Origin of the sequence: Leptospira selangorensis (assembly GCF_004769405.1) — a bacterium.
Taxonomy (GTDB): Bacteria; Spirochaetota; Leptospiria; order Leptospirales; family Leptospiraceae; genus Leptospira_B; species Leptospira_B selangorensis.
Genome location: NZ_RQES01000018.1, coordinates 173015 through 230685 on the forward strand (window position 1 = coordinate 173015; position 57671 = coordinate 230685).

55 protein-coding genes and 1 riboswitch (2 of these 56 running past the window's edge) are annotated in these 57671 nt (G+C 40.3%); of the genes, 35 read left to right on the forward strand and 20 right to left on the reverse strand.

The features are described from left to right. The 6 genes in view from EHO58_RS13230 to EHO58_RS13255 are tightly spaced (at most 38 nt apart) and all read right to left on the reverse strand, a layout consistent with a single transcriptional unit that may run on beyond the window. On the reverse strand, positions 1–496 hold the 5' portion of the coding sequence (locus tag EHO58_RS13230) for an acetate--CoA ligase (RefSeq protein WP_135680254.1). It extends 1118 nt beyond the left edge of the window; the window shows 496 of its 1614 coding nt (coding positions 1–496); it begins with the start codon at positions 494–496; its stop codon lies off the left edge, out of view. A gap of 20 nt (positions 497–516) precedes the next feature. Continuing rightward, positions 517–1677: an HpcH/HpaI aldolase/citrate lyase family protein gene (locus EHO58_RS13235; RefSeq protein WP_208728811.1), complete on the reverse strand. Its 1161-nt coding sequence runs from the start codon at positions 1675–1677 to the stop codon at positions 517–519. Positions 1678–1679: 2 nt separating this feature from the next. Then, a complete protein-coding gene (locus EHO58_RS13240) occupies positions 1680–3155 on the reverse strand; it encodes a bifunctional 2-methylcitrate dehydratase/aconitate hydratase (protein WP_135680255.1) in 1476 nt (491 codons plus the stop codon). Between the two features lie 38 nt (positions 3156–3193). Further along, positions 3194–4354: a bifunctional 2-methylcitrate synthase/citrate synthase gene (prpC, locus tag EHO58_RS13245; protein WP_135680256.1), complete on the reverse strand. Its 1161-nt coding sequence runs from the start codon at positions 4352–4354 to the stop codon at positions 3194–3196. After that, positions 4351–5274: a methylisocitrate lyase gene (prpB, locus tag EHO58_RS13250; RefSeq protein ID WP_135680257.1), complete on the reverse strand. Its 924-nt coding sequence runs from the start codon at positions 5272–5274 to the stop codon at positions 4351–4353. Before prpB ends, prpC begins: the two co-directional genes overlap by 4 nt. 27 nt (positions 5275–5301) lie before the next feature. After that, positions 5302–5742 carry an acyl-CoA thioesterase gene (locus EHO58_RS13255; RefSeq protein ID WP_135625968.1) on the reverse strand — a complete coding sequence of 147 codons (441 nt, stop codon included), beginning with the start codon at positions 5740–5742 and terminating at the stop codon, positions 5302–5304. A gap of 241 nt (positions 5743–5983) precedes the next feature. Beyond that, a riboswitch (cobalamin riboswitch) is annotated at positions 5984–6193 on the reverse strand. Between the two features lie 181 nt (positions 6194–6374). Between EHO58_RS13255 and EHO58_RS13260 the strand changes: the two genes are divergently transcribed. From EHO58_RS13260 to EHO58_RS13275, 4 genes are read left to right on the forward strand one after another with little or no spacing between them, the layout of a single operon-like run. After that, positions 6375–6704: an ArsR/SmtB family transcription factor gene (locus EHO58_RS13260; protein ID WP_135625969.1), complete on the forward strand. Its 330-nt coding sequence runs from the start codon at positions 6375–6377 to the stop codon at positions 6702–6704. Positions 6705–6745: 41 nt separating this feature from the next. Beyond that, on the forward strand, positions 6746–7810 hold the full coding sequence (gene arsB / locus EHO58_RS13265; protein WP_135680258.1) for an ACR3 family arsenite efflux transporter: 1065 nt from the start codon (positions 6746–6748) through the stop codon (positions 7808–7810). After that, on the forward strand, positions 7807–8430 hold the full coding sequence (locus EHO58_RS13270) for a low molecular weight phosphatase family protein (RefSeq protein WP_135680259.1): 624 nt from the start codon (positions 7807–7809) through the stop codon (positions 8428–8430). The genes arsB and EHO58_RS13270 overlap by 4 nt, the downstream gene beginning before the upstream one ends. Positions 8431–8451: 21 nt before the next feature. Next, positions 8452–9672: a circularly permuted ATPgrasp domain protein gene (locus EHO58_RS13275; RefSeq protein WP_135680260.1), complete on the forward strand. Its 1221-nt coding sequence runs from the start codon at positions 8452–8454 to the stop codon at positions 9670–9672. Between the two features lie 55 nt (positions 9673–9727). Here EHO58_RS13275 and EHO58_RS13280 read toward each other — a convergent pair whose 3' ends face one another. From EHO58_RS13280 to EHO58_RS13295, 4 genes are all read right to left on the reverse strand, one after another. Further along, on the reverse strand, positions 9728–10549 hold the full coding sequence (locus EHO58_RS13280) for a sterol desaturase family protein (protein ID WP_135680261.1): 822 nt from the start codon (positions 10547–10549) through the stop codon (positions 9728–9730). Between the two features lie 108 nt (positions 10550–10657). Continuing rightward, positions 10658–11710, reverse strand: coding sequence for a helix-turn-helix domain-containing protein (locus tag EHO58_RS13285; protein ID WP_135680262.1), 1053 nt, complete (start codon positions 11708–11710; stop codon positions 10658–10660). Further along, positions 11710–12978: an ATP-binding response regulator gene (locus tag EHO58_RS13290; RefSeq protein ID WP_135680263.1), complete on the reverse strand. Its 1269-nt coding sequence runs from the start codon at positions 12976–12978 to the stop codon at positions 11710–11712. The genes EHO58_RS13285 and EHO58_RS13290 overlap by 1 nt, the downstream gene beginning before the upstream one ends. 191 nt (positions 12979–13169) lie before the next feature. Further along, on the reverse strand, positions 13170–14738 hold the full coding sequence (locus tag EHO58_RS13295; RefSeq protein WP_135680264.1) for a helix-turn-helix domain-containing protein: 1569 nt from the start codon (positions 14736–14738) through the stop codon (positions 13170–13172). Between the two features lie 256 nt (positions 14739–14994). Here EHO58_RS13295 and EHO58_RS13300 point away from each other — a divergent pair, with 256 nt between their 5' ends. Beyond that, a complete protein-coding gene (locus EHO58_RS13300) occupies positions 14995–15381 on the forward strand; it encodes a DUF1304 domain-containing protein (RefSeq protein ID WP_135625977.1) in 387 nt (128 codons plus the stop codon). A 258-nt stretch (positions 15382–15639) separates the two neighbouring features. Continuing rightward, a complete protein-coding gene (locus EHO58_RS13305) occupies positions 15640–18189 on the forward strand; it encodes a SpoIIE family protein phosphatase (protein ID WP_135680265.1) in 2550 nt (849 codons plus the stop codon). Here EHO58_RS13305 and EHO58_RS13310 read toward each other — a convergent pair. The 4 genes from EHO58_RS13310 to EHO58_RS13325 form a co-directional block, all read right to left on the reverse strand. Then, entirely contained in the window at positions 18173–19795 is a 1623-nt protein-coding gene (locus EHO58_RS13310) for a HEAT repeat domain-containing protein (protein ID WP_135680266.1), read from the reverse strand. The genes EHO58_RS13305 and EHO58_RS13310 overlap by 17 nt on opposite strands. Beyond that, positions 19792–20475, reverse strand: coding sequence for a hypothetical protein (locus tag EHO58_RS13315; protein WP_135680267.1), 684 nt, complete (start codon positions 20473–20475; stop codon positions 19792–19794). Before EHO58_RS13315 ends, EHO58_RS13310 begins: the two co-directional genes overlap by 4 nt. A gap of 107 nt (positions 20476–20582) precedes the next feature. Next, positions 20583–21857, reverse strand: a complete 1275-nt coding sequence (locus EHO58_RS13320) for a hypothetical protein (protein ID WP_135680268.1) — start codon at positions 21855–21857, stop codon at positions 20583–20585. A 325-nt stretch (positions 21858–22182) separates the two neighbouring features. Next, positions 22183–22662, reverse strand: coding sequence for a hypothetical protein (locus EHO58_RS13325; protein ID WP_135680269.1), 480 nt, complete (start codon positions 22660–22662; stop codon positions 22183–22185). Positions 22663–22766: 104 nt separating this feature from the next. On the opposite strand from EHO58_RS13325, the gene EHO58_RS13330 reads away from it, so the two are divergent. The 26 genes from EHO58_RS13330 (at position 22767) to EHO58_RS13455 (ending at position 47566) form a co-directional block, all read left to right on the forward strand. Then, entirely contained in the window at positions 22767–23948 is a 1182-nt protein-coding gene (locus EHO58_RS13330; protein ID WP_135680482.1) for an MFS transporter, read from the forward strand. Positions 23949–23988: 40 nt separating this feature from the next. Continuing rightward, positions 23989–24873 carry a 4-hydroxy-tetrahydrodipicolinate synthase gene (gene dapA, locus EHO58_RS13335; protein ID WP_135625983.1) on the forward strand — a complete coding sequence of 295 codons (885 nt, stop codon included), beginning with the start codon at positions 23989–23991 and terminating at the stop codon, positions 24871–24873. A gap of 10 nt (positions 24874–24883) precedes the next feature. Further along, on the forward strand, positions 24884–25690 hold the full coding sequence (gene dapB / locus EHO58_RS13340; RefSeq protein ID WP_135625984.1) for a 4-hydroxy-tetrahydrodipicolinate reductase: 807 nt from the start codon (positions 24884–24886) through the stop codon (positions 25688–25690). A 10-nt stretch (positions 25691–25700) separates the two neighbouring features. Further along, a complete protein-coding gene (gene cdaA / locus EHO58_RS13345; protein WP_135625985.1) occupies positions 25701–26540 on the forward strand; it encodes a diadenylate cyclase CdaA in 840 nt (279 codons plus the stop codon). Then, the gene (locus tag EHO58_RS13350) at positions 26533–27597 is read left to right on the forward strand and encodes a YbbR-like domain-containing protein (protein ID WP_135625986.1); all 1065 of its coding nucleotides are present in this window, start codon (positions 26533–26535) and stop codon (positions 27595–27597) included. Before cdaA ends, EHO58_RS13350 begins: the two co-directional genes overlap by 8 nt. Beyond that, positions 27594–27974, forward strand: a complete 381-nt coding sequence (acpS, locus tag EHO58_RS13355; RefSeq protein ID WP_086446726.1) for a holo-ACP synthase — start codon at positions 27594–27596, stop codon at positions 27972–27974. Before EHO58_RS13350 ends, acpS begins: the two co-directional genes overlap by 4 nt. A gap of 6 nt (positions 27975–27980) precedes the next feature. After that, positions 27981–28202, forward strand: coding sequence for a tetratricopeptide repeat protein (locus EHO58_RS13360; RefSeq protein ID WP_008592471.1), 222 nt, complete (start codon positions 27981–27983; stop codon positions 28200–28202). Positions 28203–28211: 9 nt separating this feature from the next. Beyond that, positions 28212–28595: a bactofilin family protein gene (locus EHO58_RS13365; protein WP_100709399.1), complete on the forward strand. Its 384-nt coding sequence runs from the start codon at positions 28212–28214 to the stop codon at positions 28593–28595. 22 nt (positions 28596–28617) lie between these two features. After that, complete coding sequence (locus tag EHO58_RS13370) at positions 28618–28878, forward strand: hypothetical protein (RefSeq protein WP_199775842.1); 261 nt, start codon at positions 28618–28620, stop codon at positions 28876–28878. 7 nt (positions 28879–28885) lie between these two features. Further along, on the forward strand, positions 28886–29779 hold the full coding sequence (gene rpsB / locus EHO58_RS13375) for a 30S ribosomal protein S2 (protein ID WP_135625987.1): 894 nt from the start codon (positions 28886–28888) through the stop codon (positions 29777–29779). A gap of 11 nt (positions 29780–29790) precedes the next feature. Then, the gene (gene tsf, locus EHO58_RS13380) at positions 29791–30390 is read left to right on the forward strand and encodes a translation elongation factor Ts (protein ID WP_100724224.1); all 600 of its coding nucleotides are present in this window, start codon (positions 29791–29793) and stop codon (positions 30388–30390) included. A 3-nt stretch (positions 30391–30393) separates the two neighbouring features. Next, positions 30394–31146: a UMP kinase gene (gene pyrH / locus EHO58_RS13385; RefSeq protein ID WP_008592152.1), complete on the forward strand. Its 753-nt coding sequence runs from the start codon at positions 30394–30396 to the stop codon at positions 31144–31146. Further along, positions 31136–31690, forward strand: coding sequence for a ribosome recycling factor (gene frr, locus EHO58_RS13390; protein WP_100707850.1), 555 nt, complete (start codon positions 31136–31138; stop codon positions 31688–31690). Before pyrH ends, frr begins: the two co-directional genes overlap by 11 nt. Positions 31691–31692: 2 nt before the next feature. Beyond that, positions 31693–32418, forward strand: coding sequence for an isoprenyl transferase (locus EHO58_RS13395; protein ID WP_135680270.1), 726 nt, complete (start codon positions 31693–31695; stop codon positions 32416–32418). After that, a complete protein-coding gene (locus EHO58_RS13400) occupies positions 32411–33325 on the forward strand; it encodes a phosphatidate cytidylyltransferase (RefSeq protein ID WP_100709403.1) in 915 nt (304 codons plus the stop codon). Before EHO58_RS13395 ends, EHO58_RS13400 begins: the two co-directional genes overlap by 8 nt. 8 nt (positions 33326–33333) lie before the next feature. After that, positions 33334–34503: a 1-deoxy-D-xylulose-5-phosphate reductoisomerase gene (gene dxr / locus EHO58_RS13405; protein WP_135625989.1), complete on the forward strand. Its 1170-nt coding sequence runs from the start codon at positions 33334–33336 to the stop codon at positions 34501–34503. After that, entirely contained in the window at positions 34497–36188 is a 1692-nt protein-coding gene (locus tag EHO58_RS13410; RefSeq protein WP_135680271.1) for a site-2 protease family protein, read from the forward strand. The genes dxr and EHO58_RS13410 overlap by 7 nt, the downstream gene beginning before the upstream one ends. 9 nt (positions 36189–36197) lie before the next feature. After that, entirely contained in the window at positions 36198–37934 is a 1737-nt protein-coding gene (locus EHO58_RS13415) for a proline--tRNA ligase (RefSeq protein WP_135680272.1), read from the forward strand. Positions 37935–37951: 17 nt separating this feature from the next. Further along, entirely contained in the window at positions 37952–39166 is a 1215-nt protein-coding gene (gene trpB, locus EHO58_RS13420; RefSeq protein ID WP_135625992.1) for a tryptophan synthase subunit beta, read from the forward strand. Further along, positions 39163–39969 (forward strand): tryptophan synthase subunit alpha, encoded by an 807-nt coding sequence (gene trpA / locus EHO58_RS13425; RefSeq protein ID WP_135680273.1) that lies wholly within the window; start codon positions 39163–39165, stop codon positions 39967–39969. Before trpB ends, trpA begins: the two co-directional genes overlap by 4 nt. 95 nt (positions 39970–40064) lie before the next feature. After that, a complete protein-coding gene (locus EHO58_RS13430) occupies positions 40065–42395 on the forward strand; it encodes an adenylate/guanylate cyclase domain-containing protein (protein WP_135680274.1) in 2331 nt (776 codons plus the stop codon). An 18-nt stretch (positions 42396–42413) separates the two neighbouring features. Beyond that, entirely contained in the window at positions 42414–44327 is a 1914-nt protein-coding gene (gene dxs / locus EHO58_RS13435) for a 1-deoxy-D-xylulose-5-phosphate synthase (RefSeq protein ID WP_135625995.1), read from the forward strand. A 47-nt stretch (positions 44328–44374) separates the two neighbouring features. Next, positions 44375–44845: a tetratricopeptide repeat protein gene (locus EHO58_RS13440; RefSeq protein ID WP_135625996.1), complete on the forward strand. Its 471-nt coding sequence runs from the start codon at positions 44375–44377 to the stop codon at positions 44843–44845. A gap of 2 nt (positions 44846–44847) precedes the next feature. After that, entirely contained in the window at positions 44848–45468 is a 621-nt protein-coding gene (locus EHO58_RS13445; RefSeq protein ID WP_135625997.1) for a GNAT family N-acetyltransferase, read from the forward strand. Positions 45469–45566: 98 nt separating this feature from the next. Next, a complete protein-coding gene (locus EHO58_RS13450; RefSeq protein WP_135680275.1) occupies positions 45567–46508 on the forward strand; it encodes an alpha/beta hydrolase in 942 nt (313 codons plus the stop codon). Next, positions 46508–47566 (forward strand): alcohol dehydrogenase, encoded by a 1059-nt coding sequence (locus tag EHO58_RS13455; RefSeq protein WP_135680276.1) that lies wholly within the window; start codon positions 46508–46510, stop codon positions 47564–47566. Before EHO58_RS13450 ends, EHO58_RS13455 begins: the two co-directional genes overlap by 1 nt. A gap of 1 nt (position 47567) precedes the next feature. On the opposite strand, the gene EHO58_RS13460 is transcribed toward EHO58_RS13455, so the two are convergent. Next, positions 47568–48065: a hypothetical protein gene (locus tag EHO58_RS13460; RefSeq protein WP_135626000.1), complete on the reverse strand. Its 498-nt coding sequence runs from the start codon at positions 48063–48065 to the stop codon at positions 47568–47570. Continuing rightward, complete coding sequence (locus tag EHO58_RS13465) at positions 48065–48538, reverse strand: hypothetical protein (protein WP_244241178.1); 474 nt, start codon at positions 48536–48538, stop codon at positions 48065–48067. Before EHO58_RS13465 ends, EHO58_RS13460 begins: the two co-directional genes overlap by 1 nt. 172 nt (positions 48539–48710) lie before the next feature. On the opposite strand from EHO58_RS13465, the gene EHO58_RS13470 reads away from it, so the two are divergent. Both EHO58_RS13470 and EHO58_RS13475 read left to right on the forward strand, forming a co-directional pair. Beyond that, the gene (locus EHO58_RS13470) at positions 48711–49397 is read left to right on the forward strand and encodes a hypothetical protein (RefSeq protein ID WP_008592254.1); all 687 of its coding nucleotides are present in this window, start codon (positions 48711–48713) and stop codon (positions 49395–49397) included. A 190-nt stretch (positions 49398–49587) separates the two neighbouring features. After that, a complete protein-coding gene (locus tag EHO58_RS13475; protein ID WP_135626002.1) occupies positions 49588–50466 on the forward strand; it encodes an SDR family oxidoreductase in 879 nt (292 codons plus the stop codon). Positions 50467–50482: 16 nt separating this feature from the next. Here the strand turns inward: EHO58_RS13475 and EHO58_RS13480 are convergent, their stop codons facing one another. Both EHO58_RS13480 and EHO58_RS13485 read right to left on the reverse strand, forming a co-directional pair. Next, on the reverse strand, positions 50483–51640 hold the full coding sequence (locus EHO58_RS13480) for a glycosyltransferase (protein WP_135680277.1): 1158 nt from the start codon (positions 51638–51640) through the stop codon (positions 50483–50485). After that, complete coding sequence (locus tag EHO58_RS13485) at positions 51637–53151, reverse strand: glycosyltransferase family protein (RefSeq protein ID WP_135680278.1); 1515 nt, start codon at positions 53149–53151, stop codon at positions 51637–51639. Before EHO58_RS13485 ends, EHO58_RS13480 begins: the two co-directional genes overlap by 4 nt. A 166-nt stretch (positions 53152–53317) precedes the next feature. Here EHO58_RS13485 and EHO58_RS13490 point away from each other — a divergent pair, with 166 nt between their 5' ends. Continuing rightward, on the forward strand, positions 53318–55117 hold the full coding sequence (locus tag EHO58_RS13490; protein WP_167483218.1) for a PQQ-dependent sugar dehydrogenase: 1800 nt from the start codon (positions 53318–53320) through the stop codon (positions 55115–55117). On the opposite strand, the gene EHO58_RS13495 is transcribed toward EHO58_RS13490, so the two are convergent. Both EHO58_RS13495 and EHO58_RS13500 read right to left on the reverse strand, forming a co-directional pair. Further along, entirely contained in the window at positions 55088–56638 is a 1551-nt protein-coding gene (locus EHO58_RS13495) for a hypothetical protein (RefSeq protein WP_135680280.1), read from the reverse strand. The two genes, EHO58_RS13490 and EHO58_RS13495, sit on opposite strands and share 30 nt — an antisense overlap. A gap of 127 nt (positions 56639–56765) precedes the next feature. Next, on the reverse strand, positions 56766–57671 hold the 3' portion of the coding sequence (locus EHO58_RS13500) for a cyclic nucleotide-binding domain-containing protein (protein WP_135680281.1). Its footprint extends 1629 nt past the window's final position; the window shows 906 of its 2535 coding nt (coding positions 1630–2535); its start codon lies beyond the right edge, outside the window — the gene reads right to left on this strand; it ends in the stop codon at positions 56766–56768.

Below are 57671 nucleotides of genomic sequence, written 5' to 3' on the forward strand. Positions count from 1 at the left end.
GGCTTTCGGATAGATCAAAAATCTTAATTCCGTTTTTGAAAGGAGGGAGAGGACCTTCTCCCGTTAGAAAAACGAATTCTAATTCGGAATTTCCAGATAACTCTTCCGAAAATTGAGGCCAAGATTTTTTATCTATAACGAGCACTTTTGCTCCCGAGTCGGAAGCTAAATAACCTACTTCCTTCGGAGTTAATAAGGTAGAAGTGGGAACAGCAACGGCACCTGCTTTCATCGTTCCGTAAAATGTTGTAGGGTAAGCGACTGAGTTAGGTAGGCGGATCAGCACCCTAAAACCTTCTCCTATATGTAAATTTCTTAATATAGTTGCAAACTTAGAAGAAAGGATCGACAGTTCTTTAAAAGTGCAGACCTGGGGTTTTTCTCCCGGTTCTTCCACTATGAGTGCATCTCTGTTTTCGATCGGAGTTCCCAGGTGTGAGTCTGTTACTGCTACCCCTATATTGAAATATTCAGGAACCTTTGTATAATCTTTCATAATATCCTCTTAATAGTTCTTTAATTAAAACCCGCATAAGGCCAATTTTCTAAAACGACTCGATTGGGAAGGTTTTTCAATACGGAGAGGACGAATCTTTCTCCGCCTTCAGGTAATTCTCCTAAAGACTTTGCTCTAAGCAAAACTTGTAAGGCTTTTCCAAACATTGGTGGATCTAACATTTCGCCTTCGAAACGGATCGCACCTCCCAATAAAGCTCCTGCATCCGTGGCCGCTTCCAATATTCGGATATTTCTTTTTACTTCTCCAGGGGAAGGAACGAATGCGGCTCTACATAAATTGATATGATTCGGATGAATGACTTGTTTTCCGGTGAGTCCTAAGGACATTTCTTTAGTAGCATGTTCGAATACGATCCTGGAAGCTTTGTCTCCTCTTAGATCCAACCATCTTCGAACGTCAGAGGCTTCTTGTGCATTGTCCGGAAGGCCTTCTCCATTGATCATCGGATCAACTCCACCTATAATTCCTCTTCCAGCCTGTCTTGCTTCTATTAGAAGATCGTAAAGATAAGGTTTTAATTCTTCTAACCAGTTCTCCGGACTGATATGAATTGCCATTGCTTTAGAAAAATCATGTATTCCAAAAATGAGATGTTGGACCGTAGAAAATTGCATCATCTCTGCAGCGAGCTTTAAAGAGCGAGGATGTTCAATAATAGGCTGGACGGTTGCAGAAGGATTAATTTCAACTAAATACGAGGACAAGTCACGTATTTCAGCCGTTCCATATTGTTCTCCAGCCTTCGCAAGAACGACCACATCTACGAATTCACCTATATCTTTTAATAAGAGCAGGTCTTCTTCATATTCTTCCGTTAAGAAGGGATTGATCCGTATCGCTGTTTGGAATTTTCTTTCGGAGAAAATATGGATCTCTTTTCGGAGAAGTTCCCTGCTCAATGCTTTTCTGGCGCATCCATCTTCCAGATCGAATAGAAGTGTATGCGCTCTTGTATGAAGAGCAATCCTATTCAATCTATCTGCTGCGGTTTCCAGATCTTCGTATTTGGATTCCTTCGGAATGAATTTCACCGGAGGATAATAGAGTTGGATACCAGGCCATCTCATATTTAAGATTTTTTTATGAAATGGCCCAGGTTCCGGATTCTCAAAATGAGAGATCGTAGAATTTGGTTCGTTTTTTAGTTTAGGATTCACGATCAATTCAGGTGAATTCCCAATGTCGGATCCACGTATAGATCTACGTATTCATGCACTGGAGTAGCTTCTAACTTTTTCTGATCAAGTGAAACTTCTAAGATTGCTTTTCTTTGCTTTTCGGAAAACCTTCTACTTAAGTTTTTTCTAAACTTTGCTTCTAAAAGAGGGATGCCATCTTTTCTTCTTCTCTTATGACCGATCGGATATTCCACCACAACCTCGTCTAAGATGGTTCCATCTTTTAAGGTCACAGTAAGTGCGTTTGCAATAGAACGTTTTTCCGGATTGTGATAGTCTTTGGTAAATTCAGGAGCTTCTTCGCAGATTATTTTTTCTCTAAGTAAATCTATCTTTGGATCAGAAGCTACCGAATCTTCGTAATCGGATGCAGCTAATCTTCCGAATAGAATAGGAACTGCCACCATGTATTGGATACAATGATCTCTATCTGCGGGATTGTGAAGAGGTCCTTTTTTATCTATGATCCGAATACATGCTTCATGTGTGCGTATCTTGATTTCTTTGATATCTTCTGCAGAATTTCCTCTGTTTTTTAATTCGTTATGGATTTGCATCGCAGCTTCTACTGCGGTTTGGCTATGGAACTCGGCAGGGAAAGAAATTTTGAAGAGTACATTCTCCATTACGTAAGATCCATATTCTCTTTGGAATTGAAAAGGTTTTCCATTGAATAGAACATCATAGAATCCCCAGGTCTTAGCGGTTAATGCAGAAGGATATCCCATCTCTCCCGTTTTAGCGATGAGTGCAAGTCGTACGGCTCTGGAAGTTGCATCGCCTGCCGCCCAGGATTTTCTAGACCCGGTATTCGGAGCATGTCTATATGTTCTTAAACTTTGACCGTCTACCCATGCAAGAGAAACTGCGTTGACCGCTTCTTCTTTAGTAAGACCTAAAAGTTGTGATGCAACTGCAGTTGATGCCACTTTTACTAAAAGCACATGATCTAATCCGACTTTATTAAAAGAATTTTCTAATGCGATACAACCTTGGATCTCATGAGCCTTGATCATTGCTGTTAAAACATCCTTCATCAAAAGAGGTTTTCCTCCTACCGAGATAGAGTTCCTAGAAACCCAATCGGCGGCCGCAAGAATTCCTCCTAAGTTGTCGGAGGGATGTCCCCATTCTGCAGCGAGCCATGTATCGTTAAAATCCAACCAGCGGATCATTGCTCCGATATTCCATGCGGCTTGGACAGGATCTAATTCGTAAGGAGTTCCTGGAACTTTTGCTCCGTTTCTGACTTTAACTCCAGGAACTACCGGTCCTAATAATTTCGTACAAGCAGGATATTCTAAAGCTTCCAAGCCGCATCCTAATGTATCGATCAAACAGTTTCTTGCAGTTTCGTAAGCAAGTTCGCTCTTGATTTCATAATTGAAAACGTAATCCACGATATCTGTAATTACTTTGTCTGGTTCTTGTTTGATATTTTGAATAGTAGCGCTCATATTTGCGATTGATCCTTTATAAATTTTTTTAGTTTTCTTTATGTTCTATCTTCAATGGATACGAAGTCTAGATTATCCGGCCCGATATAGTTTCCGCTAGGTCGGATGATTTTATTATCCAATCTTTGTTCTATTACGTGGGCACTCCATCCCGTGGTTCTTGCGATAGCAAAGATAGGAGTGAACATTGCGGTAGGAACTCCCATCATATGATAGCTGACCGCACTGAACCAATCTAGATTCGGGAACATGTTTTTATGTTTTGCCATGATACCTTCTATCCTCTCGGCAATTTCAAACATGGTCTTTGTTCCCGCTTCTTCCGAAAGTTCTTTGGCGACCGACTTGATGATTCCGCTTCTAGGATCTTCAATCGTATAAACTGGATGTCCAAACCCGATGATGACTTCCTTATTCTCCAATCTCTTAAGGATATCTTCTTCAGCTTCTTCGGGATTTTCGTATCTAGTTTGGATCTCTAAAGAAACTTCGTTGGCTCCTCCGTGTTTCGGGCCTCTTAATGCTCCTATTCCTCCGCAGATAGAAGAGTAAAGATCAGCACCCGTTCCTGCTACGACTCTCGCTGTGAATGTGGAGGCGTTAAACTCGTGCTCTGCGTAAAGAATGAGACTGATCTGCATTGCCTTTGTCGATAATAGAGAAGGTCTTTTACTATGAAGAAGATGTAGGAAACGTCCAGCGATGGAATCTTCGTTAGATTCTAAATCTATTCTTCTACCGTTATATGCGAAGTGGTACCAATAGAGTAGCATGGATCCTAAAGAAGCAAGAATACGATCTGCGATTTCTTTTGCACCGGAGATACTATGATCGTCTTTTTCAGGAACATTACATCCTAAGACGGACACTCCTGTTCTAAGCACATCCATCGGATGGGTGCTAGAAGGCAATTGTTCTAATGCCACCTTGACCGCATTCGGCAACCCTGCGGCAGAATGTAATTTGTCTTTATATCTGCGAAGTTCTGAGACTGTTGGAAGTCTCCCATGAATAAGAAGATGAGCGACTTCTTCAAACTCGCATTTTTCTGCTAAGTCGCGAATATCATATCCTCTATAATGAAGATCGTTACCAGTTATACCTACCGTACAAAGTGCGGTATTACCTGCGGCCACTCCGGAAAGGGCTACGGATTTTTTTCCTTTTGTTGGCTTTGCTTCGACAGTCATCTCTTTCATCTAATTTCTCCTTTTCCGTTTTTTGATTTAGCGGCAGCGAATAATGCATCTAACCTATCTTCGTATTCATAATAGCCGATCGACTCGTAGAGTTCATTTCTGGTTTGCATAGTATCCAATACGGATTTCTGACTTCCTTCTTTACGAATGGTTTGAAAGACTCTTTCTGCAGCCTTGTTCATTGCTCTAAAGGCGGATAACGGATATAATACGAGTCCGACTCCGGCGGACTTTAATTCATCTACAGTGAATAATGGTGTGGCTCCAAATTCAGTGATGTTTGCGAGTATTGGAACGGACACTGCTTCCGTAAATTTACGATAGGTTTCCGGATCTGTGACGGCTTCTGGGAAGATCATGTCTGCCCCTGCATTTACGAATGCTTTACATCTTTCTATCGCTTTCTCTAAACCTTCGTTTGCCAGTGCGTCGGTTCTTGCCATGATCACAAATTTAGGATCCGTCTTTGCATCTACTGCCGCCCGAATGCGATCGACCATTTCTTCCTGGGAGACTATTTCTTTGTTCGGTCGATGGCCACATCGCTTTGCACCAACTTGGTCTTCTATATGAAGTCCTGCGGCCCCTGCTTTGATTAAGGATTTTACGGTTCTTGCCACATTAAATGCGCTAGGTCCGAATCCTGTATCCACATCTACGAGCAAGGGAAGATCGCAAACATCAGTGATCCTACGTACATCAATGAGAACATCTTCTAAGGTAGTGATCCCAAGATCGGGAATTCCTAAAGAACCTGCAGCCACTCCTCCTCCAGATAGATAGATCGCTTTGAAACCGGCTCTTTGTGCAAGAAGCGCATGGTTTGCGTTGATTGTGCCTACGATCTGAAGAGGTGATTCCTTTTTTAACGCATCCCGAAGTTTCTCACCCGGAGTGTAGGGCTCTTTATTTTTACTCATAGTAGTTCGATTCCTTTTATTATTTATCTATAATGTATTTATTTCTTTTTGGATTAAGGTAGGGACTTTCGTTGGGCGGCCATCTTCTCCTAAAGCGACCATCACGAACTTTCCTTTCGTACCTAAATAGCGTTCTCCGCTAAGAAAATCCTCAGCATAGAGTTCTACTTCTATTGTCATTGAAGAATTTCCTACGGACACCACTCTTGAGATTAGTTCGATCAGATTTCCTTGCCGGACCGGAACACGAAAATCCACTTGTTCACTTTTGGCAGCGACGACTTTTTTTCGAGAATATCTAGAAGCAGCGATGAATGCACTTTTCGCCATAAAAGACAATGCGTCTCCAGCGAATAATGTTCCATAATGATTGGTAACTTCAGGGAAGACCATTTCGATCTGTCTTGTTTCAATAACAAGTCCCGGCTCGAGTTTGACGGAATGATGGTCAAGGCTTTCTCTATTCATAAGAAAAACCTTATATATGAAATAGGTAATATATGATTCGTAGGCGATTTATGGAAAAAATTCCCGCAAATCAGGCCACATAAAAAGGAAATAGGATATTTAAGCTCCAAACTCTCACCTCGCGAGTCGAAAATCGAAGCCTTGAGGGGGTTTGGAAAGAGAGGAGGGCGTAAACGGACAGGAAACGCGAACCACCATCCAACCCTCCCTCGAGGTTCCGGTAAACCCACATCCGTTTTCTCTAGGATGAAGGGCTTTGGCAGGTCTTCGGACTTACGAGCTTGGGAAGAATCTTCCTTTTCCTAATTTTCACTGCTTCCCAGATCGCGCGATCCAGTGCAGAATGTGAATTTCGTTCTCGAATACCGCTGCGGGGCAGTCCCGGAATCATCACCGGGTTCCCTTTTAAGTTCCGCTATAAGAGCAGAACACCAACGCTTCTTACACCAGGGTTTTTGGGCTTGTAAATGTCAAGGAAAAAAACAGAACAATTGAAGAAGAAGCCTGTGTGACTTAATATATCTGTGATTGAAATCGACTGTTTGTTAGGGGAGTGGATTAGTTTTCTGGATTCAAATCCATAGCTTAAAATTTGAATTGAAATTATCATAACTTAATTCCACATCCAATCTATGGGAATTACCAAAACAGAGCTATTTAATAAGCGGCAGAATAAGATTGCCTCTTATGCAAAAGCCCTCGGGCATCCGGCTCGTATTGCGATCTTGGAGTCCATTCTCAAAAGAAAAGCCTGTATCTGTGGTGACTTGGTCGACGAACTAGGGCTTGCTCAGGCCACGATCTCACAACACCTAAAAGCGCTAAAAGACGTGGGTATTTTACAAGGAACCATAGACGGTCCGTCCATCTGTTATTGTATTAATAAAAAAACTTGGGAGGAGATCGGAGGATATTTTGCTCCTTTTCTTTCTCAGATCCCCGAAAGCGGAAATTCCTGCTAAAACCGCTTGACATTAATCGCAATATTGCGATTAAACGATTAATGTCTTCTCATGTCATTTCCGAAAAAAGATTATCTTTTTTAGATAAGTTTCTAACCGTCTGGATCTTTATCGCTATGGGGATAGGGGTCTCTTTCTCTATTTGGTCTCCCGGTTTTGTTGATTGGATTAGAAGTTCGGAGTTCGGAGGGACAAATCTTCCGATCGCTATCGGACTTATTTTTATGATGGTTCCTCCTTTGGCTAAGGTGAATTTCACGAGGATTCCTAGGGCGTTCGGACGGATAGACCTGGTCTTATATTCTCTACTTTTAAATTGGGTGGTCGGCCCATTATTGATGTTCGGGTTGGCGTTCCTTTTCTTTCCGGAAAACCAGGAATATCGAATCGGATTAATACTGATCGGAATCGCACGTTGTATTGCGATGGTTTTAGTATGGAACGATCTTGCGGACGGAGATAGAGAGGTCGCTGCCGGTCTTGTCGCCTTAAATAGTATCTTTCAGCTTCTTTTTTACGGAGTTTTGGCGTATTTATTTGTAAGCATCCTTCCAGGGACTTTAGGATTTACGAACTCTTCTATACATGTGAGTTATTGGGACATCGCATATAGTGTCTTGATCTACTTAGGAATTCCGTTTTTACTCGGTTGGGGAATACGAACCTTAAGCCTTCGTTTTAAGGGAGAAGAATGGACGACTCAAAAATTATTGCCGTCTATTTCTCCGATCACACTGATCTTTTTACTTTTGACGATCGTATTCATATTCAGTTTGAAAGGAGACTCGCTTATCAATATTCCTTTAGATGTTCTCAAAATATCAGCTCCTTTACTGATTTACTTTATTTTAATGTTCTTTTTCAGTTTCGGACTAGGACTTCTAATAAAAGCGGATTATCCAAGGAATGTAGCGGTTTCTTTTACTGCTGCGGGAAATAACTTCGAATTAGCGATCGCTGTCGCGATTGGGACTTTTGGGATCGCATCCGGACAGGCGTTTGTAGGGATCGTGGGGCCTCTTGTGGAAATTCCAGTCCTTGTTTTTTTGGTAGAGATCGCGAAAATATTCAAACAGAAATTCTATCTGAAGAGAGGAGCAGTATGAATTCCCTTTTCGATCCAATTAAAGTTTTTTTAGAGAAAAGAGAAAACGAATCGTCTTTCATTTCGGAGGAAAGAAAGGAAATATTACTCCACTTCGCGAATGAGATTCGAAAATTAAAATTAGATCAGAATTATTTTGAAATGATATTTGTCTGCACTCATAACTCTCGTCGTAGCCAAGTTGCACAAATGTTTGCGTTTGTCTGTGCAGAGTATCTCGGACTTTCCGGGATCGGGTCTTATTCAGGAGGAACGGAAGTAACTTCTTTTCATCCGAACTCAGTTCAAGCACTTGTAAAGATCGGGTTCAAAATAGAGAAGGAAGAAGAAGCGGAAAATAATCCTAGATACAGGGTCTCTTATAAAGAAAATTTCCTCCCTATCGCTGCATATTCAAAACTTTATTCAGATTCCGCAAATCCTAGAGGGAAATTTATAGCAGTGATGGTCTGCTCTTCTGCAGATGAGGCTTGTCCTTTTGTTCCCGGAGCAGGGGCGAGGATCAGTCTTCCATATTCAGATCCCAAGGAATTTGACGACACTCCTCAAGTTATAGAAAAATACCTGGAAACATGTGAAACGATTGCGAGGGAACTTCTTTTTGTAATGGATCATGTCTAAGGTTGTATAGCGGATAATGGAATGGAAACTAACTTAGCAGAAATATTAAATGAAAAATGTTCTTGTTCTACTTTGAATAAAGAACGTCTGAGTGAAGAAGCTCATTTTTATTCCGAAACACCCTCCTTTATCAATATTTCTGATAAAAATAGGATCGAGCAAATTCTGACTTCTATCCGGGACGCTTTACGTTTACCCGAGGTCAGAGATAGAATTTTGTCGGATTATGATCCCAGGGAAAGGGCAGGGAATACTACCGGGGGAGTTTTTCTTAGTTTAGATTTTCATTATACGAAAGAAGGTCCCAAACTCATCGAGATTAATACGAACGCGGGCGGGGCTTATTTACAATTAAAACTTTTAGAAGCCCAGATCAGATGCTGTAAGGTCGTTGATATTGCTATGCCTAATGTGGAAGTTCTCCGAACTTTAGAGGAAAGATTCTATTCTATCTTTCTTGATGAATGGAGCTCCAACGGACGAATAGGACGACCTGACTTTATCGCTATCGTGGACGAAAGTCCTTCCAACCAATTCTTATATCCTGAATTTTTACTATTTAGAGATCTATTTAGATCCAAAGGAATTCACTCTGAAATTTTAGATCCGGATCAGATAGAATTGATAGGAGAAGAACTCTATTTCGAAGGAAAGAGGATCGATTTAATATATAATAGATTGACCGATTTTCATTTATCCGAAGATCCGAATTTGAAAATTTTTCAAGCCTGGAAGAGTGGAAAAGTAATCGTCACTCCTAACCCAATCGACTATGACTTATACGCTCGGAAAACGAATTTGAACGTTCTTTCGGATAATGATTTTCTTATAAATGCAGGTCTTAATAAACAGGATTCGGAAATCTTAAGATCTGCTATTCCGGTTACCAAAATTGTAAGCTCGGCGAATGCGAGCGATCTATGGGAAAGTCGAAAAAGTATCTTCTTTAAACCTAAAGAAGGTTTCGGCAGTAAGGCGGTCTATTATGGAGGAAAACTTACTAAGAATAAGTTTTCTGAAATCGTAAATGGGGAGTATATAAGTCAAGAATATATCCCTCCTTCTATTAGAGTCACATCTATTTCCGGAGAAGAAAGAGAGTTAAAAATGGATATAAGGACTTATATTTATAATGATGAGATCTTACTTTTAGCCAGCCGCTTGTACCAAGGACAGACTACAAATTTCAGGACTCCCGGAGGAGGATTTTCTCCTTTATATACATTGCCTGAAATTCTATAGATCTATTCGCATCCGGTTTCAGATACGAATCGATCTATAGAATAGTTTATTTCGTTCAGATACTTTCCTGTAGTTCTTTTCTTTTTTGTTCCGGTTTTTTAGAAGTTATCTCTGCAAAAGTTTTTTCATACTCCGGATGAACTGTTCCGAATAGATAATCCCAAACAGTCGTATAAAGTCCGTAATTATATCGGAAACTTTGATGGTGCATATCATGGTTCGTATTTGAATTCACCAGTTTTAGGACTTTATTCGTGCCCATCCAGTTCGGAAAAATTTCGTAACCGCTATGACCTAAAACATTTCGTACGATCTGGAATGTCATAAAGATCATCAAAGCCAGAGGATGGACAGGAAATAGTAAAGCAACGATCGGCATGATCAGAGAATGGATCAATGCCTCCCAAGGACTGAAAGAGTATGCGGTCCAGGGAGAAGGTGTGGTGGAATCATGGTGCAGCTTATGGACTCTTTTATAAAAGAAACGAGTATGCATTAATCTATGAGTCCAGTAAAAATAAAAATCTTGGATGCCTAAGATCAGCACCGTGCTTACGATCAGGTATCCCCAACCATAATCCTCAATACGTTCGTAAAACTTAAAGTAACCGTATTTTCTAAACAGAAATACGATCAGAGTTACAGAGGTGTAAACGATTACGGAAGAAACGGAATATAAAAATTCTTTCCTAAATTGAGAAGGTTTAGCTTTCTTCTCTTGGATCTTCCTGTACTGAAAAGGATGTTTCCAAATATAGAAGACCAAAAACGCGATACCCGCGAATAGAAAGTATCTTATAAAATCTATTAGGAATATGATTGGGATTTGGGGAACCAAATCCATCATGTATTGAAATAATTGTTTGTGAAAGCACATGTTCGATCCTTTGCTCCTGTGTAGGATTTGATGGATCATTGAAACATTTTTTCAGAAATGAATCCGATGGATTTCGGACAATATCTGATCGATTCCGGATTCGATCGGCTATTTTGCGGAATTGTTTTGTTTTCTGAAATCGCTGGGGGTCATTCCTACTATTTCTTTAAAGGCTCTATTAAACGGGGCAAGGGAACCGTAGCCTAAATCCATTGCGACTCTAAGCACCTGGAAATCGTTTTTGCTCGGATCTGAGAGTAGTAACTTTGCCTCCTGTATTCTGTAATAATTCAGGAATTCGTTGAAGTTTCTGTATCCCAGCCCTTTATTTATGAGCTTACGTACCTTCTTCTCCGGGACATTTAACTGTTTGGCCAAAGCTAAAATGGTCAGGTTTTCTTGTAGAAATATCTTTTGGTTTTTTAAGAGAGACTCTAGTCTTTTGACTAACCCCTCGTCTAAAGGTTCTTCGGTTGTTTCTTCCTCTTGTATTTCTCCATTTGGGAATACATTCTCTCTGAATTGGAAAATCCGAAATGAAATAAAAAATACCAATATAAATATGAAAGAAGAATTGATCAGATCTAATTGAGCTGAATACCCTGCGTCCTTGGTGATCACTTCCATCAATACGACTGACATGCTATAAAGACCTGTTACCCAGGAGAAGATAACCCTGAATTCTCTTCTGGATTCTAATAAATCTATATTCTTATCTTTTAAAACTTTTCCTAAGGTAAGTAAGATCAGTCCAAGATAGAATACCTGAGGCATGCTGAATAGTATATTAGAAAAAACGGAAGTCTGGTTTCGGATATCTGAGACGAGGAAAACATAAAAGCAGAATATATTCAGAGAAAAAAATAGTATTCCATGCCATACTTTCAGTTTGAATCCATCTTCGAATAGGCTCGATACGAATAGATAGAAAAGAATGGAAACTGAAAAACAACCTGTATGTACAAGGATCAGAAAGAATATATTTGTAGAATGGTCTAACCATGGACAGATAAAATAAGCGATAAGAGAAGAAGTGAACAAACTTCCGAGTATGCTACGAGTGTTTAGTTTTACTCGGATTAGAAAGTTTAAGATCAGAAAGCCCAGTTGAGCGATCGTGGCAGCTTTTAAATATTGGATCAGATTTGAAGTTTCGAACATTAATCTAGGATAGGCAAGGAAACTGTGGCGAGTACTACTTCTACAGGTTTTTCTCCGAGAGTATGATCGATAACATTATGTATTGAGAAAATCCCGCCATGTTTTTTTATTACGAAGTCCACAATCGTCAATCCTAAACCGGTAAAATATTCCTCTTCTTCCAAATTTTCATCCACAAAGCCGGCAAGTCTGTAGAATGGTTGTTTGACCAGCAGTTCTTTGTTTTTAGGGATACCTGGGATAGATTGTGGATCGAATTCGTTTTTCAGATTGATATTCAAGTATCCCCCTGAAATGGAGATATATATGTTTATGACCGAATTATTGGAGGAATATTTTAAAGCATTGATCAATAGTTCCGTAAATATCCGACCGAGCGAATCCGGATCCGCATCTATATCATATCCATTCGTAGGAAGTGAAATCTGAGGAATTATTACATTCTTTTTTTTCTTATATTGTTGGTTAGAATTCTCTAATTTTAATCTGGATCTTTCTAATAGATCGTGTATCTGCTCGCTATTCGTTTTTTGGAAAGAATTTTGGAAGTTTTTATTAAGTATCTCTAAACTTTTTTCGAGAGAACGAAGCCCTTTTTTCGTGTAATAAATATTCTCAAAAAGTAATTCGACTACATCGGAAGAAAAATTATAAGATGAATTATCTTTTTTAGCGCTTGCTTGGAGTATTTCTACTATACTTACAATTGCCCCAAAGCCTCCTCCGCTAAAAAAACTTTGTTTTAAATTATTGAGTGTGCTCTTGGAAAGATCTATATTTTTTTCCAGATCGGTAAGCCAGGATTGTTTGTATAGGATCCAGTTCAGCTGGGCCTTAAGACGTTCTTCGTTTTCCTGTATTAGTATCCTTTCACTTTCTTTTAATCGTATAAATTCTGAAATCCTATCCAGCACTTGGTATAATCTTTCTCTGTCGATCGGTTTGATAATATAATCGAATATACCTAATTTCATCACTTTGATGATGATTTCCGGGACATCATTTCCAGAAATTACGATGAATAAGGACTCGGGCTTTTTTTCTTTTATCTTTTTTATAAAATCGAATCCGTTCATGACTGGCATTTCCAGATCCACTAAATACAGGGAATATTCCTTGGACTCCGCCATCTCGTAGCCGGCTTGTCCATCCGGGGCTGTGTCCGCATCTACCCCGAAACTCCTGGCTAGTCTTGCGATAAGATCTCGAGTTTCTGCTTGGTCCTCTACGATTAAAATTGGATTATGTAGGTTTAATCTGAATGCCATTATTAAAACAGAGCGTGTTTTAAATATTTTGCATATAGAGTGGCTCTGAAATTAGAACTTTAAATTTTCTTTATGCAGGACCAATTGCATTGAATTTGTATAACTTTGTAAAGATGAAAATGTAAAACATTTTTTCTTAAATCATGGATAATTAATGGACAAGATTACGTCGGTTACGTTATTTGCCACTTTTAATAAAAAGGATTGGTTTTTCTGAAATTATTCGGATTGCTACCGGTTGCTTTTTTAAATTCCAGATAAAATGAGGAACGAGAACTAAAACCGGCAAGTTTTGCGATATGAGAGGTTGTTTCATTCGGGTTTTCGATCAGTAAAAACTTGGCTTCTTCTACCCTGTATTGGTTTAATAAGGAAGGAAAACTGGTTTTAAATTCCGTATTTATGATCTCGGAAAGTTGGTGGACGGTGATGCCTATTTCTTTTGCTACATCCTCTTCCTTTAAGGATTGTTTTAGATAGATCCTTTCTCTTTTTAAAAGTCTCATTAGATTTTCTATGCAGGCATTTACGTCTACGGAAGTCAGATGAGAACGTTTCAGTAGAATTTTTTCAACCGCCCATTTATTAGTAACTTTTCTGGCCAAAAATGAAGATACGATGAAAAATATAGGAATATAGAAGATGATCCCGTATGCTGAAAGCCAATTGTATGGATAAAATTCGAACTGGAATACTGTTTTAAAAACACTGAATAGAAAAAATACGGCCCAAGACCCGATATAACAAATCTCACTATATGATCTAAATACAAAAAGAGAAGAATGTATTTTGTAGAAGTAGTGGATCATCACTCCGTAATTTATGATCAATATCCAAATCCGATTTTCATACCAAAAATCAAAAGAAACTATTAGAGGATAAAATAAACCTAAAAGGCCGGAGATCCCGAAAAAAGGCGATCTGTGGGTTGTTCCTTCTTCTTCGATCGACCAAGAAGCAAGATATAAGAAGAAAGAGAGGTGTGTCATTCCCAAGAATAAAAAAAAACTGTGTCTCAAAATAGAATGATCAGATTTGAAGATGGAAGAAAATTCTTTTCCATGCAGGAAGTAGATCGTGAGTGAGATAGAAATAAAAAGGATAGGTAATGTTATAAATAGTTTTCGTTTCGTTTTGAGATAATAATATCCGCAAAATAATAAGGAGACAATTAATGCTAAACATCCGAAAGAAAGTATCGCTGACCTGATATGGATCTGTGATTCATAGTCGGATTCGGATAAAAGACTGATCGGATATTGAATGTTTTCGTTTGTCTGGATAAATAAATAATAAGTCTTTTCTTCTTGTGGGGAGAGTTGGATCGTAAAATGAGGAAGTAAAGAGCGGAAACCGAATAAAGTAGAAGTTTCATTTCCGGAATAAAATACTTCATATTTCCCTTTTGAATCAATGGAGCATAGTTCAGCTTCCGGTAGATTCAACCAATATAGGGATAAGGTCCTGATAACAGGATGTTTGCTTAAGTTGACGATCCTGAATCTGAGCCAATTTCCCGAATTATTCCGAGGGACTCGAACTACCTCGCTTGTGTTCTGGTGCCACTCCATTGAGTCCAAGGAAAGAAGTGTCTCTGGTTTGCAGTGTTGGAATTTATTCTCTAAATATCTATATTCTATCTTAGGACTTAAATTTTCAGGTGGGGATTGTGAGAAGATCTCTATCACTTCTATGGATTTAGCAAATAAACCTATGGGGAAAAATAATACACAGATCAAAACTCTTTTCCCTGTTAGCATCTTTTCTCCTTATTATTTGCCAAAACGGCATGAATCGACATTGTATTTAGATTCAGTTAAAGGAAATTTCAATATTAAAAAATGTCCAAACTTATAAATTTAGAAAAAATTAGCTTATAAGTTTTAGCCTGTGATCTCGTGTTGGGTATATATAATATCGAGACTTCCTATAAGGTTACTGATAACAAATACCTCTTTACAAAAAAGAATACTGAATTAAAACTCCCCGGGGTTTATATCCTGGGAGAGAATGGGAATGATATTAGCAGTAAGAATTTTAGCAGCTATCGTAGGTTTATTACATGTCTGGATCTTCATAATGGAAAGTGTATTATGGATGCGCCCTCGTATTCACAGAAGATTCGGAGTCACAGATACAAAATTAGCGGAAGCGATGAAGGGAGTCTTTTTAAACCAAGGATTTTATAATTTGTTTCTCGCGATCGGCGCATTGTATGGAGCCATCTTTTTCGAGATACATTCATGTCATGCCCCTGCGATCTTAGCATTCTCTTGTCTTTCTGTTTTCGGGGCCGGGCTTGTATTATTAGTTTCTAAACCTGCAATGGCAAGAGCCGCAATTATCCAAGGACTTCCTCCTTTGATTGCTGTTGTTCTTTATTTTATTTCTATCTACGGATAAGATATATAAAACTTTTCGCTCGGAAGATCTTCAAAAATTTTTTTGGGATTTTTCGGGCGAACTATTAGACACAGAGTTGTAATCTATCTTTCAAAAATGTACTTGTGGGAATTGTATAAAATCGGATCCTTAAGCTAACGTTCGCAAGTTGAAAAACGAAAAGCTCGCATCCGAAAATCCCGAACATCGTTCTTTAGGCCCCGCCAAATCAAAGAACATGTAGATTCGAAATCCAATTTTCAATCCAAGGAAAACCCGATGCAGATTCGTTCCGCAATCGTCCTCATATCTATTCTACTTTTTCCCAACCTACTTTTCACGGAAGAGATCCAAAAGATTTCGTCATTTGATTCGATTGTCAGCCTGAATTCCGCAGATACCCACACTTGGGAAATCACGGAAGAGGCTTTAGATCCAAAACAATTCTCTCTTTCCTATTTAAGCGGAGAAGTTCCCGAAACCAAAACAAATCCATACAAGGCTCCCGGAGTTTATAGGGTGTCCGAGGAATCGATTCATAAGGTTTATTTAATTAAGAAGTTTATCGCTCCTGAAACTTGGAAGGCAGCGGGGATCTCAGTTCGGTTGGGAACCTTGACGGATAAGGACAAAACCTATCTAAACGGGAAACTGATCGGAGAGACCGGGGACATGAATTCGTCTGAACCCCAAGCATATGATAAAATTAGAATATACTCTATTCCTCCCGGGCTTATCCGAAACGGCAAAGAGAATATACTGGTTATAGAAGTGAAAAAATATTTTCATCCGGAAGCAGGAATTGAACAAGACCGGACCGAAATAGGAGATACACTTCTTATAAGAGGGGATTACTATAGGGCGGAATATACCAAGATAGCACTATTGATGATCTATCTTACGGTAGGAGGGTATTTTCTATTTTTATTCATGAGAAGAAGGACGGATACCGAAAACCTGTATTTCGGATTATTTACCATCTTTCTAGTGATCTATCAATTTCTTAGGAACCAGATCAAATATGAGCTGGGAATTCCGTTTTTGTACATGAAAAAAACAGAATATATTATTCTGACCGCCCTTATCCCTATATTTGCGAATTTTATCCGATCTTATTTTAAATTTCCGAGAGGTAAATTTATCAATGTATTGGATGCGATTTACGGAATTTTTATAATATTCTATATTCTTTCGAATAATGTAATTTTATATAATAAGCTAAATAGTTCCGCGGTGCAGTTGGGTTGGGCCGCTTATATGGTCCTGATCTTTTATTATTTGATCCATAAGATCAGGACAAAAGATAGGGATGCATTACTCATCTTGATCGGAGTTTCGGTTGTGGCCTTGTCCACAATTTTGGACACTATGTCCAATCGGAACTTGTTTGTTTTTCCTAGGACCGTGGGATACGCATTCTTCTTCTTTATTATAAGTATTGCCACTATCCTTGCTAATAAATTCGTAAGATTGAACGAACAAGTAGAAGAATTGAATGAACATCTGGAACAAAAAGTAGAGGAAAGGACCCAAGAGTTAAACGAATCCCTGGCGAATGTGAACAAACTGAAAACCCAGCAGGATGGAGATTATTTTTTAACTTCTCTGCTAATTCGTCCATTGTTTACGAATAATACTGCCAGCCCTTCTTTGAAGATAGATTTCTTTTCTAAACAAAAAAAGGCAATTTTGTTCAAAGAGAAACATTATGAAATTGGAGGAGATATTAGCATCTCCGGAAATATTTCCATCCAAGGAGAAAAATACACAGTATTCGTTAACGGAGACGCAATGGGAAAATCCATCCAAGGTGCGGGCGGGGCGCTCGTGATGGGAACCGTTTTCCAATCCTTATTAACCAGGACCAATCGTAACGGTGGATATTCTAAAACTCCTGAATCTTGGTTAAGGGAGTCCTTTTTGGAACTCCAAGGTATTTTCGAATCTTTTGACGGATCTATGTATATTTCCGTAGTGATCGGTTTATTGAACGAAAGAACCGGGGCGCTTTATTATATCAACGCAGAACATCCTTGGCCTGTATTGTATAGAGATGGATCTGCAGGATTTTTGGAGAATGAACTGACTTTACGTAAGATAGGTATTCCCGGGAATGAGGAGAACTTCTTCGTCAAATTTTTTCAATTAAAAAAGTATGATGTACTAATATTGGGATCGGACGGTAAAGACGATGTGTTGATAGGAAACGATGATAGAGGAAGGATCGTAAACGAAGACGAGACCAAATTTTTAAGAACCGTAGAAGAATCGAACGGAGATCTAAAGGGGATATACGAGAAAACTTTGGAATTTGGGGAATTGACGGACGATTTCACTCTTTTAAGATTAGAATTCCTCGTAGATCCTCAGCTAAAAAACGAAATTACTCTGAATGAAGTATTAGAACAGGCGAAAGTTCTTTATAAGAAGAAGTCTTATTCTCCTCTTATCGATTATCTAAACGAATACAAAACGATTTTCTCCGATAGAGAGGAATTTTTCATTCTACTAGGAAAATCTTATTTGAAGCTAAGAGATTTTTCTTCCGCTTCCAAATCTTTTGAAAGAGCTGCGAATTTAAATCCGAACAGATTGGAATCCCAGTATTACGCGTCTTATTCCAGTAAATTGAATAAGGATTTTCAAAAGGCGGAATATTTCGGAAAGATCGCCTATACATTGGATAAAAGTTATCTAAATAACCTGATCAACTTAGCGGATATTTATAAAAACTTAAACCAATCGGAAGAAGCCAAAAAATTCGCAGAAAGAGCCTTAGTGATCGATCCCAATCATCCAATCCTTCTAAAACTTACGGATGTTTTTTAGAAAAATTTACGATATACCAATTCACCCATTCATTTTTGGAAGCGAACTTCAGTCCGGTCACCGATCTTAATGCGGAAACGATGAGCTTTCTATTTCGAGAAGTGGAATTTTCTTGCAATAGTTTGATCAAAACGGGAACACTCGCTGGATCTTTTTTGGCTCCTAATTGAGAAACTGCCACTTGGTGTAGATTGATATTTTCGCTCTCGGCATATTTTTCCAAAATTTTGCGGGACTCTTCTCCGGGAATTGAGGTGATTGCTGCGAGAGTGATCGGAGCTAAATCCGGAAAATCCTCCGTTTTTCTATCTAAAAGAGAAATAGATTTAGGAGAAGCTATCATTCCTAAACTTTCGGATGCGATCTTAGCCAATTTTTGATCTTTAGACTTGCAAGCTTCTTCAACATAAGGAAGTCCTTCCTCCGAGCCTATGGCACCCAGCGCCCAAACGGCTCCGTATCTTGCCTCTGTTTGATCTTCTTGTAGGACTTTAACAAGTACTGGGATACTTTTTTTATCACCTAAATATCCTAAGGATTGAGCTATAATCTCCCTGTCCGGAATATTAGGATCTAATAATGTTTTCTCTATTTCTTCTCTTGCTTTTGAAAATTTAATACGACCTAAAACATGAGAAGCGGGTGCTTTTGCTAAAGTTTTACCTTTGGTTAAAACTTCTAAAATTCTGATCGAAAATCCGGGATCTGGAACTCCTATTAAAACGTCTGCTGCTCTATACCGAATTTCTTTGTCTTGGTTTTCTAAAATAGGAAGGACCAAAGGTAAAATTTTTGGATCTTTGATATCTACAAGAGCGATGGTGGAATTTTCTCTTCCTTTATCAAAATCCGCCTGTAGTGCTTTTACTAAAAGTGAAATGGATTTTTTACTTCTGATCTTTCCTAAAGCCAAGTAGGTTGCCGCCAAAGTGGGTCCAGGCTCCGAATGAGAAGATAGATCTATAAGGTAATCTTCGGCTTCAATAACATTCAATTTTCCTAATGCCATGGCGAATGTTTTGGCTTTATCCGGATCTTTATTGGACTTTGCGGAGGCTAATATAATTTTTCCGGATTGTCTTGCATTGATTCTGACCAAAGTATCCACAGCTAATAATCTAATATTCGAATCTTCTTGGTTCAAAAGATTTGCTACTCGATTTCCAGCCTGAGGATCTTCCATTCTTGCGATGGCTTCCAGAACTGTTCCTATATCAATTCCCGATTTAGGATGTAAAAAGTTTAAAATTTCAGGAAGAGAAGTCCTGTCTTTCCAGATCCCTAATGCTAAGATTGCCGGGCCTTTTGTAATTTCTTCCGATGATCTCATCCATTCTCGAGCAATAGGGATGAACTTTCTTTCGTTTCTGGAGGCTAACTCCAAGATTGCTTGGGCTCTTGTTCTCGGATTTTGGCTTTTGAGATCGGATACTACTTGTTCTAGGCTTGGGACTTCTTCTTCCTGGATTTCAGGTAGAAGGTCGGGTCGAGGAGGACCAAAACATGCTAATGTCAAACCAAAAACCATGGCGCTGCATGTCACAGATATTAGAATATATCTTAATATCATAAAAACAGAATATACTTTAAACTTCATAAACATTATCTAGGCACCGATTCGGAAGCCTGTCTTAACTGTAATAATTCCTTTTGCCAAGAAGCGATATCAGAATTTGCTTGAGGGATTTGAGAAGTATCCATTCGGCCTTGTTGGATCGCGTACTGGACCAATTGTATTCTGGATTCTAATTCGGAAATTTTATAGGAGAAGTAAGCTTTCTGTTCTTCCGGAGTTACATTCGGATCGCTTGGACGTGTTGGAACTGATCCAGGTTGAGCGTATTTTCCTTCATTCCTGGATAATGCAAATTTAGATTCTGCAGAAGTAACCTTATCTAATTGATCTCTTGCTTTTTTCTCATCTTCAGATGTAAGTTGAGAACGGAATTCACTTGGAATATAGATATTTTTAGGGTATCTTGCAGCAAAATCGATCCATTCTTCTCTGATCTTTTCTCTTTCTTCCTCTGATTTCTTTTCTTTAAAAGCTGTTGGCCAAAGTCTTTTAGCTGGACCTTCCAAGTCAGGATCTTCTTCAAAAGGGTGAGGAGCATCCGGAAATTCCAGAGTGCCGCCGTTACCATATTTACGATTTGCAATTTCGGAAGCTTCTTCCCCTAAGCTGGGAACAGAAGTTTTTCTTTCCGGCCAAAATATGAATAAAATACAAATAATTAGAATAACTGCGCCTGAGATCCAGGGCCAATAAGAACGAAAGAATTGCATGATGATAATAAGGAAATTGAAATTAGAAAATCGAATTTAGACAATTCCCGCCGTATAAGCGGGAATTGATAAACATTTTGTCTCGAGCTTCAAAGAGCCAAAGACTCTTATACGAAAATTCCGATGACCCAAGAAATAAACTGCCCGAACAAAGTATCTGTCAGGAATTTTTTCAAGTCAACCGGATTACGATTTAAGGAATCGTAGTACCAAGCGGTGTATTCGCTTACTTGCGGAATAGAATAACCGTATTTGGAATTGATCGCTTTGATCAGCTCGTTTGCGAAAACGGAATGACCATACATATTCGGATGCACTCCGTCCAAGCCAAAAATACCAGGTTGGCCAGGAAGAGGCCAGTTCGCTTTTGCATAACCTGGGCTGTATCCGGAAGGACTTTTGATCAAACGTCCATTCTCTTTTAAGTCGTCAAAAAGAACTTTAAGATCGGCTAATGCAAATCCCATAGCAACAGCCTGAGCCTTCACTTCATTGTTTATGGAAGTTAAGAAGTTCGTGATCGTAGCTACTTCATTTTTGTCCAAAACTTGAGAAGGATCTGAAACTGAAGAACGGAAGAACGCTTTTAAGCCTGAATAGTTTACTCTTCCTTGAGGATCATTATAATTTTCCAAAAATGCAATAGAAGTCACATTCGGAACAGTGAATAGAACCCCACCTTTGATAGATCCGATCGCAGCCATTTTAGACATTGTGGAACGAATATCTCTCAAAAATCTAGCTTGGTCTAAACAATCTGTAGAAGTGCTCAATGCAGTACAAAGAACATGGTTCGCAGCCGCAGTTCCGAAAAGGAAGCTAGGTTTAACTGCTTGCATCACTTGCATTTGAGTTCCGGAACTTCTTAAACCGAATTGATGGAATTTATCCGGAGATTGGCAATCTGGAACTTGTATCCAGCGATAAGTATACCAGTACCAAGTTTCCCAATACCATTGTTTGGCCCAAGTAGTTGCATTAATATTCTCACACTGACCGGAAGTTTGTAAAACGGTAGTGTAATCCGCTCCGGTGATCCCTGCATGTGTTGGAAGTCCAACAGTAGATCCGTTTCCACCGATGATGGAAGCAGCGATGCAGAATACCCCACAATCACCTTTGAGCACGTCTTCAAAATTTAAGTATGGTCCTTTTAACACGTTATACGAAACGTTGGAACCGGCTTGTTTGGAAACTAAAACAGGGTAAGCCCAGTTCTGAGTTTTCTCTTCTACAGTTGCGCCATAAAAACCCTGGCTTAAGGAGTCACCAATTACTCCGGGTCTGGAAAACATTTGCGCTTGGCTTTGTGCCGAAAGCGTAGAAGCTCCCACGATTAGGAAAGTCCCGCTTAGGATTTTCCAAAAGTTTCGAATGTTCATTTTTAAATTAACTCCACTCTCTATTGAAGGAGATTTCTATATTCTCTTCGAGTCAAAGCATGGATATTGGAATATCGAAGTCAATTTTCAATTATATTATGCTTATAAATAATTTTGTCTATATTGAACATACGTAATATTACAGTGAGTGACCTCTCACTGAACACTGTTAGAATTTAATGTTTGATATATAATTAAATTTTTATAATATACTTGGATATCCCTAAAACAGGTGACCGGATGGCAGTCTAAATAAACTTAAACACTGTTCGTTTCTGGGATATGCTACTTAAGGGCTTTGGTGTAAAATTTCCGTATGTAAACTTTAATTAGGGATGCAGTCTATTTCTAGCCGAGTAAAGGTATGGTTCATCACAGTGCAGTTAGTCGATAAAGTTGCTGAATATCTAAAGAAGGTATTGGAAGTTCTGGTCAGAACACAATTAGTAGGATCATCCGGTTTATGAGAAGAGCCTAAATATAGATCAAGTGCTCCACCTACAGGAAATGTAAAAGGTGTGGTAGAAGGTACAGTTTCGATTTTAACCACGTAGTTAGCAGGGAAAATGTCGGGAAGATCTACAATGATCCCTTGTCCGGAAGAATTGTCCACATCGCAGGAAGTAATTAGCTGGTTATCTGCGGTAAATGTATCAAAGCTCACCTGAGCGAGATTTGTTCCTGGAGTTAAGTCAATATTTTGTAATAAAGGAAAAAGGAATGAATTCGGGATATCCTTTGGCTCTTCTCCGCATGCGAAAAATAGAAAGCTCGAAACCAATATAGCTGTTTTGCATAACTTCATCTTCCAAATAACAAGCAGGAATGCGATATTTGAGCGATTTTTATCCCACGCCAAGGCACCGAATTGCGCTTGCCGGGGCAGTTGATTTTTATCAATCTTCTTCCGTGATTCTTTTTTATTATCTATCTTCTATCTTGGGCCTACTTGCGGGAAATATGTTCAATTATACCGCCATTATTCTTTCCCAAAGTATTTCCAATTCTGATACATTTTCCGGTTGGGTATTCTTTTTTGTATGTTTTCCTCTTCTGTTCTTAAGTTTCACTGCGGGAAGATTATTGGATAAATATTCCAGGAAATGGCTTCTTGCAGGGGCACAAATCTCTATGGCCTGCGGTTCCGGATTTGCGGCTCTCGCGTTACACTTGGAATGGATCTCTCCCGGAAAACCGTATCTTCTTCTTGTGTCCTCGGTTCTTTCCGGGATCGGACTTTCTTTTGTGATGCCCGGAAGATTTGCGATCCTGGGAGATCTATTAGAACATTCTAAAATAGGAAAACATAGCGTTTGGTTAAACACTCTTGTTCTTTTCGGTTATGGCCTTGCTCCTTTGGTGGCGGGTTATTTTAAGGAATACTTCTCCTTTAAATATGTTTTTATGAGCATAGGTTCTGCTTACATTCTAAGTGTTTTCTTTTTGGTCTTGATCCCGGTGCAGATGAGGGAAAGAAGTAAAACTTCTTCAGGACCCGGGATCTCGGAACTGGTTGAGTATTTAAAAAATTCCACATTAGTTTCTCAGTTCTTATTATTAATGGGTGCAGTGGTTCTGTTAGTCGGTCCAGTCCAGGTGCTTCTACCTAAATACGCTAAAGAAGTCCTTGGATTAGGAGAAGGAGAAAGAGGTGCCTTACTTTCTGCTCTTGGGATCGGGCTTGTGATCGGAGGAGGAGCTACTTTTCTTCTTCATGGTTTAAGGAAGAAGGGGCATATTCTTTTCGGAACGGCGCTTTTCAGTTGTTTTCTATTCTCACTCATTCCTTTTCTTGCGGAAAGTCTGGTGCTCACTGCGGTTTGTTTTTTCGTATTTGGGTTTATGACCGGAGTGATCATTACTTTGATTCCGGCTGGGATCCAACAAAATACTGAAAATCATATCAGGGGAAGGATACTTTCTCTTTATAGCTTGGTCTTTCTTTTGGTACCTGCATTCTCCGGGATTTTATCCGGATTTTTCTCGGATCGGATTGGAATTCCTTCCACATTCGTTTGGTCCGGATTCCTGGAAATGGGAGTATTGATCTATCTTAGCTGGAGAATGGACCAGGTGCGGAGCCATTATTAAACGGTTGCCAAATCGCCCTGGGATCAGGAATTTATATATTATGTTTCAAGGCGTATTTACTGCCATTATTACCCCATTCCGGAACGGGAAAATAGACTATGATTCCTATTTTTCTCTTTTGGACAAACAAATCCAAGCAAGGGTAAGCGGAGTGGTGCCTTGCGGTACCACTGGCGAATCTCCTACTCTTTCTCATGAAGAACACGCGGAACTGATCCGCGAAACCGTGAAACATGTCAAAAAGCGTATTTTGGTCGTGGCTGGCACCGGTTCCAACTCTACTAGAGAAGCTGTTGAGCTGACCGAAGCTGCCTGTAAGGATGGAGTGGACGGGATTCTACAAGTGAATCCATATTATAATAAACCTACTCAAGAAGGTTTGTATCTTCATTTTAAAGAGATCGCAGATCATTCTTCTGTTCCTGTGATGTTGTATAATATTCCAGGAAGAACTTCCGTAAATTTATTACCGGAAACCGTTCTTAGACTTTCAGAACATCCTAAAATCAGATCTATGAAAGAAGCTACCGGGGATCTAGGACAAATGTCAAAATTGATCTCTTTGGTTGGCGATAAGATGACTGTTCTTTCCGGAGACGATAACTTAACTCTTCCTCTTCTCTCCTTAGGTGGAAAAGGTGTGGTGTCTGTGATCTCGAATCTATTTCCGGAAAGTTTGGTAAAATTAGTGGAGTCCTTTCAGAAAGGGGATATGGCTGCGGCTCAAAAGATCCATTATGATTTTATAGAATTATTTGCATTAGCATTTATAGAAACAAATCCGATCCCGATCAAAGCAGTGATGAGTTGGCATGGATTCTGTTCGGGTGAGATCCGTCTTCCGATGACTTCTCTGAGCGCCGGTCCCGGAGCAGATCGTTTGAAAAAAACGGTTTCCGATCTATTAGCAAAAGGTTATAAATAAGGAATTCGATTTGGCCCGCAAGAATCGTGTCGCAGTCATTGGTGCTTCTGGAAGAATGGGGAAGGCTATTATCCAAGTCCTTTCTCAATCTAAAGTTTCGGAACTTTCCGCTGCGGTAGTAGGTAAGGGTTCCGTTTATCTAGGTTTGGATTCCGGTTTACATTCCGGACTCAAGCAGAATGAAATTTTGTTTTCGGACGATCTTTCTAAATCCATTTCTGAATCAGATACTGTAATCGATTTTTCTATTAGAGAAGTTCTATCAGACGTTTTAGCTGTCTGTAAGGAATTCAAAAAACCTGTTGTGGTTGGAACAACCGGTCTTGTAGAAACTCATAAAGAATTATTAAAAGAAACTTCTAAAAGTATTCCGATCGTGTATTCTCCTAATATGTCCATCGGGGTGAATCTTCTTTTTAAACTGACTGAGATCGCCGCAAAAGTGATGGGAGATCTGGCAGACATCGAGATACAAGATATACATCATCGTCATAAAAAAGATGCTCCTTCCGGAACTGCAGAAAAATTGAAAGCGATCCTTTTGGAGACTCTGTCAAGGACGGAGTCGAATATTGTACATGGTCGCCATGGAATTCTACCGGAAAGAGATCCTAAAGAAATCGCGATCCATACTCTCAGAGCGGGAGAAGTGATCGGAGATCATACTGTCTATTTTTTTACTCCGGAAGAAAGAGTGGAAATTTCTCATAAGGCCCAGGACAGAAAAACATTCGCAGTCGGTTCCGTTAAGGCCGCCGAATTTTTGATCGGAAGAGAAAAAGGCCTCTATGATATGTTTTCCGTATTAGGGTTATAAGGTTCCAGGAATGGATTTTTTAAAAAACATCAGTTTATTCCAAAGTGATAAGTTCGGGATCGTGATGATCCTGGATATTCTGATCGTTAGTTTTTTAATTTATCAATTTTATTCCACCATTCGTCGGACAAGAGGGGTTCAACTTCTTTTGGGGATCGGTCTTATTTGGGTGCTTGGGATTTTTGCTCAAACCTTGAATTTTGAACTTTTGGATTGGATTATCGATAATATCCGCCCGGCACTTGTGTTTGCGATTATAGTTCTTCTTCAGCCTGAACTTCGTAAGATTACCGGTGATATGGCGAGACTTAGGTTATTTCGTCCTTTCCTTTTAAAAACTGCCACCGACCTAGATGAGATTGTAGAAGCATCTAAGATCATGGCTAAAAACAAAACCGGTTCTTTGATCGCGATCGTTAGAGAGCATAGTCTTAAAGATATCGCAGAGCAAGCGGTTCAGTTGGATGCAATTCTTTCCACAAGCCTTCTTCTTACAATCTTCAAAAAGAACACTGCACTTCATGACGGAGCAGTCATCATAGAACAGAACCGGATCGCATGCGCGGGTGCTTTCTTACCGATGGCCACGAATTTGGACGATGCAAGAATGGGTGCAAGACATAGAGCGGCGCTCGGTATCGCAGAAGAATCGGACGCAGTGATCGTTGTAACTTCGGAAGAGACCGGAGAAATTTCGGTCTGTCACGACGGAGAAATGATCCATCCTGTAAAACCGATCGAATTAAAAAATCTTTTGAACACGATCCTCCATGAGAAAAAAGCAGGACCGGGAAATCCGAATGCTGACAAAAAGTTTGAGTCGGAAGAAGTAGAGGAGTCCCATGATTAAGGCTCTTCTGAACAACTGGCAGGCAAAACTCGGCTCCATCATTCTTGCCACATTATTCTATATCAATTTACAAAATTCTAAAATTCTAGTAAGAGAAGTAAATATAAAGATAGAATATCCTAAATTAAGTGGCGGGCTTATCATCGCTAAAGGATCCGACACTACTTTTCCCGTTAAGGTAGAAGGTGTTCGAGACTATGTGAACTTCTACACTCCTTCCTTAAAGGCTTATATTTCTCCCGCTGATCTTCATCCTGGGGAGAATATCGTAAACGTGGTCCGATTTGGGGGCACGACTCCAGGTTTAAGAATTTCTAAAATCCCTGGAAAAGAAAAAGTTAAGATCATAGTAGAATCAAATGTGAGTAGGACTCTTATAATTGAGCCTAAACTTGCGGGAGACCCTCCTAAAGATTATATTAAGTCTTCTCATTTCGTTTCGCCTACGAGCCTGGTGGTTGTAGGAAATCCTTCCGAGTTTGATAAGGTTGGGCGAATAGTCAGTCTACCTTCTATCTCTTTGAAAGATAAAACAAAAACATTCACTCAGAAATTTAAGGTCCCGGATCTACCTGCGGGTTTAAGATACAGGGATAATATTAAAGAAGTTTCAGTAACAGTGAATATCGTAGCGGATTCTTCTACCCCTGGAGAAAGTATAGTTCTGGGTGTTCCGGTAAAATGCCAAAACCTGGATAAAAGTTTAGAAGCAGAATTTTCGGAACAGGAAGTTTCCGTAAAACTACAATCCAAAACTCCGTTAAGAAGTATCCAGATCATCAAAGGTCTAAATGCTAGCGTGGTATGTTCTCATAAATACGATCCTAAAACCAAAAAGATCCTTCCGGATGGTAAACCGGTGGTCGCAAAAGTACGTTTGGAAAAAGCGCCTAGTTTAAAATCCGTAGAGATCCAGGGAGTATTCCCGGATCGAATTTCCATCCTATATCGAGTCCGTCCGGACATTGGATCAGGTGGGACCGGAAGTGAAGATGGGGGAGATGGAAACTCGGATCCGGGTTCGGAAGAACCTTTGCCGGAGCCTGAGGAAGAATGAAAATCACCATCGGGAATGATATAGTAGAAAATTCTAGGATCAGAGACTTGCTCGATAAACATGGAGAAAGATTTCTGAAAAGAGTATTTTCAGAAACTGAGATAGCTTACTGCTCAGGTAGAAAAGATCCTGTCCCTCATCTTAGCGGAAGATTTTGTGTGAAGGAAGCATTCATCAAGGCCATAGAACCCGGAGACAAGGTGATCCTCGATATGAGAGAAATCGAACTTTTCGGGAAGGATTTCGGAAAAAAAGAATTGGTACTTCACGGAAAATCGAAAGAATTGTTCCTCGAGAAAGGCTATAGCGGTGTTTCCGTGTCCATCAGCCATGCGGAAAATTATTCCACTGCAGTTGTCGTTCTCTATAAGGAGTGAGCTAAAATGGTCACCGAGTCTTTTAAACAAACTCTTAAATTGTACGACGAAGGTCTCGCACTGTACAAGAATAGAAAGTTCAAGGAAGCTTGGGAACTATTCAAAAAAGCAGTTGAGATCACTCCGAACGACGGGCCTTCTAAAAAATATATAGGACGCTGCGAAGCATTTATCGCGAATCCTCCACCTGAAGATTGGGATGGGGTTTTCGAGATGAAAACGAAATAATCTGGTATCATGTCAAAAAAAGCCGCAACCGCATCCAAACCAAGCCGCACTGTAACCGAATTCGGGACAATCTCCACTGTATTAGGAAGAGAAACCCATTTTTCAGGAATTCTGAACTTCAAAAAACCTTTGGAAATCTCAGGTGAATTCCAGGGAGAAATAGAATCCGAAGGATTTCTATTAGTAAGCGAAGGAGCAAAGGTCAGAGCTAATATTAAAGCTGGGACTGTAATCGTAGGTGGAGAGATCACAGGTAATGTGATCGCTACCCAAAGATTAGAAATGCTTCCTAGCGGAAAAGTAAACGGAAACATCAAGACTGCAAAGCTGCAAATTGCCGACGGAGTGATCTTCGAAGGTAACTGCGAAATGATCCTGCCTAATAAGGATTGACCCTTCGGTCCGACCTGAAAAATTGGTATCTGCCAGCCCGAAACGACCTATGGACGGCGGAAAAGCGGCCAAAATCGCATTAGCCATCTTATTAGGAACCTTGGCCGGAGCCGTAGTCGGAGTAATTATCGACAACGTTTTTGGGGTCCATATCCTCTCCGTCTACCTCTTACAAGAACCGGTTCGGCTGGAACTTTACGTAATTAAAGTCGAAGCACAAGTTACCCCTGCAAGTCTCTTGGGACTTGTGGCGACATTGTTCTTCGTACTAAAAAAGGGGTAAACAACTCATGTCAGTAATTTCCATGAAAAACCTTCTGGAAACCGGAGTTCACTTCGGTCACCAGACAAGAAAATGGAATCCGAAAATGGCTCCCTATGTCTTCACAGCAAGAAACGGGATCCATATCATCGACCTTCAAAAGACCGTTCAAAAAGCTAAAGAAGCTTATGACGCGTTGAAGAAGATTACTTCCGAAGGAAAAAAAGTCCTATTTGTAGGAACTAAAAAGCAAGCGAGAGGAGCTATCGAAAGAGAAGCACTCCGTTGTAGTATGTTCTTCATCAATAACCGCTGGCCGGGCGGACTTTTAACTAACTGGAATACAGTTAAAAAATCCATCGCTCGTTTGAAAAAACTAGAGGGAATGGAAACAGACAATACCTTCGAAAAAGAAGTAAAAACTAAAAAAGAAGTTTTATCTCTTCGTAGAGAGCTAGACAAACTCCGCAAAACTTTGGGCGGGATCAAGGACATGACCAGCATTCCTGAAATTCTTTTCGTGATCGATCCTAAGAAAGAAGAGATCGCAGTAAAAGAAGCTCGTAAACTTGGTCTAAAAATTTTCGCAGTGGTTGATACTAACTGTGATCCTGAATTGATCGATTATCCAATCCCAGGTAACGACGACGCGATCCGTGCGATCTCCTTATTCCTTGAAACCATGTCTAACGCGGTAATCGAAGGAACAGGTGGAGTTGTCGAACAACCTCGCTTCAGCGAAGATCTGGATTCAGAAGCACTTGCTTTGGAATACCAAGGTGAGTACGACGAAAGTGGTAAGTTCATTATGGACGAGGATCCGGTCGCTTCTAAAAAAGAAGAAGCTCCAGCGGCTCCTGCTGCAGCACCAGCTGCAACTCCAGAAACTCCTGCAGCTATTGAAATCGATAAAGGCGAGTAAGAGGGAAGATCATGTCAGCATCTACTACCGACCTTATTAAGGAACTAAGAGACCGCACCGGTGCGGGATTGATGGATTGTAAAAAAGCTCTTATAGAGAATAATAACGATCTAGACAAATCTGCAGACTGGTTGCGTGAAAAAGGGATCGCTAAGGCTTCTAAAAAAGCGGGACGCGTGACCAAAGAAGGAAGAAATATTTCCTATATCCACGGAGATGGAAAGATCGGAGTTCTACTCGAGCTCAACTCTGAAACTGACTTCGTTGCACGTAACGAGGCTTTTGAAGCTCTCGGAAAAGAGATCTGTCTGCAAATCGCAGCTATGGCTCCTTTATACGTAAGCGAAGAACAAGTTCCTGCAGAAGATATCGAGCGTGAAACTAAGGTTTTGGAAGCTCAATTAAAAGAAGAAGGTAAAAAACCGGAACAGATCGAAAAGATCATTCCGGGAAAAATCAAAAAGTATTTCTCCGAAGTATGCCTTTTGAACCAAGCCTTCATCAAGGATAATACTAAGACCGTTGACGATCTGGTTAAGGAAGCTATCGCGAAATTCGGTGAAAATATCATCGTAGCTCGTTTTGCTCGTTTCCAGGTAGGCGGCGCATAAACCTTGGCCGAGGAAACTTCTAAGTATAAGCGGATCTTAATAAAACTCTCCGGTGAGGCACTTGCCGGAGAGGGAGAGTTTGGGATTGATAGTAATAAAGCCCATTCACTCGCAGAAGAGATCAAAGAAGTTCATTCTTTAGGAGTAGAGATTGCTCTAGTAGTCGGAGGGGGAAACCTGATCCGAGGAGCAAATCTCGCTAAGGTCGGAATGGACCAGGCAACCGCAGATTATATGGGAATGCTTGCTACCATCCAAAACGCATTGGCTCTACAAGATGCCTGCGAGAAAAAAGGACTCTATACTAGAGTTCAATCAGCAATAGATATTCATTCCATCGCAGAAAGTTATATTCGCCGCAGAGCGGTCCGACACTTGGAAAAGAAAAGGATCGTGATCTTTGCAGGCGGAATAGGTAACCCTTATTTTACTACGGATACAGCAGCAAGTTTAAGAGCTGTAGAAGTAGGATGCGAAGTGATCCTAAAAGCCACTAAGGTGGACGGGGTTTACGAAGCGGATCCTAAAAAAGATCCAAGCGCTAAAAGATATACTCATATCTCCTTTATGGAATCCATTAAACGTAGATTGAAAGTTATGGATTCTACCGCCCTCAGTCTCTGCATGGAAAACAATATGTCAATAATCGTATTTGACATTTTTAAGCGGGGCAATTTAAAAGATTTGGTTCTCGGGGACAAAAAAATAGGTACCCTGATTTCTAACTCGGAGGATATTCGGATCGATGGCGAATGAAGAAGTAATCAACGCAATGAAGTCCAAGATGGATAAAACCGTGGAACTCCTGAAAAAGGATTTTGCGGGAGTCCGGACGGGCAGGGCCAACCCTGCTTTGATCGAAGATCTTAGAGTAGAATATTACGGAACTCCTACTCCAATCAATCAGTTGGGAAATATCTCCGCTCCTGAGCCTAGACTTCTGGTAGTTTCTCCTTATGATAAGGGAACTATGAAAGATATCGAAAAGGCAATCCAAGCATCCGGATTAGGATTACAACCTACGAACGACGGGGTAGTAATTCGTATCATCATTCCGGAACTTACCGGCGAAAGACGTAAAGAATTGGCAAAAGTGGTAAAATCCAAATCGGAAGAGAAGAAGGTCGCAGTCAGAAACATCCGCCGTGATGCTATGGAAGATCTTAAAAAACATTCCGAAGGAATTTCCCAAGACGAATTGAAAACTCTGCAAGACCAGGTGCAAAAAATTACGGATTCTTATATAGATAAAGTTTCTGCAATTACCGCTGAGAAAGAGAAAGAAATCACTACGGTCTAAGCTTGGCTTCTTCCAAAAAAAAAATCCCCCGTCACGTGGCGGTCATCATGGACGGGAACGGAAGATGGGCGACATCTAAAGGACTTTCCAGATCCGAAGGGCATAGAGCCGGTGCAGACGCAATTGATCGTCTGATGGATTCTAGTCTTTCCTTAGGTTTAGAAGTAGTTTCCCTATACGCATTCTCCACAGAAAACTGGAAACGCCCGATCACAGAGATCAGATCCATATTTAATCTACTAGTGGAATTTATAGATTCCCGTTTGGATAAGATCCACGCGAAAGGGATCCGAATATTACATTCCGGTTCTAGAAAAAAATTAAGCTCTTTGGTTTTATCTAAAATCGATCATGCAGCTGAGATCACCCGCAAAAACCGCAAATTAACTGTGAACTTTTGTTTAAATTACGGGTCCCAGGAAGAGATTTTAAGCGCGTTTTCCAGATTAGCGGAAGAAAGAAAGAAGAAGTCCATCTCCATCCAAAAACCGATCAGCACAAAAGAACTCGAAAAATATTTGTATACGTACCCCCTTCCGGCAGTAGATTTATTGATTAGAACCGCTGGGGAGAGGAGATTATCCAATTTCCTTCTATGGCAATCCGCTTATGCGGAGCTTTTTTTTACTGAAAATCTTTGGCCTGAATTCGGAGACAAGGATCTGAGAGAGGCGCTGGATTGGTTCGCAAGAAGGACCCGAAAATTCGGAGGTTTAGAGAATGGGTGAAACTACAAAAAGGATCCTTTCCGCGGCTGTGCTCGTAGCCCTATACCTGTTCATGATCTTTTACAGGGATTTTTATTATTTACAAACCCTGGTAATACTTCTGGTCGCAGGAGTAATAGGTCTGACGGAATTTTATAGGCTTTCCGATAGAGGCCAGGACGGAAGACCCTTTAAAGGAACCGGGATATTTTTCTTTATTATAATATTATTAATCTATTATTTTAGATTTGTGGCTTCCCAGAACAAATTCGAACCACCTATCTTCTTCCAAACACATTTCAAATTGTTTGTGCCTAGTTTCGACGCGGTGACCTTCTCCTTTGTATTACTTTTTCTTTTCAGTTTTCTTCTCCAGATTTTGAGAAGACCCCTGGATGGTGCGATCTTTTCGGTAAGTTCCACTATCTTAGGAGTAGTTTACGCAGCATTACCGCTCGGACATTTACTTCTTCTTTTGGGAATGAACCAAGGGATCTATTATGTGTTCTTAGTATCTGTTGCAACATTTATGACTGATGTGGGCGGATATTTCGGCGGTCGTTGGTTCGGTAGAAATCCGGCAGGACTTGCAATTTCTCCTAAAAAAACCTGGGAAGGTTATGCTTCCGGGATCGTAGTAGCGATCGGTTCAGTATTCCTTCTAAATATTTTATGGGAAAGAAGCACGGGTGTTGCACCTTTAGTTTCAGGTGCAGAAGTATTTTTAACTTCTTTAATTTTATCTTTTGTAGGGATCATCGGAGACCTTTTGGAATCCGCAATGAAAAGAGATGCTAAGGTAAAAGATTCCGGAAATTTGATCCCTGGTCATGGTGGAATTTTGGATAGGGCTGATGCGTTACTTTTAACGGTTCCTATCCTTTATTTTTATCTTCAGATCAAGGTTGCCTTGGGATTTCCGGTCTAACTAACAATATGAAAAGAGGCGTCTCTATACTGGGTGCCTCCGGATCGGTAGGAGAGTCCACTCTCAAAATACTCCGCCTTTTTCCGGAAGAGTTTCGGTTAATATCTTTCAGCGTACATTCCAATTTACAAAAAGCGGAATCTATCGCCAAGGAATTCCAACCGGATGTTCTATGTATCAGTTCTGAAACTGCGGATAGAACTGTTCTTGGAAGCAAGATCGGAAATACAAAGGTGTTATACGGATCTAAAAGTTTAGAAGAGATCGTTTCTGCTCCGGAAATAGAAACCGTTGTCACAGCAGTTGTTGGTGCAAGCGGCATACGACCTACTGTTGCTGCAATCCGCGCAGGTAAAAAGATTGGGATAGCAAATAAGGAAACCTTAGTAAGTTGCGGACCTTATATCAAAAGTTTATTAGAAAATTCTAAATCATCTCTTGTTCCTGTGGACTCGGAACATAATGCACTCTTCCAACTTTTAGAAAATATGAAGAAGGACTCACTCGAAAGAATAGTCCTGACTGCTTCCGGTGGACCTTTTCGTAAACTTCCTGTCGAGGATCTTCCGAAAGTAACTATCGAACAGGCGCTAAAACATCCTACCTGGAATATGGGGCCTAAGATCACGATCGATTCCGCCGGGATGATCAATAAAGGATTAGAGGTTATAGAGGCTCATTTTCTTTTCGGGTTTTCTTATGATAAGATAGGTGTAGTCATCCATCCCCAAAGTATTGCTCACGGTTTGGTTGAGACCAAGGATGGAGCAAGTTTTGTATACGCTTCTTATCCGGACATGATCTTTCCTGTGGCGCATTCATTATATTATCCTAAAATAGTTCCTAAAGTTTTGAGATCTCATCCTGCCACTTCTTGGGGGACTTTGGAATTTTTAGAACCGGATATGGAAAGATATCCAGGTTTGGCGTTGGCGTATGAGACCGGAAGAGCGGGAGGCACCGCTCCTTCTATCTTTAATGCCGCGAACGAAGTGGCTGTTGAATTATTCTTACAAGGTAAAATTCTTTTTACGGAAATACCTTCTCTCATTCGAAATGTTTTGGAAAAAATTCCGAATTCATTTCCGGAAGATTTAGAAGGGTACGAAGAAGCGGATAGAAAGGCCAGAGAATTGGCCTTCCATTTCTCTAAAGATAAGGTAGTGCATTTATGTTAGCAGATATTTTAGGCATCGTATTCATGTTGGCCCTTTGTATTTTTATCCATGAGCTGGGCCATTTGATCATGGGTTGGGTAGTAGGAGTGAAGGCCAGGATCTTCTCCATTGGTTATGGAAAAGGAATTTGGAAAAAGAAAATTGGCGAGACCACTTTCCAAGTCACTGGAATTCCGTTAGGCGGTTATGTTCTATTCAAGGGAGACGAAGGCGGAGCATTAAAAGGAGAGAAGGGAGAATTTTTATCCACTCCTCCTCTTAAAAGGATGATCCCGGTTTTTGGCGGTCCTTTATTTAATTTGATCCTAGGATTTTTTATCATCTTCGGTTTATACGCGATCGGTTATTCTCCTGCAGGGACTAAAATTTATATAGAACCAGCAGTGAATGAATATTCTTCAGGATACCAAGCAGGTTTAAGAAGTGGAGACAAAATTGTCTCCGTAAATGGAACCAGAACGGAATCCAAATATGAATTATTATCCGAGCTTGGACTTGCTCGCGGAAAAGATATCCAACTCAAAGTGGAGAGAGAAGGAAGAGAACTAGAGTTTCATTTCTCTGATCCTCAGATAGGAGTAGACTTTGCGGGAGAAAGACTCGTACAAGTGGACTTCGGATATGGATCCACACTCAGTCATTGGTTCTTGAAAAAACTTTCTTTCTTGGATCCGAATGGAGAAGCAGCAGAATACAGAAAGCAAAGAGAAAGAAAGGTCGCATTAGATCCAAAACTTTCTCCTCGTGAGCTCGCTTTGTTAGAAGCAAGACTGAACAAAGAGGCGATCGAATCCAGGGCCTTGGATTATCTAAACGATGGGGACAGGATTTTATCCGTGAATGGGATCGAAGTCCATACTGTTCCTGAATTACAACGTACTCTCGGAAAATTCCAAAACGAAAAAGTGAAATTAGAAGTGGATCGTAAAACGTATCCACTACTCAATCCATGGACTCGCGAAAAAGCAGAAGTGGAAATGACACCTCTTGGAGCATTCGTTGTAGAATTAAAAGATGTTCGAGACAGAAAATATCCTGATATACCAATCAGCACAATCAGTCTCAGAAGTCATGATCCTGAAATTAAACTTAAACTTCTAAGTTTGAAAATGGACGGTAAATCTTTTGCAGATCTGGAAGATTTCAAAAAGACAGTCCAATCTCAAATCGGTAAAAGAGTACAGTTGGAAGTGCAAGGGCAGATCTGGGATGCAACACTCGGATTCTACCAAATCGGTCTTTTAGGTTTTACCGCTAAGATGCATGTAAAAGAGGAAAGTATGGACCGAAAACTTTCCTTCGGAGAGGCATTTTTACAGTCCGGCAAAGACGTAGGAAAGATGATTAGCGATAACCTGAGAGGACTTGGGATGATCTTTTCCGGAAGATTAAAGGTAAAGGACAGCGTTTCCGGTCCTGTGGGACTTGCTAAAGTTTCCGTTCAATTCCTAGAAGACGGTTTTTATTCTTACTTTCAGTTCGTGGCATTTATTTCGATCGCTTTAATGATAATGAATTTACTTCCGATTCCTGTGGCCGACGGTGGACATATCGTTTTTTTCACATACGAGGCGATCGCCGGTAGACCTTTGCCGATGGCTGTTCAAGAACAGGTTTTGAGATTAGGATTCTTCTTCCTTTTATCCTTGGGCCTCTATGTGACTTATCACGATTTCTTAAGATAATCGAGAGTCATGAGAGCATCTAAATATTTAGTACCTACGGAAAAAGAAAATCCTTCGGACGCGGTAGTCGCTTCCCATAGGCTGATGATACGAGCTGGTCTGGTCAGAAAATCAGGCTCAGGGTTTTATTTTTTCCTACCATTAGGATTACGTATCCTTAAAAAAATAGAAAATATAGTCCGTGAAGAAATGGACGCAACCGGTGCATTGGAATTCGAACTTCCGATCATGACACCTTCCGAGTTTTGGGAACAATCAGGAAGATGGAGTGTTATGGGTCCGGAAATGATGCGGGTAAAAGACCGTCATGACCAATGGTACGCACTCGGTCCCACTCATGAGGAATCTTTTTCCTATTTAGTAAAACCTTTACTGAAATCATATAAGGATCTGCCAATTAACGTATATCAGATCCACACTAAATTCAGAGATGAGATCCGCCCTAGATTCGGAGTAATTCGTTCTAGAGAGTTCATTATGAAAGATGCATATTCTTATCATTTGGACGAAGCATCTTTGGATGCTACATATCAGGATATGAGAACCGCGTATCGCAAAATTTTTCAACGTTGCGGTTTGAAAACTATTCCTGTCCAAGCAGATTCAGGAACAATGGGTGGTTCTGCTTCCGAAGAATTTATGGTGGTTTCTCCTATCGGAGAAGAGACACTTCTTCTTTGTGGAGACTGCGGCTATAATTCTAATAGCGAAAAAACTCCTTTTATAGCAAAGCAGGAAGATTCTCCTAAAGGTCCTAAGGACAAAAAAGAAGTAGAAACTCCAGGCAAAAAGTCTATCGAAGATGTTGCTTCTTTCTTAAATGTTCGCCCTCAGGATACGATCAAGGCTGTTGCTTTCCAGAATGGAAAAGAGAAACTGTTGGTATTCCTACGCGGGGACCTAGAACTAAATGAACACAAACTTAAGTCTTATTTAAAATGGTCCGACCTGGACATGATCCCGGAACCTGAATTAAGAAGTTCTAATTTAGTTCCCGGGTTTATCGGACCTTCCGATGTGGGTGCAGGGTTTAAGGTGATTTTAGACTCTTCTATCCAAAAGGATGGAGCTTACGTGGTCGGTGGAGGAAAAGAAGATTTCCATATCCAAGGATATATTCCTTCTTCCGAGATCAAGATTCCTTACGAAACTACAGATGTTGCTCTTGCAAGAGAAGGAGATCCTTGTCCTACCTGTGCAAAAACCCTAAAGGCAGAAAAGGGGATTGAAGTAGGTCATATCTTCAAATTGGGAGATAAATATACTAAGTCTTTTCAGATCCAAGTATTGGATCAACAAGGTAAGGCAAAAACTCTTACCATGGGATGTTATGGTATCGGTGTGAACCGCACCATGGCAACGGTTATAGAACAATGTAATGATGATAAGGGTATTTACTGGCCGATCAGTATTGCACCTTTTGAGATCGGTCTTGTGACTCTCACGAAAGGTGAGGAGCAAGATGCAAAAGCATTAGAATTTTACGAAAATCTAAAGAACGAAGGATTTGAGGTTTTCTGGGACGAAAGAGATTTAGGACCTGGATTTAAATTCAAGGATTCTGAACTGATCGGTTTCCCTATCAGGATCACTGTCGGTAAAAAGTTTTTCGAATCCGGAGAAATTTCCATCTATAATCGTAAATATGATAAGGATGAAACTTTCAAATTCACGGACTTTGATGATTTGAATACGAGAGTAGAAAACCTACGTCAGGAATTATACCAGGAGTTGTTGGGAGATTAATCCCTTCAAAAACTGTCATGGCTAAAGAACGCAGCTTCACTGAAAAAGAAGGATACTTCGGAGATTTTGGAGGAAGATATTCCCCTGAGATCTTGACCGAAGCATTGATCGAGTTGGAAGATACTTACAATAAACTCCGTAAGGATAAAAAATTCCAAAAGGATCTGGAGTTTTATAGAAGGAATTATATCGGAAGACCTTCTCCTCTGACGTACGCAGAGAAACTGACCAAGGCCTGGGGTGGAGCTAAGATCTGGCTAAAACGTGAGGACCTGAATCATACAGGCGCTCATAAGATCAATAATACGATCGGTCAGGCGCTTATTGCAAAAGCAATGGGCAAACGTAGGATTATTGCGGAAACAGGAGCAGGCCAACATGGTGTGGCGACTGCAACCGTTGGTGCATTATTCGAATTTGAAACTGCTATCTTTATGGGAGAAGAAGATCTCCGCCGCCAAAAATTGAATGCGATCCGTATGCAGATGCTTGGTGCAAAAGTAATTGGGGTTTCTTCAGGAACTGCGACTTTAAAAGATGCAACTTCCGAAGCAATGAGAGATTGGGCATTAAATGTTTCTAATACTCATTATATAGTAGGTTCAGTAATCGGGCCTCATCCTTTTCCTACAATCGTCCGCGATTTTCAAAAAGTCGTGGGTGACGAATCCAAGAAGCAGTTCAAAAAAGAGAACGATAAACTTCCCGATGCTGTCGTTGCCTGTGTAGGTGGCGGTTCCAATGCAATGGGAATGTATTATGCATTTCTAAATGATAAAAAAGTAAAACTGTATGGAGTGGAAGCAGGGGGAAGGGGATCTTCTCCAGGAGAACATTCTGCCACAATGCTTTTTGGTAAAACTGGATTTTTACACGGAACCAAAACTTTGGTGATCCAAGACGATGGCGGCCAAGTAGTTCCTGCTCATTCCGTTTCTGCGGGATTGGATTATCCAGGTGTAGGACCTGAACATGCACATTTACATTCTTCCGGTAGAGTAAAATACGAAACAGTTTCCGACCAGGGAGCCTTGGATGCATTCATGGAAGTTTGTAGGATAGAAGGTATCATACCTGCATTAGAAACTGCTCATGCGTTCCGATTCGCTAAGGATCTTGCAAAAGAACTTGGGAAGAAAAAAGATATTTTGATCTGTTTATCCGGAAGAGGGGACAAAGACGTAGCAGAAGTAGCAAGACTAGTCGGTCTTTCACAAGGAGATTTGATTTGAGCGCAATTAAGAGCGTTTTTTCGGATTCAAAAAGCGCATTCATTCCTTATATTTCTTTAGGAGATCCGAACTACGATCTATGCGTAGATTGGGCGGATGCTCTTATCAGAGGTGGCGCTGATATTTTAGAACTTGGAATCCCGTTTTCAGATCCGGTTGCAGACGGGCCAGTGATCCAAAAGGCATTCAAACGTGCTCTTGCAAATCCATTCTCTATGGATACAATTTTGGAAACGACGGAGAAGATACATTCTTTACATCCTCATATTCCTCTAGTGTATCTAACGTATTTTAATCCGATTTTTCATTACGGTTTTGAAAAGTTTGCGGAGAAGGCGAAAATCGCAGGTATCCAAGGTATGATCATACCTGATCTTCCTTATGATACCCCTGAGACAGACGAATTATTCAAGTCCTTAAAAAGAAGGGGAGTGGACCTGATCCATTTGGTAACTCCTGCTACACCTTTAAACCGAATGAAAGGAATTAGGGACTTTGCTTCCGGATTTATCTATTACGTAACTTCTTACGGAGTAACGGGAGAAAGAAAATCCATCTCTGCGGATTTAGAGGACAGAATCAAAACTACTAAGGAAGTTTTTTCCCTTCCTGTAAGTGCAGGATTCGGGATCTCGGCCCCAGACCAGGCAAAAGAAATTTCCCAATATGCTGACGGGATTATCATAGGTTCCGCAGTGCAAAGGATCATAGAAGAGAATGGTTCTAATCCTAGTCTTTGTAGAAAGAAATTGGAAGAATACGCACAATCGATTTCCGGTTCTTTGAGAGGAAAAAACCTCTAAAACTCTTTTTCCTAGTCGATATTTTCTTTCCTGAACTGGGAAGAAAATTGACGAAACCGTCCCGGTAGAGAGAATCTTCCGGATCGGAGGAAAGAATGAGCGAGTCCAAACCAGCCCAGAAATTTACCGTTGTGGATATTATTTTCGGGGTCACTACAACCCTCGGAATTCTGGCACATTTTTATTACGCGTTTTTTTCCGAAGCGGAGTATTCGCTTCAACTTCTATTATTAGGTGCGCTTTTTCTATTTTCTTCCTCTTACTTCTTCTATAAAACAATCACCAAGGTTGCCAAAAATCCACAGTTAGTGGGGAGTCTTTGGTTAGCGATCATTGTATCCTTGGTTTGGTTCGATCTATACGTTGCATTCACTCCCGTTTCCGAGCTGGAAGAAAATTCCATCTCTTGGAGATTTAACGTTCTTCGCAACCAAACAGACGCAAGAGTAGAAAAGGAATCTGACAAAGGTGATTTGGAACAGATCCAATTGAAACCCCCTGAAAAAGCAAGAAGGGACATCAATATCATCGGGATTACCACCAAAACTTTGGATCAACTAGGTGGTGTATGGCCTCTTCCTTGGAAATATTACGCAAAGATAATAGAAAAATTCTCTTCTTCTAATAACCATCTAATGTTCGACGTTTTCTTCCTGGACTATAAGCCGGGACAGACGGAAGAAATGGCTAAAGCTCTTTCCGGAAACCAAAGGGTAATGTTCGACTATCCTATGGAAACCAGTTTGGAATCCAAGAGCACGATCATCAATTTAGAGAAAAGAACTGAAATCCTTCGCAAGTTCAAATTGGAAAATGTCAAAGACGAACAAACGGGACTTTCCTGGTTGAAATTCCCGCAGGCTCCTATCGAACCAATTGCAGAAAAATCCTCCGGTTTAGGATTTGCGAATATTAAAAAAGACGAATCAGGTCTGAATCGTAAAATGCCTATCGTAGCAAAGATCTTAGGCTCAGGTGCAGGTAGAGCGGATGAATATTATCCTTCTATCGACTTAATCATCGCTTGTAACTATTACGGAGTGGATGTCAAAAAAGATGTAGAAGTGGTCATGGGCGAATATGTGAAGATAAAAAATATTCCCTCAAAGAATATCAGCTATTTTGACCGTAAGTCCTTAAAAATGGTCACAGAAGATATCATGGCAAAACCGAATGATACTCGTGAGATCATTATCCCGATAGATGAGTATGGCCAGATGGAGATCAACTTCCCGGGTGGATTATATTCTTATAATACTACCGAGTTCTTCGAAGTATCCGAAGGCTGGGACAACGAAACTGCTACTCAAGTGAATAATAATATCTTCCTCGTCGCAATGTTCTACGCTACAGGAAGAGGAGCCGCAAAAGATACCCACTTATCTCCGTTCGGAGACATGTCCGGGATCGAGCACCACGCACACGCAATCAATACGATCTTGAACCAGGATTTTCTTTGGGATATGCCGCTCGCAGGAAACTTCCTGATCTTCTTCTCCATGGCCTTTATCGTAGGATTGATCCTGCCTAGAATGAAGACCTCTTGGGGATTTTTATTCATTATAGGAATCGCTCTAGTATACAGTATTGTCACATTATACGATTTCTCGGAATTCAATATAGTTCACGTATTCCCTTCCGTGATCATAGAGCAGTTTTTCATATTTGTGGGGATCATAGTCTATAAGATCTTAACGGAAGAAGAGAACGTAAAATATATCCGCACAACATTCTCCAAATTCGTTTCTAAAGACGTTGTGGACGAACTTCTCAAGAATCCGGAAAATCTAAACTTGGGTGGATCCAAGAAGGACATCACCATCTTTTTCTCGGATATTCGCGGATTTACCACAATGTCCGAAAAAATGGGCCCGGAAGAACTGGTACAGTTTTTGAATCAGTACCTTTCCGAAATGACCGAGATCATTATCGAGTTCAAGGGAACGATTGATAAATACATGGGGGATGCGATCATGGCTTTCTGGGGGGCTCCGGTTCCTCTAGAAGACCATGCTTACTATGCCTGCGCGGCGTCTCTCGCTCAGATGAGAAGACTCGCAGTTCTGAAGGAAGAATGGAAAGCAAGAGATCTTCCTGTGATGGACATTGGTATTGGATTAAATTCCGGACCGGCTGTCGTGGGGAATATGGGAAGTTCTCACCGGATGGACTATACTTGTATGGGAGATACCATTAACTTGGGATCTCGTCTGGAAGGATCCAACAAGGAATATGCCACAAATATTATTATTTCGGAATATACATACGAAAAGGTCAAGGACCGCATAATTGCCAGAGAACTGGATCTAGTCAAGGTAAAGGGTAAAACCAAGCCTGTCCGGATCTATGAACTGATCGACTTAGTGAACGAAGAAGACCTAAAACTTCTGAGGAAACCTTTGCATTCAGTAGAGCAGTCCCGATGACCGTCAAAGACGGAATACATGCAACAGGAAGATTCGTTATTGAACGGGATCCGCCTTCCGGCGGATCTCAGAAAATTGCCTCTCGAGGAACTGCCTAAACTCTGTTCCGAGATCCGAAATTATATCATTGATACTCTCTCCGGGATCGGAGGGCATTTCGCAAGTAACCTGGGAGTTGTAGAACTCACGGTTGCCCTACATTACGTTTTTGAAACTCCGAAAGACAGACTGATCTGGGACGTAGGGCATCAAACATACCCTCATAAGATCCTGACAGGCAGAAAGGAAAAACTTTCCACAGTACGCAAGTTCAAGGGACTTTCCGGATTTCCTAAAAGAGAAGAATCGGTTTACGATCTATATAATACGGGTCATGCGGGCACTTCTATCTCCCAAGCTTTGGGAGAAGCGGTAGCTAGAGATCTGACCGGAAAAGATTATTCAGTCGCAGCAATTATCGGGGACGCATCCATCGCTACAGGAATGGCTTTGGAAGCAATGAACCACGCAGGACATCTTAAAAAAGATCTATTAGTTGTTCTAAATGACAATTATATGTCCATCTCCAAGAACGTCGGATCCATCTCCAACTACTTGAATAATATCATCAGCTCTCATTTTTATCTGAACTGGAAAAGGATATTTTACACCTTCCTGAAATGGTTCCCTATCGTTGGACCAGCGATGGAAAGCTTTTTCAAAAGGGTAGAGAAAGGATTTAAAGATGTTTTCACTCCCGGCGGTCTATTCGAAGACCTAGGTTTTATTTATATAGGACCTGAAGACGGTCACGATGTGATCCGTTTGGTTAAGATGCTTAGTAAGATCAAGACCATGAAAGGGCCTGTTCTTTTCCATACGATCACCCAAAAAGGAAAAGGTTATATTCCGGCAGAAAAGGACCCAATCAAATACCATGGAGTTACTCCGTTTCGTAAGGAAGATGGGGCCATGGATTCGGGCGATTCTTCTAAAATTTCCTACTCTAAGATTGTGGGTAAGGTACTTTCCGATCTAACCGAAAAAAATCCGCGCATTGCTGCAATTACTCCAGCAATGATAGAAGGTTCCGGACTCGGGGAATATGTTTCCAAATTCCCGGATCATGTCTACGACGTGGGCATTGCAGAGCAGCACTCGGTTGCTTTTGCAGGTGCTATGACAAACGGGGATGTGATCCCTTATATGTGTATTTATTCCACCTTCTTGACCAGAGGGATGGACCAATTGGTAGAAGATGTTTCTTTAATGAATCTTCCTGTTCGATTTGTGATCGATAGAGCAGGTTGTGTTGGGCCGGATGGAGAGACTCACCAAGGATTATTCGATCTAAGTTACCTTCTATCCTTGCCGAATATGGACGTGTTTGTTCCTTCTTCCGGACAGGATCTGGTAGATTCACTTAAGTATATGGAGAATTATGACAAGTCTCCGATCGCAATCCGATTCCCTAAGGCGAGTGTGGAACTTTCCGGTTTGGATTTCAGCGCGGAGAAGGATCTAAAACCCGGAAGTTTTAGAGTGATACAAAGAGGAACGGATATCGCTCTTCTTTCCATCGGTTCTATGTTAGAGGAAGCTAAAAAAGCAACTAGCATATTGGAGCAGGAAGGATATTCGGTCACATTGATCGACCTTGTATGGCTGAGGCCACTGGGTAAAGAGGCTTTGGACGAAGAACTTTCTCATGTCCGTCATTTTGCGATCCTGGATGAAAGTTATTTGGATGGAGGAGCTTCCGGATATTTGCTAAACCGGATCTCTCCCGAGTATTTAGGACGTTTTATTAAAACATTCGCGTTCCCTTCCGAGGTGATTCACCACGGGGAAAGAAAGGAAATTTTCGCGGAATACGGTTTGGATGCTATTAGTATCTCCAAGTTTCTCCGGGAAAACGTAAAGAAGGAAGTCCTACACGGAAAACGGAATTAAGCTATTTCAAGAGGCGTCCGAAAATAAAAATAAAAACGGGTAGATAATTGGAAAACCTGACGCCTGAAGACAAGCTAGAAGCATCTAAATTTTTTTATAGAACCGGCGATTTGGATCGTGCGGAATTCCTACTAAAATCCTCTTTGGAAGATTCCGAAAGCCATGAGACCTACTTTTTTCTAGGTCTTATCGAAAACCAAAGAAACAATTGGAAAAAAGGCCTGTACTATTTTTACCGCTCTGTAGAAGTGAATTCCGAATACGGAAATCCTTGTAACGAGATCGGTATCCTTCTTCTTCGTATGGGAAGGGAAAGAGAATCCGTTTTCTGGCTGAAAAAATCTCTTCGTTGTACTTTAAACGACGCACCTCATATTTCTCTTTTTAACCTGGCTACTCTTTACAAGATCTGGAATCGTCCCGAAAGATCCTTGCAGTATCTGCATAAGGCGATCGTAATGAAGCCGGATTTTGAAGAGGCGAAGCGCCTTAGAGAAGAACTCAACTCTGCGATCTAAGAATGTCTAACGAAACGATTATAATTCGCTCTGCTAGGCCGGAAGATGCGGCCGCTACTGTTCCTTTGATCTATAGTTCCGGGCCCGCTGCCTGGGACTATGTGTTTAACGAGGGAAAAATTTCCGCCCAGGATTTTCTCATCAAATCCTTCCAAGGAACGAAAAATACATTCAGCTATAAGAATCATTATCTGGCTGAAAAAAAGGGCGAGGTTGTAGGAAGTATCGTTATATTCCGTTCTGAGAACTTCTTCTTTCAAAATGCTGCTACTGCTGGAAATATTTTTCGTATTTATAAATTAAGTGCACCTAAGGTCGCAGTCCGCGGATTAAGTATGGAAGGAATGATCCAACCTCCTAAATCAGGCAGATTATATTTGGGTCATATCGCTGTTCCACAAAAGGAAAGAAGACAAGGAATAGCGGAGAAGTTGATAAAATTCGCTGTTTCGACTTACCCAGATTACGACAAAATTTCTTTGGATGTTTCCCAAGAAAATCCGAACGCTCAAGGTCTATATAAAAAATTAGGATTCGAGATCCTAGAATCCAGGAATTTTGCGGGGCCTAAGGGACTTGTACCTAACCATTATTATATGGAAGCGAATCGTTCCTCTTTCTAAGCCCGAATTTTATTCCATCCCGATCTATAAACTGGAACGACAAATCGTCGGATTTCTAATATACTTTTGTTCCTTACTCATTCTAAAGGAAGAAAAGAATGGAATTTGCTCCGGAGATGTTGGAATACGCGAATCTGATTTCCTCTAAGGGACTTACAGGTTTTACTCAAGGAAGTATCCAAGAAAGAAGGGACGGTTATTCCGCAATAGGAGAACTTTTGGGAGAAGGTCCTCTCATGAGAGAAGTCCAGGACATCTCAATTCCTTCCAAGAGCGGAAATGTATTCATAAAAAATTATATTCCAAAAACGGAACCTAAATCCAAAATTCTCTACTTTCATGGGGGAGGATGGGTAGTCGGAAGATTAAAAGACTTCGATCCATTCGCTCGTAAACTTGCTGAAATCACTTCGAGTATAGTATCCCTTGTAGATTATAGATTGGCTCCTGAAGCGCCTTTTCCTCAACCATTAGAAGATGCTTATACATCTTTGGAATGGATCTTTTCTCAAAATGAAAACATCTGGAAAGACCTTCCTTTGGTAGTGGCAGGCGACAGTGCCGGAGGAAATTTGGCTGCTTCTACTATTATGAGAGCTAAAGAAACGTCCGGTCCGAAAATCGATCTGCAAATTCTGATCTATCCGGTTACGGAGGCGATCTGCGATACTAATTCATATAAGGAATTCGAATTAGGTCCCGGCCTTACCAAAAAAGATATGGAATGGTTTATTGATCAGTATCTGCCTAATCATCACACAAGATCCGATCCGAAAGCTTCTCCCTTATACCATACCGATTGGAAGGATCTTCCTCCTGCTATTGTGTTTATCGCAAACATTGATCCGCTTAGAGACGATGGAAAACTATATGCAGAAAAACTAAAGGAAGCGGGAGTTTCCGTCTTATTCAAAGAATTTAAAGGATATACCCATGGATTTTTTACCAAGGTGAATCTTCTAAAAGCTCCGGACGAGGGATTACGAATTATCTCTGAAGAAATGGATCGTGTTTTCAAACGAAAAGAGGTTGTACTTTAGTGAAAAGTGTTAGATTGGTAGAATTCGGTTCCTCTTTAGAATGGGAAGAAAAACAAGACCCGGAACCGAAAGATTCCGAAGTTTTATTGGAAGTAATTTCCTGCGGGGTTTGTCATTCGGACCTTCATTTAAGGGACGGTTATTATAAAATAGGCGGAGAAGAAAAACTTTTCGTAAAAGACAGAGGAGTCAAACTTCCTCTTACTCCTGGGCATGAAGTTGTAGGAAAAGTTTTAAAAGTGGGATCTAAGGTCCATACCGTTTCCGTAGGAGAAATAAAACTAGTATATCCTTGGATCGGTTGCGGAATCTGCGAAGAATGTGAATCAGGAAATCCGCAACTTTGTTCTGCTCCTAAATCCCTGGGGATTTACCAAGATGGCGGTTATTCGGATCGTATCTTGGTACCGGATGAAAAATGGCTTTTGGATATTTATGATCTTTCTCCGGAGTATGCTTGCTCTTACGCGTGTGCCGGGCTCACAGCTTATGGTGCTTTAAAAAAAGTTATTCCACTCAAAAAAACGGATTCTTTGGTAATCATAGGAGCAGGCGGACTCGGTATGTTTGCTTCTCAACTAATTCCACTTCTTACGGAAGCAAAAGTGATTTTTTTGGATCTAGATAAGTCTCGTTTGGAAAAACTAAAAGAGCTCGGATTTTATACCGTAACTTCTTCTCATCCTGATATTGCCGCTGAAGTAAAAAAGATCTCCGGTCCTTTGGGAGTTTCCGCAGTCATCGATTTTGTGAATAATAGTGTTACTTCTTCTTTGGGATTTTCACTTTTGAAAAAGAACGGGACTCTGATCGGTGTCGGACTTTTCGGTGGAGAGTTAAAAATCCCCACTCCGATCCTTTCTCTTAGAAGTTTAACAATTCGTGGAAGTTATACAGGCTCTCCCGGCGAATTGAAGGAATTGTTACAACTGGTTTCTAAAAATAAAATTCGTCCTGTTCCTTTGGAGATCCGAGGTTTTCAGGAAGCGAATTCTGCATTAAACGATTTAGCTGATGGGAAAATTCTCGGAAGAGTGGTGTTATCCGGAAAACCGTAGCTTATAAATTTTGGAATTCTTTAGGAAGAGAAACCTTAGGATTTTCGTTGGTTTCTAAAATTGGAAATTCTTTGGCTTTCAGCACAAGTTTCAGACCTTCATCAGACTCAATTAAATATTCACTTAAAATGGAAGAAACATTCCTCGCTATCTTATACTTTAGAAAAAGATGATCCTTTTTCCTAGCGAATAATTCTCCTTCGGAATCTGCCGCGATCTGTAAAGAGGAGAGCGGTAATTCTTCGCCTGAATCGCTTAAAAAATAAAATTCGTTGTCCTTCTCCCAAACTCTGATCAGGTTTAAAGGATAGCCGAATAATTCCAAATATCCGTTTTCGGAAAACTCTCCGTACTGATTATCTATATAAATCCCGTCTTCCGCTTCTTTCAGATTCTTACGGAAATATTCCAGAATATCTTTTTGTTCGATTTTTGCTTCTCGAAAGATCCAGTCTCCGTTAGGCAAAACCTTAATCTCGCTGTTTAGGCGCCTTGCCATTACTCTTCTTCCCTTTCCCTATAACGGAACGCGACCCCTTCCAAAACTTTTGCATCCTTTGCAATCTCTGCCATGCTAGTAGTATAACCTTCAGTAGTACCTGTTTGGAAAATTGTAGGAGGGACGGGGACCAATCCTACATTTGCGAGATACATTCCGTCCATACCTCTGTCAAAAAGTTCTTTCTTAATTTTTTCGTAATAGAACTTTTCTATCCTTCCGTCCCCGAAGTTCCTAACGATCACTCTTCCGTAAGTTTTGTAATTCCTACGTTTGGGAGGATGTTTCAAAATTTCTATCTGCTCCCAGCCAGGTTTATGAGAAACGAGTACAGTTTCTTTCTGGACTCCTTCCTGGATAAATTCTACCGAAAAGCAGGAAACCAAGGTTAGGCAAGATAGAGCCAGGATTCCCTTCCATAACTGAACATTTATTCCGGTCCCTGGACTAGTTAAAATGGGTAGAATGGCCATTCCTCCCCATTCAAGGAGCGCACATACCGGGGACAAGCGGTTTTTTTGCATAGCCAAAAGAGGGCTTTTCAGACTCGGATTTTTTTTATATACTCTCCCCGGATACCCGGTAAATTCTCGCGAAATTCGGAACCTCGTTTAAGCTGGTTCCTCCGGGCTACCAAAAACTCGTATGGAAGATATAGATCTCAAAAAACGCGCGAGAGAAAACGTTTTAAAAATAGGGTATTGTACTCTGGACGAGCTGGAAGAGAAGGTGAAAGCCTTCCGGGTGATGAACCAGAACGCCGCCAAAAAAAGGTACCTTATTACTAGAGAACCTATCTCCGATTCATCCGGAAAAATTTTGGTTCCGAAAGCTGCAGAGATAGATATCTCCACTGCAAAATTGCTTCGACGTCATTTTAAACCTACTAGCGAATTTAAAACGTTCCAACCGGACGAAGGTATCGTGATCATTTCCGATATGACTTCCGCAGAAGGTGTTTCTTTCACAATGGATATCGTGACTCAGATCATGAACTTGGGTGGCGGTGCTTACGAAGGATTTATAGATCGTGTGGATAGTTTCGGAGACTTCATCAATCTTCTTAAAAAGTCGCTATTTCCGCGTCTCATCATCATCGGCTATATGCCTCAAGATAAGATCCAAGGCGAGTTACTGAATTTTGTTCGAGTGAAACGAGTGGATAATTATTTGAGAGCCATGGAGCTGACTCACACAGCATTCAAACCTCAGGCTTATTTTCCTAAGATCCGTCAGATCGAAATTTCCCAAGAAGATCCAAAATCTTGGGGACGTTTTGTCGTAGAGATCGTTAGAGAATACACTCGCCCTTATCTATTAGAAGAAGTTTAATTTTCGGGGCGGATCTTCGCTTCGCTCAGACCGAGCTGCTCCGGGCTCGGGCATTCGCCCTCGTCACTTCGTGACAAGCCCTGCGTATCTCTTCCGCGGGGTTTCTGAAAAAATAACTTGTAACTTTTATTGTTTCAAGTAGTCTAATCAATTAAATCTAACACGGACCGATACAGGTTTAAGAATCCAAATGAGCACAATATCCGAAACAGTACTCGTGACCGGAGCTTCCGGCCATCTGGGAAAAATTATCCTAGAAGAATTATTAAAAAGGGGTCATAATAAGATCATCGCCACAACTCGTAAGCCGGAAAGTTTACAAGACTTTGCAACAAGAGGAGTTACTGTAAGGAAGGCAAGTTTTGACGACCCTGCAAGTCTTGTTGCTGCATTCCAAGGTGCAGATCGAGTTTTAATCATTAGCACGGACAATATAGGGAACAGGATCGAAGAACATAAGAATGCGGTCGATGCTGCGGTAAATATAGGAGCAAAACGGATACTTTATACTTCTCTCACCAAAGCTGACGAAGTTCCGGTTACATTCGCATTCGAACACGAAGGAACGGAAGAGAAGATCAAACAAAGCGGTCTTGCATATACAATTCTTCGAAATAACATGTATTCGGATTATTTAATACCTAAATTACAACATGCAATTGCAAGCGGTTCTCTTTATGGTTCAGGCGGGGTCGGAGCCTGTGCTTATGTTTCCAGAACGGATTGTGCGAAAGCCGCAGCGGCTGCTTTACTTTCTCCCGAAGCAGGAAACAAAATTTTGGAGATCGGCGGGCCGAAGGCTTGGACTTATGCAGAGCTTGCAAAATTCACTTCCGAACTAGTGAATAAGCCCATTTCTTATGTGGATCTTCCTGCAGAAGAACTTTCCAAAGCACTAGTCGGAGCAGGAGTTCCGAAACCTATGGCGGATGCTTTAGCTTCTTTTGATGTTTCCATTCGAGAAGGTTATTTGAAAGAAGTAAACTCGTCTGCAAAAGATCTTATTGGAGAATCTCTGCAGGATGTGAGCGCACTATTGAAGGAAAACAGAACCGCTCTGGTTTCCTAAGTATTAAAAATAGATCCTACATACGTTTTTTCGTTTGGCTCATCCAAGTCAGATTTGAATTCAGAAAATAGTTTGTGAACATTGCGATCAAGATTGCGGCTAGATCGCATAAAAGTCTTAGTTCGAAATTCTGAGGTATGCCTAAACGAGGTAGGATCTTATAAAACATTAGTTGGAATATCCCCAACTGTACGAAAATTCCTAGAGCGCTTACTCCTGAGAATATGATAAATCCTCGGACTGCCGCCCATTTTTCGTATCTAGTTTCATAAAATGTAAAGTAATTATTCAGTATAAAATTGCTGATGATCGATAGTTCTATCCCAAAAAACACGGAACTAGGGAATATGGGTAGGATACCGATGCCCGTCTCTAAGTCTTTTACTCCCAAGTTTTCGAATAAGATAAAACCTAAAAGATTAACGATCACTCCACTGATACCTACAAGAGAATATAATAAAAAAGTAGAGGAGATCCATTTACCGAAACGTAGATCTAATACGGTCATCAAAAAACTGCGAGCAATTGAATTGTTGATCTTGGTTTCTCCATGGAGTCTTGTGCGAAAATAAAATGGGACTTCTGCAACCTTCAGGTCTTTATCCGCTCTGCCTAATATTTCCAATAAGATCTTAAATCCGATCGGATTGATCTTGTATCCATATTTGAAAAACACTTCTCTTTTGATGGCGAAAAATCCGCTCATAGGATCCGAGATACGGATCGGGAGAAGAAATTTCGTGAAAGTATTAGCAGTAACACTTAAGAACTTGCGTATCAAATTCCATTTTCCTGTGGAGCCTCCGTTGGCATATCTGGTGCCAACCGCCACATCCGCTCCTTCTTCCAAACTTTTTAACATCTGTGGCAATACGGATTCGTCATGTTGTAGGTCCGAGTCCATGACCAGAAAGTTTTCTCCTTCTGCAGCGCTCATTCCGGACACGATCGCGGAAGAAAGTCCTTTTTCTGTCATTCTTCGGATCAGTTTTACTTTAGGATTTTGATCTTTCAGATTTTCCACAACGGACCAGGTCCCGTCTGGGCTATTGTCATCTATTACGATTATCTCATATTCTAAACCGTTAAAGGTTTGGGTCACTCCTGAAATACATTTTTCTATATTTTCTGCTTCGTTATATGTAGGCAATAATACGGATATTTTAGGTCTCATTTTTCCTGGCACAATTGGTATTGGTATAAATATAAACTGGCTCTTCTTTTGTTTTTATTCTGATTTAGGAATACGGCTAATTCTTCCAAAGGAGAAGATTGGAAATTCCCCACCAAGATCCATGGAGGATCCGGGTCCACTCCGTTCATCACATAATCCTTTCTGATAGCAAGAACCGCTGAACATGATTTGAATGGATCAAAGTTCTGGATCTTCGGTTGCATATTCTGATCCAAAGATTCTATCAGTTCATATCTTTCTAAGGGTTCTCGATACGCGTAAGATACGGGAAGGTGAGGGATGGAATCCCTATATACATAAAGTTCTTTGATCTCTTTATGAAAGTTTAAATATCGGACTAATTCTATCGTATTGTTCTGGATGGTGAAAAAGCTTAAAAGATCTAATAATAGGAAATTCACTATGAGAAATAAGATCCTTCTTACGGACATTCTTCCTTTTTCAATTCCTCTCCAATAAGCACAAAGCGGAGATAGTAAGATCAACAGTAACGGAAGAATAGGCAGTAAAAATCTTTCTTCCTTATGTGGGATAGCCGAATGGACCAATAAAAAGAGAACCGAGAATAAGATGGTTGGGACAAATTTGGAATATTCCGCCTTCCAATCGAATCCGGTATATTTGCCGATCAAAAATGGAAAAAGAGAAACTCCTAATATCGCAGGCAAATACGCAAACCAAGGAGACGCTCCATATTCCGCCGAATGTTGCAAATTATAGGCGACGTAAGATCTTAGGGAAGAATGAAATGATCCTCTGAAGATCAGATCGGGCAATCCTGTGATAATTGCTAAAATGACCGAGAGTATTATAAATATATAAATATCTTTGAAGGTTTTGTTTTTCCAAACCCTATATACGACCAGTGAAAATAATGCTAGGGCGCAAACTCCTACCTGAAACCTAAAAAGTGAGGCGATTGCCAAGAGACTTAAGGATATTGCTAATTGTTTCCATTCTCCTGATCTCCAATAGATCGAAGCGGAGAATACCGCTCCCAAGAGAAATGGGGATGACATGGATTCAATGAGTGCCCTTGTCGATACCAAAGGTATTAGAAAATGTAGAGAGAGTAAGAATGCTCCTGATAGTGGGATCCAGATTCGATAATCATTTTTAAGAGGAACCTCCGGTGCATAAAGATACTTTAGGAATTTATATCCGATCCAGATCGAGATCCCGGAGAGTAATCCCAAACATACGAATATAAATTTGATTTGGTATAATGGATCTTCGAACCCAAATTTGTAAGCGGTAGTTGCGAATAAACGTACGATCGAATCAGGCAATAAAGAACGTATCTCCGGAACTGCTTGTACTGAATTGATCAGGGATAAGGACTCGGATTGAGCCGGGACGGAAAAGAATAGAATGTAATAATCGTCTAGGGCGAGATATCCACTGTTTAAAATTGCAGTCGCAACTCGGATCAGTATTCCCAACGCGAGAAAAAGCTGGAACCATCTGGTCTCGACTTTTGCATTTAGCATGGTCGTATCTTTACTTCTTTTTGATTTCAAAAAGAACGCAGTATAATTACAGAACGGTGAAATGAAATATTATGTTAATCGCATAAATACATACGTCTTCATTCTGTAATATTTTTATTTTAGGTTTTTAGTTGCTGGAATGTTTTATAAGAAAGGCATTGTCTGCATGAAAAACCTTCATTCTAAAAATACATTCCTATTAATATTTTTATTCCTAATACCTTCTCTCCTTTATTCTCAATTTTATACGAATAAACAAATGAGAAAGAATGCGGATGAGAAGAATGCAGAATGGCTTGTGCGCGAAGGTTTTACATTGGTTGAAGATGCAGGAGATTTTACCACTCCTGTCAGTATTGCATTATTAAGATCTCCGGGGCAATCCGCGAATGACGTGCTTTATATTGTTAGTGAACTAAGAGGAAGTATCAAGGCTCGTCTTAGAAATGGAAATGTAATCCAAATAGGAGAAGATGAGGAAATTTCTAAACCAAGAAAAGAACTTCCTGATTTTCAGGGAGAAATGGGGCAGACAGGTGCTTGTTTAACTCCGGATGATAGAACACTTTTTACTACATCTGTGTATCAAAACGGCTGGGGAAGAAGTAATAAGATCACTCGTTGGAAGTCAGTCGGGAATTTACCTTGGACAAAGATCGAAAAGGTAGAAGTTTTCGATTCTCCTTTCAGAGGTGATACAGCAGGTCTTGCACATCAGATCGGGCACTGTTTTGTGGATTCTAATTATCATATTTGGGTCGGCACAGGAGATGGGCAATCTTGGACAAGTTCTCATAAGAAGGATAGCACCAACGGAAAATTACTTAGATTAAAATCCGATTTTTCTCAGGTCGAATCGAATCCGTTCTATACCGGCAAAAAGACAGAAGCAGGCGGATACATTTATTCTATGGGACTTCGAAATCCTTTCGCGATCGCTAAGTCGGAAGGAGGAGAAGTCTATGTTGCGGATAACGGTCCTGAAATAGATCGTTTGGTCAAAGCATCCAAGGGTATGGATTTTCCTTGGGATAATACGAATCCTAGTATGACGTATAATAATCTTATGACCTTTCCTAAGTCAGTAGGGCCGGCGGATATGATCTATGTTCCTAAAAATCATAAGCTCGCTTCCTTAAGAGGACATCTTGTGATAGCGGCTTCTCACATCACTTCATTGCTTGCGGTTCCCATTGACGATAAAAAAGGAGTCACTGGAGAACCTTGGTGGATCGTTCTTCCCACTAAATACGAGGAAGAAAGAAGACAGGATTTTACCGGTCTCGCTTTGGGTGAAGATGGGATACTTATCTCTCATATTCGGATGAGAAAAGATGGAGGACTTCTGCCTGCTCCCGTTTTGAAATTAGTTCCAGGCCAAATCTCTTCTGAAAATATGAAATACTCCGGAGAACAATTGGTAGAGATCAAAGGATGCAGAAGTTGTCATATAATCGGTGGGGCAGGTGGTAATGTTGCGCCCAATTTGGATGCGATCCGTCCCAGAACTACGGAAATGTTTAAGTCCCAAGACTTTCTGAAACAAGTGGAAGAAATGGCTTCGTATAAAGAAGAACCCGACCACGAAAGATGGAATCAGATCCGATCCAAGCTTACGGATCCGAGCCAAAATAGTAAGGAAAAGTTAGAATTATATATTTCTTCTAAATTAGAAAATCCTAAATTTTTAAATCCGATCAGCGGAATGCCTAATCTAAATCTTTCCAAAACGGAGATAGAATCCTTAAAAGAATTTTTAGTGGAACTTTCCGAGGACTCGGTCAGATTCCAAGGTTTGGAAAAATGGGAATACAGTGTAGTTAAACAATTCGAACAAAATCCTAGGATTTCTTTGGTTCTCTCCTTGTTATTCGGAATCGGATTCGGGATCTATGGAAAAAGATTATTCTATCTATTAAAAGGTTTGGTGATCCGTTTACAATTGAAGTTTATGAAAAAATCCTGATCTATAATAATCAATGAACCAATCCGCAAATTTTTCGCTGGCCATTACTGACGAAGAATAAGTAAGATGGTGAGGATCCATGAAATATTGTTTGCGATCGAATAGGTCGCTTGCATCCAAAAATCCGTATTTCGTTGGGGATATTTTTTCTAAAAATCCAAGATACCCTAGATACCATCTGCTATTCGAATAAACTGATTTTTCCTTGGGATTTTCAGGAGAGTTGATAAGTAAAACAGGGATATTCCGTTCTGATAAATAATGTATCCCTTCATTCAAATATTTCATCTGAGACCAAGAACGAAATGATTTTTGTTTGGAAAGTGATCCTTTGGCGTTCTTGATCTTTTTGAACCTATTCAGAACATTTTCTTCGTCGTTCTCTCTGTAAATTCTGAGATCATAATCTTTATCGTATTGATCATCCGGCATGGATTCCAATCTGGAATCATCTAAACCAGGGATCCGAGTATATGATAAATTTTCCCTAAATTCGGATCTGCAAAAGTTTTGAGAAAGGCGTATCCCATAGGTTTCTTCCGTCCCGAAAATCCTGGAGTCCACTTCTAAGGAAGATACTTGTTTATCGGATTGGAATTTAAGTTTCAAATTTTCTAATTTTTCGGAGAAATTCAAGTCCAGATAATACCAACCCTTCTTCGCATACGTTCTATCGAATATGAGTTCTTGTTTAGGGAGGATCCTGAAAATTTTCAAATTTGTTCCCGGATTTTGGATGAATATACTATCTCTCCATTTGTTGCCGGAAATTTCACAATCGATCTCGAATTCAGGTTTTGCCCAACCTCTTAGATAAATCCCTTCTTTCGGAATGACTCCTGTATAATAATGATAAGATCGTCCCCATCTAAAACGATGCATGTACCAGGCCATCACCGGATCATAAAAGAAACTTCTGTATCTAACTCCGTAAGAAATTAATTTGGACGCGAATGATTCTAGTTGGGATTTATCTAAATTATAAATTTCTTCCCAATGATCTTTTAAAAAAAGGTCGGGATATAATAATCTGTTTTGGTGTCTGATCCGGACAGATTCTTCGAAAAATCCTTTTTCATCATATTCTAATCCTTCCTGAGTTTCTTTTAAATGTTCTAATTGAAAGTCCGCTGGATTGATCAGATAGACTACCGCTTTCGGTTTTTTGGAAACAATGTCTTCTTTGTAATAATAAAAATCGGAAGGTGTAAGTGAAGGGTGGGAATAAAATTCCGTTCGGATCTTGTCCTCATCCGGAACGGTCCGATTTACTTTATTTGAAAATATATCCGGCAATACGGAATACAATGCGATACTACTTCCTAAGAGTAGCACTCCGTTTTCTTTTTCAGAAAAACGGATCTCTTTTCTTTTTCTTAAAAAATTATACCAAGGAGAAGTATCCCATTCCATTTCGTTCGGAACCGAAAAGAGTAGGTTCTGGAATAAGAAACGATCTATGAATAAAAAAAACAAAGAGCAATATACAAAGACCAATAGGATTTTAATTTTTCGACTCATTAGATTTTCCGATATGTTTTCCAAATTGAAAAATCGGATTGGATCGTCTATTCCAGACTTAGGTCCGATTATGAAATCGAAACTTCGGATTGTTGATGAATCGTAATATAATTATATGAAATCGTAATTATACTCGGTAGAATTCCATATTCTCCCGAAGTTGATCCGGAAGACTTCCTAACGCGTTTATATATTTCTTGTATCTGTTTTCTAACTCTGTAAACTTACGAGTTCGAATATTCACGAACCTGTTATTGATCTCGCCGAAAGCAGGCATTTTGGAAACCTTCTCACGGATCGTTCTTGCGAAAGGAATATGGCGATAAAAAATTCCACGGACCACACGGTTTAGTCTTTGCACACCTTCTGCTTCGTATTTGATCCAAAGCTGGTAATCATTCGCAAAAATATCCCTTTCGTTCCGGAAACGTTTGAATTCCGCAGCCAACTTTTCTTTGATCTCTATGGAAAGGTCTTTGTTCTTTTTATAGAACTGAACATAGTCCATATAGTCAGCGGTGATCGATGGATTTCCTACGTTATTCCATTCTGGTCCTAAGATTGTTTTACAAAGTTCCCAACGGAACGCTGCAAACGCATCTATCAAAAGAGATTTCAGATCTCCTTGTACGAAAATAGGAAGAACGATCCTACCTCTACTTTCTTTAGAGCCGGAACCTCTGTGGATGGAGAGTTCCTGCCACATCATGATCTTGCTACCTATAGAAGGAACAATTACGAAATCAGGAATGATAGCTCTTTGAATGAATTCCTTATTGATCCCCATTTCAGGATTATTATAGATCACCTCTCTGTTGAACACTGAGAAGTCGACTGCCATGATATCATGGATCGTATCCGTAAGCATTTTTTTGGTAACGTATGCTTTACCAAGAGGGATCTGAGAATGGTACTTGGTTAAGATTGGAAGATAAGTCGCCAAGGAACCGGTAGTGAGTCGAACGTTCGCCTCATACATCGCGCCAAATTCGAATTTTAATCTGGCTTCCGGATTATCTATATCCGGAGGAAG

What these genes read in the sequence shown, in the direction of transcription:
- EHO58_RS13240 (WP_135680255.1), bottom strand. Translation starts at nt 3,155, where the DNA reads ATGAGCGCTACTATTCAAAATATCAAACAAGAACCAGACAAAGTAATT.
- prpC (WP_135680256.1), bottom strand. Translation starts at nt 4,354, where the DNA reads ATGAAAGAGATGACTGTCGAAGCAAAGCCAACAAAAGGAAAAAAATCC.
- prpB (WP_135680257.1), bottom strand. Translation starts at nt 5,274, where the DNA reads ATGAGTAAAAATAAAGAGCCCTACACTCCGGGTGAGAAACTTCGGGAT.
- EHO58_RS13255 (WP_135625968.1), bottom strand. Translation starts at nt 5,742, where the DNA reads ATGAATAGAGAAAGCCTTGACCATCATTCCGTCAAACTCGAGCCGGGA.
- EHO58_RS13260 (WP_135625969.1), top strand. Translation starts at nt 6,375, where the DNA reads ATGGGAATTACCAAAACAGAGCTATTTAATAAGCGGCAGAATAAGATT.
- arsB (WP_135680258.1), top strand. Translation starts at nt 6,746, where the DNA reads ATGTCTTCTCATGTCATTTCCGAAAAAAGATTATCTTTTTTAGATAAG.
- EHO58_RS13270 (WP_135680259.1), top strand. Translation starts at nt 7,807, where the DNA reads ATGAATTCCCTTTTCGATCCAATTAAAGTTTTTTTAGAGAAAAGAGAA.
- EHO58_RS13275 (WP_135680260.1), top strand. Translation starts at nt 8,452, where the DNA reads ATGGAAACTAACTTAGCAGAAATATTAAATGAAAAATGTTCTTGTTCT.
- EHO58_RS13280 (WP_135680261.1), bottom strand. Translation starts at nt 10,549, where the DNA reads ATGTGCTTTCACAAACAATTATTTCAATACATGATGGATTTGGTTCCC.
- EHO58_RS13285 (WP_135680262.1), bottom strand. Translation starts at nt 11,710, where the DNA reads ATGTTCGAAACTTCAAATCTGATCCAATATTTAAAAGCTGCCACGATC.
- EHO58_RS13290 (WP_135680263.1), bottom strand. Translation starts at nt 12,978, where the DNA reads ATGGCATTCAGATTAAACCTACATAATCCAATTTTAATCGTAGAGGAC.
- EHO58_RS13295 (WP_135680264.1), bottom strand. Translation starts at nt 14,738, where the DNA reads ATGCTAACAGGGAAAAGAGTTTTGATCTGTGTATTATTTTTCCCCATA.
- EHO58_RS13300 (WP_135625977.1), top strand. Translation starts at nt 14,995, where the DNA reads ATGATATTAGCAGTAAGAATTTTAGCAGCTATCGTAGGTTTATTACAT.
- EHO58_RS13305 (WP_135680265.1), top strand. Translation starts at nt 15,640, where the DNA reads ATGCAGATTCGTTCCGCAATCGTCCTCATATCTATTCTACTTTTTCCC.
- EHO58_RS13315 (WP_135680267.1), bottom strand. Translation starts at nt 20,475, where the DNA reads ATGCAATTCTTTCGTTCTTATTGGCCCTGGATCTCAGGCGCAGTTATT.
- EHO58_RS13320 (WP_135680268.1), bottom strand. Translation starts at nt 21,857, where the DNA reads ATGAACATTCGAAACTTTTGGAAAATCCTAAGCGGGACTTTCCTAATC.
- EHO58_RS13325 (WP_135680269.1), bottom strand. Translation starts at nt 22,662, where the DNA reads ATGAAGTTATGCAAAACAGCTATATTGGTTTCGAGCTTTCTATTTTTC.
- dapA (WP_135625983.1), top strand. Translation starts at nt 23,989, where the DNA reads ATGTTTCAAGGCGTATTTACTGCCATTATTACCCCATTCCGGAACGGG.
- cdaA (WP_135625985.1), top strand. Translation starts at nt 25,701, where the DNA reads ATGGATTTTTTAAAAAACATCAGTTTATTCCAAAGTGATAAGTTCGGG.
- EHO58_RS13350 (WP_135625986.1), top strand. Translation starts at nt 26,533, where the DNA reads ATGATTAAGGCTCTTCTGAACAACTGGCAGGCAAAACTCGGCTCCATC.
- acpS (WP_086446726.1), top strand. Translation starts at nt 27,594, where the DNA reads ATGAAAATCACCATCGGGAATGATATAGTAGAAAATTCTAGGATCAGA.
- EHO58_RS13360 (WP_008592471.1), top strand. Translation starts at nt 27,981, where the DNA reads ATGGTCACCGAGTCTTTTAAACAAACTCTTAAATTGTACGACGAAGGT.
- EHO58_RS13365 (WP_100709399.1), top strand. Translation starts at nt 28,212, where the DNA reads ATGTCAAAAAAAGCCGCAACCGCATCCAAACCAAGCCGCACTGTAACC.
- rpsB (WP_135625987.1), top strand. Translation starts at nt 28,886, where the DNA reads ATGTCAGTAATTTCCATGAAAAACCTTCTGGAAACCGGAGTTCACTTC.
- tsf (WP_100724224.1), top strand. Translation starts at nt 29,791, where the DNA reads ATGTCAGCATCTACTACCGACCTTATTAAGGAACTAAGAGACCGCACC.
- frr (WP_100707850.1), top strand. Translation starts at nt 31,136, where the DNA reads ATGGCGAATGAAGAAGTAATCAACGCAATGAAGTCCAAGATGGATAAA.
- EHO58_RS13400 (WP_100709403.1), top strand. Translation starts at nt 32,411, where the DNA reads ATGGGTGAAACTACAAAAAGGATCCTTTCCGCGGCTGTGCTCGTAGCC.
- dxr (WP_135625989.1), top strand. Translation starts at nt 33,334, where the DNA reads ATGAAAAGAGGCGTCTCTATACTGGGTGCCTCCGGATCGGTAGGAGAG.
- EHO58_RS13410 (WP_135680271.1), top strand. Translation starts at nt 34,497, where the DNA reads ATGTTAGCAGATATTTTAGGCATCGTATTCATGTTGGCCCTTTGTATT.
- EHO58_RS13415 (WP_135680272.1), top strand. Translation starts at nt 36,198, where the DNA reads ATGAGAGCATCTAAATATTTAGTACCTACGGAAAAAGAAAATCCTTCG.
- trpB (WP_135625992.1), top strand. Translation starts at nt 37,952, where the DNA reads ATGGCTAAAGAACGCAGCTTCACTGAAAAAGAAGGATACTTCGGAGAT.
- EHO58_RS13430 (WP_135680274.1), top strand. Translation starts at nt 40,065, where the DNA reads ATGAGCGAGTCCAAACCAGCCCAGAAATTTACCGTTGTGGATATTATT.
- dxs (WP_135625995.1), top strand. Translation starts at nt 42,414, where the DNA reads ATGCAACAGGAAGATTCGTTATTGAACGGGATCCGCCTTCCGGCGGAT.
- EHO58_RS13445 (WP_135625997.1), top strand. Translation starts at nt 44,848, where the DNA reads ATGTCTAACGAAACGATTATAATTCGCTCTGCTAGGCCGGAAGATGCG.
- EHO58_RS13450 (WP_135680275.1), top strand. Translation starts at nt 45,567, where the DNA reads ATGGAATTTGCTCCGGAGATGTTGGAATACGCGAATCTGATTTCCTCT.
- EHO58_RS13460 (WP_135626000.1), bottom strand. Translation starts at nt 48,065, where the DNA reads ATGGCAAGGCGCCTAAACAGCGAGATTAAGGTTTTGCCTAACGGAGAC.
- EHO58_RS13465 (WP_244241178.1), bottom strand. Translation starts at nt 48,538, where the DNA reads ATGGCCATTCTACCCATTTTAACTAGTCCAGGGACCGGAATAAATGTT.
- EHO58_RS13470 (WP_008592254.1), top strand. Translation starts at nt 48,711, where the DNA reads ATGGAAGATATAGATCTCAAAAAACGCGCGAGAGAAAACGTTTTAAAA.
- EHO58_RS13475 (WP_135626002.1), top strand. Translation starts at nt 49,588, where the DNA reads ATGAGCACAATATCCGAAACAGTACTCGTGACCGGAGCTTCCGGCCAT.
- EHO58_RS13480 (WP_135680277.1), bottom strand. Translation starts at nt 51,640, where the DNA reads ATGAGACCTAAAATATCCGTATTATTGCCTACATATAACGAAGCAGAA.
- EHO58_RS13485 (WP_135680278.1), bottom strand. Translation starts at nt 53,151, where the DNA reads ATGCTAAATGCAAAAGTCGAGACCAGATGGTTCCAGCTTTTTCTCGCG.
- EHO58_RS13490 (WP_167483218.1), top strand. Translation starts at nt 53,318, where the DNA reads ATGAAAAACCTTCATTCTAAAAATACATTCCTATTAATATTTTTATTC.
- EHO58_RS13495 (WP_135680280.1), bottom strand. Translation starts at nt 56,638, where the DNA reads ATGAGTCGAAAAATTAAAATCCTATTGGTCTTTGTATATTGCTCTTTG.